The sequence below is a fragment of the Pseudarthrobacter sp. MDT3-1 genome (assembly GCF_054510755.1).
In genome coordinates this window covers 1-56,522 of the sequence record NZ_JBTNDX010000020.1, presented here as the reverse complement: position 1 = coordinate 56,522, position 56,522 = coordinate 1, and the positions used below count along the sequence as shown (strand labels likewise).

Here is a 56,522-nt window from a genome sequence, read left to right as displayed (position 1 = left end):
TGCCCTGGCGGACTACGCCGCCGGTCTGGGCGTGAAACTGGGAACAGTCAACAGCAACACTTTCCAGGACGACGACTACAAGTTCGGCAGCCTCACGCACAGCGACCCGGCCGTGCGCCAGAAGGCCGTCGACCACATGTATGAGTGCCTTGAGGTAATGAACCAGACCGGCTCGCAGGACCTGAAGGTCTGGCTCGCGGACGGTACCAACTACCCGGGGCAGGGCAATATGCGCTCCCGCCAGGATTGGCTGGCTGAATCCCTGCGCAAGGTCTACGACCGGCTCGGCGACGACCAGCGGATGGTGCTGGAGTACAAATTCTTCGAGCCGGCCTTCTACCACACGGACGTTCCCGACTGGGGCACCTCCTACGTGCACTGCCTGGCGCTGGGCGAGAAGGCGAAGGTCTGCCTGGACACCGGCCACCACGCGCCGGGCACCAACATCGAGTTCATCGTGGCGCAGCTCCTGCGGCTGGGCAAGCTCGGTTCCTTCGACTTCAACTCGCGCTTCTACGCCGATGACGACCTGATTGTCGGCGCAGCGGATCCGTTCCAGTTGTTCCGGATCATGGCCGAAGTGGTCCGCGGAGGTGGACTGGAGCCAGCCGCCGGCGTCGCGTTCATGCTGGACCAGTGCCACAACATCGAGGGGAAAATCCCGGGCCAGATCCGCTCCGTGCTTAACGTGCAGGAAATGACGGCACGGGCACTGCTGGTGGACACCGTCGCCCTGGAGGCAGCGCAGAACTGCGGCGACGTGCTGGCCGCGAACGCGGTGCTGATGGACGCGTTCTACACCGATGTCCGCCCCGACCTGGCCGAATGGCGTGAATCCCGCGGCCTGCCCGCGGACCCGATGGCAGCCTTCGCCGCCAGCGGATACCAGGAAAAAATCAATACCGAACGCCAAGGCGGCCACCAGGCCGGATGGGGAGCCTAAGACCATGACGAATCCAACAATTGACCAACTGATAGCCCGTTCCAACCGCCTCGGCGCGGACAAGCGGAACACCAACTTCGCCGGAGGCAACACTTCCGCGAAAGGCACCGAAAAGGACCCGGTAACGGGCGACGACGTCGAGCTCCTTTGGGTGAAGGGGTCCGGCGGCGATCTGGGTACTTTGCAGCCGGAAAACCTCGCCGTGCTCCGTTTGGACCGGCTCAAGGCGCTCAGGAACACCTACCCGGGCGTTGAGCGCGAAGACGAGATGGTGGCCGCGTTTGATTACTGCCTGCACGGCAAGGGCGGCGCCGCACCGTCGATCGATACCGCCATGCACGGGCTCGTGGACGCCGCACATGTGGACCATCTGCACCCGGACTCGGGCATCGCTATTGCCACAGCGGCGGACGGCGAGGCGCTGACCACCAAGATATTCGGCTTCAAGGTTCTCTGGGTTCCGTGGCGCCGGCCCGGTTTCCAGCTGGGCCTGGACATCGCCGCGATCAAGGACGCCAACCCGCAGGCCATCGGCACCATCCTGGGCGGCCACGGCATCACCGCCTGGGGCGCCACCAGCGAAGAAGCCGAGGCCAACTCGCTCTGGATCATCGGGCAGGCCGAAAAGTTCATCGCGGAGAACGGCAAAGCCGAACCCTTCGGTGCCAAGCTGGCCGGCTATGGCGCGCTCCCGGAAGCGGAAAGAAAAGCCAAAGCCGCCGCACTCGCCCCGGTGATCCGCGGCCTGGCCTCCACCGACAAGCCGCAGCTGGGGCACTTCAGTGATGACGCCGTCGTGCTTGACTTCCTGGAAGCCGCCGAACACCCGCGCCTGGGCGCCCTAGGCACGTCCTGCCCGGACCATTTCCTGCGCACCAAGGTCAAGCCGCTGATCCTGGACCTGCCGGCGGACGCCTCGATCGAGGATTCCATTGCCCGGCTCCACGAGCTGCACGCGGACTACCGCGAGGACTACCAGGCCTACTACGACCGGCACGCGGTTGCCGACTCTCCGGCGCTGCGCGGCGCGGACCCGGCCATTGTGCTGGTCCCGGGCGTGGGCATGTTCTCGTTCGGCGCGAACAAGCAGACCGCCCGCGTTGCCGGCGAGTTCTATATCAACGCCATCAACGTGATGCGCGGTGCCGAGGCGATCTCCACCTATGACCCGATCGAGGAGTCCGAGAAGTTCCGGATCGAATACTGGTCCCTCGAGGAAGCCAAGCTCGCACGCTTGCCGAAACCGAAGTCGCACGCCTCCCGCATTGCGCTGGTCACCGGCGCGGCGTCGGGCATCGGCAAGGCGATCGCCACCCGGCTGGCGTCCGACGGCGCGTGCGTAGTTATTGCCGACCTGAACCTGGAGAGCGCCCAGGCCGTCGCCGCGGAGTTGGGCGGCGCGGACGTCGCCATCGGCGTCCAGGCGGACGTGACCGACGAAGCGCAGATCGCAGCCGCGATCCAGGAGGCGGTGCTGGCGTTCGGTGGCCTGGACCTGGTGGTCAACAACGCCGGCCTGTCCATCTCCAAGCCGCTGCTCGAAACCACCGAGAAGGACTGGGACCTGCAGCACAACGTGATGGCCAAGGGCTCTTTCCTGGTTTCGAAGGCCGCGGCGAAGGTCATGATCGCCCAGGACATGGGCGGGGACATCATCTACATCTCCTCCAAGAACTCCGTGTTCGCGGGCCCGAACAACATCGCCTACTCGGCCACCAAGGCTGACCAGGCCCATCAGGTCCGGCTTCTCGCGGCCGAACTCGGCGAATACGGCATCCGCGTCAACGGCATCAACCCCGACGGTGTGGTCCGCGGCTCCGGCATCTTCGCCGGCGGCTGGGGCGCCAAGCGCGCCGCGGTCTACGGCGTGGACGAGCAGGAACTCGGCAAGTACTACGCCCAGCGCACCCTGCTCAAGCGCGAAGTCCTGCCCGAGCACGTGGCCAACGCCGCCGCGGTCCTCACCAGCAACGAACTGTCCCACACCACCGGCCTCCACATCCCCGTGGACGCCGGGGTGGCAGCAGCCTTCCTCCGATGAGCAGAACCGCATCCCATGCACAGGGCGGTGTCGACGGCGGCGGTACTTCCGCCCGCAGCGTGTTCGCCGCCGTCGACATCGGTGCCTCCTCCGGCCGGGTCATCCTTGGCCGGATCACCGGTTCCATCGTGGAGCTGGAAACGGTGCACCGTTTCCCCAACGGTGTGGTGGAGCTCGACGGTGGCCTCCGCTGGGATTTCGACGCCCTGTTCGCCGAGGTACTGGCGGGCCTGAGCGCCGCCGCCACTGTGGCGGCGGTGCAGGGCGAGACCATCATGAGCATCGGGATCGACACCTGGGCGGTGGACTACGGCCTGGTCAACGCCGCCGGCGAGCTCACGGCCCAGCCGTACAGCTACCGTGATGACCGCAGCCGGGCCGCCGTCGCGTCCGTACACCGGAAACTGGACCCAGCCCGGCTCTACGGCACCACCGGGCTGCAGTTCCTGCAGTTCAACACCCTGTACCAGCTGGCCACGGAGCGGGATCTGGACGGTCTGCAGGCGCTGCTGATCCCGGACCTCATCGCATTCTTCCTGACGGAACAGCGCCGCACGGAATCCACCAACGCCTCAACCACAGGTCTGTTTGACGCCGTCGCGGGGGAGTGGGCCTCCGAGTTCCTCACCGCCCTGGGCCTGCCCAAAAACCTGTTCCCGCCGCTGATCGAGCCCGGCGAAACCGTAGGCACGCTGCTGCCGGAGATCGCGTCCAGGGTGGGTCTGCCGGCCGGCACCAAGGTGGTGGCCGTCGGCTCGCACGACACCGCCTCCGCCGTCGCCGCCGTCCCGTCTGAGAAAGAGAATTTCGCGTACATCTCCTCGGGCACCTGGTCTCTGGTGGGGCTGGAACTGGATCAGCCGGTCCTGACCGAGGCCAGCAGGGCAGCGAACTTCACCAACGAGCGCGGCGTGGACGGCACTATCCGCTACCTGAGGAACATGGGCGGGCTATGGCTGCTCAGCGAATGCCAGCGGACCTGGGCCGCGGAGGGCTTCATCCCGGAACTCGCTGATCTGCTGGCCGCCGCAGCGGCGTTGCCTCCGGGTGGCCCGCAGATCAATCCGGACGATTCCGCCTTCATCGCCCCGGACAACATGCCGGAGCGCATCCGCGCCACAGTCCGCCACACCGGGGAACAACTGCCTGATGACCCCGCGGCCATCACCCGCTGCATCATGGACAGTCTCGCCACGGGCTACGCGCGCACCATCGCGGACGCCGAACGCCTGGCAGACCGCACCGTGGACATCGTCCACATCGTGGGCGGCGGATCCCAAAACAGACTCCTCTGCCAACTCACGTCCGACACCACCGGCAAAAAAGTGGTGGCCGGGCCGGTGGAAGCGACCGCCCTCGGCAACATCCTGGTCCAAGCCAGGGCCGCCGGGCACGTCAGCGGGGGGCTCACGGAACTGCGCCGACTGGTGGTGTCTTCGCACGAGCTGCAGACGTTCACGCCGCAGCTTTCGCGGCTGTAGCACCCGCCACCCAGCAGCACCTATCAAGCGCGACAGGACCGGACAGCAGCATGCCCCTCTTCGACCTTCCCCTTGACCAGCTCCGCGGCTACACCTCGAGGGTCACGCCGCCCGCCGATCTGCAGGACTTTTGGGACGCCACGCTCGACGAGGCCCGGACGTTCCCGCTCAACGCAACGTTCGGGCCGGTCGAGAACCACCTGTCGGTCATCGACACCTTCGACGTGACGTTCGCCGGCTACGGCGGTGCACCCATCAAGGGCTGGCTGCACCTCCCGGCGAATCGGCGCGCCGGAAGCCGGCTGCCCGTCGTCGTCCAGTACGTCGGCTACTCGGGCGGCCGCGGCCTCGTCAACCAGGACACCAAATGGGCGCAGGCCGGCTATGCGCATTTCATCATGGACACCCGCGGCCAGGGCTACGGCGGGATCCTCGGCCAAACGGCGGATCCCCACCCGTCCGCGGGCGAGGTGGCCTACGCGGGGCTGATGACCAGGGGTGCCGGCAGCCGCGAGGACTACTACTACCGCCGCGTGTACGTGGACGCGTTCCGTGCGGTGGAAGCTGCCCAGTCCCACGCTGAGGTGGACCCGTCGCGCGTGGTCCTGGCGGGAGTCAGCCAAGGTGGCGGCATCGTGGTGGCGGTTGCGGGGCTGGTGGCGGGCAGGCTCGACGGCGTCATCGCCGCGCTGCCCGACGTCCCCTTCCTGCAGGACTTCCCCAGGTCCATAGACATCGCGGCCCGCGGCCCCTATCCGGAAATCGCGGCGTTCCTGGGCAGGCACCGGGACCGGTATGAGCCGATGCTCGCGGTCCTGAACTATTTCGACGGCGTCAACCTTGCGCGGGCGGCCACCGCACCGGCCCTGTACTCGGTGGCGCAGATGGACGATGTCTGCCCGCCCTCCACCGTGTTCGCCAGCTTCAACGCCTACGGCAGCGGCTCCGCGGCACAAAAGGATATCGAGGTCTACCGGTTCAACAACCACGAGGGCGGCCAGGGGCACCACTGGATCGGGCAGCTGCAGTACCTCCGCGAGCTCCTGGCCTGACTCTCAAGTGACCAAGTAGGTAGCGCCATCTGTCGTTTTGGACGCTCAAAACGACAGATAGCGCTACTCAGTTGGGGGACGAGCGACTGACTTAAGCCCGGATTTCCATGTGTGACGGCCGTGATTTTGCGGCTGTCACAGCCCGCGGTTATGGTTTGCCTATGACAAACCGTTGGTATGCGTATTTTTCGTTGGCTCTGGAGGAGCCCGCGTCTAACTGACACGCATCCATCTTCCTTCAGAGCCAACAGGGCAGAGATCATTCTCTGCCCTTCGCCATTTCTCCGGCGGGTTCTGATCTGGGCCCGCTTCCTATCTGGAACAGGACCCGAACATGAGCACCGCGACAGCCACTCCCTCAAAATCCACGTCCAATCTGCGCGTCAGCGAATTCACGCCGCTGCCCACGCCCCAGGAGCTCATCGCCGAGCTGCCCCTGGATGCCCGGGTGACAGACGTCGTCGAGCGTGGCCGCGACGAAGTCCGGGCCATCATGGACGGCGTGGATGACAGGCTGCTGGTCATCGTGGGCCCGTGCTCCATCCACGATCCCAAGGCTGGACTGGAATACGCCCGCCGCCTGGTCAGCCAGGCCGAGAAGCACCGTGGCGACCTCCTGATCGTGATGCGCACCTACTTCGAAAAGCCCCGCACGACGGTGGGCTGGAAGGGCCTGATCAACGATCCTCGCCTGGACGGCAGCCATGACATGGTCACCGGGCTCCGGACCGCCAGGGAATTCCTGCAGCAGGTCACCGCGCTGGGACTGCCCACCGCCACCGAATTCCTGGAACCCATCAGCCCCCAGTACATGGCGGACCTCATCTCGTGGGGAGCCATCGGGGCGCGCACCACCGAGAGCCAGATCCACCGCCAGCTTGCCTCCGGTCTCTCCATGCCCATCGGCTTCAAGAACGGGACCGACGGCGACCTCCAGGTTGCGCTCGACGCGTGCGGCGCCGCCGCTGCCGCCCAAGCATTCCTGGGGATCGACGGCGATGGCCGGGCCGCGCTGGTGGCCACTGCCGGGAACCCGGACACCCACGTCATCCTCCGAGGTGGACGGAAGGGCCCCAATTACTCAGCGGCCGACGTCGAAAGCGCCTCCGCCAAGCTCGCCGGCAAGGGGCTCAACCCCCGGCTGATCGTGGACGCCAGCCACGCCAACAGCGGCAAGAGCCACCACCGGCAGGCGGAAGTGGCGCTGGAAATCGGCGCACAGCTGGAGGACGGCGGCGAGGCGGCACAGGCCATCGCGGGTGTCATGCTGGAGAGCTTCCTGGTGGGCGGAGCCCAGAACCTGGATGTCACCGAGCATGCGGCGGGCCGGGCGGAACTGGTCTACGGGCAGAGTGTCACGGACGCGTGCATGGATTGGGACGTCTCCGTTTCGGTCCTCGATCAGCTCGCGGCGTCCGCCCGGAAGCGCCGGACCGCTTAATGATTGCCCGGATGACTTTCACTACAGCCCCATGAACCTCTAGAGTATCTAACACATGGTTGGTGGATGGCTCAGCATCGGCACACCGAAATATGAATCAAAGCTGGGGTACTGTCGTCATCCATCAGCAAAGGAATAGGGAAATGTCCGCAGAACAGAACTTCTCGAACGCGAAGTTCCTGACCGTGGCCGAAGTGGCCGAGGTCATGCGCGTCTCCAAAATGACCGTCTATCGGCTGGTCCACTCCGGCGAAATGCCCGCCGTGCGTTTCGGCCGGTCGTACCGGGTGCCGGAGAGCGCCGTCGAGCAGTACCTCAAGGGTGCTGTGGTGGACGGGCACTCCGAAACCGCCTGAGCATTACCTGCGGTCAGTGGGCATCGCCAAGAAGCGGTACCCTGTTAAGGAACGTTTTACGTCATTGTAAGAATCTGTCAGTTGTTTCAGTCTGTAGCTCTGTCCACGGACCATTTCCATCAGACAGGTACTGCATCTAGTTTGTGAGGAACTTTCGTGGGTTCAGTTATTAAGAAGCGTCGCAAGCGTATGGCCAAGAAGAAGCACCGCAAGTTGCTTCGTAAGACCCGTCACCAGCGCCGCAATAAGAAGTAGAGATACTTCGACAAGCGTGAAATGCCCGTTGCCTATCCGGCAGCGGGCATTTTTTGTCTCCGCGAGGTCGCCATCGACGTTTCACCGTCGCTTAGCGTTCAGCCTTTCCCAACCCTCGCAAGCTCGGGCCGGGACCCGCGGGCTTTCACTTCCGCCGATAGGCGGTCCGGCGGTCGCTGGGCGACCTCTGTCCCGCGATCGACGGCGATGCGCTCCTACGCGAAACATCGACGGCGACCGCTGTGGCGGCAGCTTATGCCCGGGGGCCGCGCATCCGGGAGTATCCGCGCCAGAGCCCGTAGACGGCGCCGCCGGCCGTTGCTGCCTTGAGCCCCAGGGTGGCGGCGCGGCGGCCCGCACGGAAGTCGTAGACCGGCCAGTTGTTGTCCCGAGCGTGGCGGCGGAGCCTGGCATCAGGGTTGATGGCTACCGGGTGCCCCACGAGGGTCAGCAGCGGGATGTCATTATATGAGTCGCTGTAGGCCCAGCACCGCTTGAGGTCCAGGCCTTCGGCGTGGGCCAGGGCCTGCACTGCCACTGCCTTGGCGGAACCGTGCAGGATGTCGCCCACCAGCCGGCCGGTGTACATGCCGTCGGCAACCTCGCCCACGGTGCCCAAGGCTCCGGTCAGGCCGAGCCTGGTGGAAATGACCGCGGCAACCTCGATGGGGGTTGCGGTAACCAGCCAGACCCGCCGGCCCACGCGCAGGTGCTGCTGCGCCAGTGCCTTGGCGCCGGGCCAGATCCTGGACGCGATCATTTCGTCGTAGACCTCTTCGCCCAGGGCCTTGACGTCTTCCACGGTGATGCCCTCGGCGAGGGTGAGGGCGGAGTCGCGGACAGCGTGGACATCGTCCATGTTCTCGCCGCGCGCCACAAATTTGAACTGCTTCCATGCGAACCCCGCAGCCTGCGTCAGGGTGAAGGCGCCGCGTTGGTGCATCTTGCGGGCAACATGGAAGAGGCTGGCGCCTTTCATGAGGGTGTTATCGACGTCGAAGAAGGCGGCTTCGCCGGTCTGCATCAACGCATCCGGCTGGGTCACCACAGCGACGTACTTCTCCTCGGGCATGTCCACGAGTCTAGTCAATACTCGGTGACCAAGATTTCAGTGCCAGCGCGAGTGCCAGCGCTCGCCCGGATACCCGCGTCGCCGTACGCCCCGCCGTCGGCCGCTGTCCTCTGCCCAGCTCTCTGCCCTGAAGGGCGATACGGTTAAGGCATGGCAAAACCCGAGGTAGTCCTCATCACCAAAGCAGACTGTCACCTGTGTGCAGGAGCGCGCGACGCCGTCGGACGCGTTACTGCCTCGCTGGGACTCGGGTGGACGGAACAGCAGGTGGACGAGCTGCCGGAACTGCGTGAGCGGTACGCGGAGGAAATCCCCGTAGTCCTGGTGGATGGAATCCAACGCGATTTCTGGAAGATCGACGAAGCCCGGCTGGAGCGCGTCCTCAAACGCGCCATGGCCCAATCGGAAAGCGGCCTCGCAGAATGACACCGGCTTTGTTGGCACCAGCGGCGGGGCTCTAGAGTGGAGTCACGACGCGATGGGATGGAGGGGATAGTGACTTCACTGGATCCATCTCCCCATGCTGTCCAAGGTACAGAGGCTGGCCACAGTACACAGCCCGTCCACGGTGCCGAGTCCACCAAACAAATACCGCCCGCAGCGGTGGCCCGGCTGACCATCTACCTGCGCGCCCTTAACACGCTGCTGTCCGACGGCGTCGAACGGGTATCTTCGGAATCGCTGGCGGAAGCGTCAGGAGTGAGCTCGTCAACCCTTCGCAAGGACCTTTCCTATGTGGGTTCCTACGGCACGCGCGGAGTGGGCTACGAAGTGCAGTACCTGAGCCGTCACATCTCCGCAGCCCTAGGGCTGACCCACGACTGGAAGGTCGCCATTGTTGGCGCGGGTAACCTCGGCAAGGCCCTGGCCCGTTACGGCGGCTTCGAGTCCCGCGGGTTTGACGTCGTGGCAATTTTCGACGCCGACCAGATGGTGGTGGGCAATGAAGTCGGCTGGCTGCGCGTCAGCGACGCTGCGGACATGGAGGCCGTGTTGCAGCGGACGGGCGCCAACATGGTGGTCCTGGCACTTCCGGCCCACGTGGCGCAGGCCGTGTGCGACCGCGTGGTGGCGGCCGGCGTCCGCAGCATCCTGAGCTTCGCCCCCGTTATGCTGCAAGTCCCCGAGGGCGTCAACCTCCGCAAGGTGGATATGGCCACCGAACTGCAGATCCTCGCCTATCACGCACAACGGGCGCAGACCCCGGACCAGACCGCCTAGTTCGTCGGCGGCTGATGGGGCCCACGTCCGTTAGGGTGTGGATGCGACTCGTTGGTACTACTGCCCGTAGGGGTTGCCAGGCGTGGTGCCCGGGGCGCCGTACGGGTTAGCGAACGGCTGCTGCTTGCGGAAGTAAGGTGCCGCGGCCGGCAGGTAGAGCAGCACGATCGCTGCGATCCCGGCCAGCGTCCCCACGGTTCCAAGGCTCGGTGGTCCGAAGAGGCCGAAAATGGACAGTGCCGCGAAAACGGTACCGAGGATGCGGGCCCAGTTCTTGCCCTTACGGACGAAGAACGCCACCAGCGCGTACAGCCCAGCGCCGATGATGGCGAAGACCACGAGCGACCCGGCGAGGACACCCTTGAAATCGTCAAAGGCAAACTCCGTGCCGGTAGCGCCACCGCTGCGCATGGCGTCTTCGAAGGCGCGGCGCATCGCCGGGTCATCGAGCATGCCAATGCCCATCAGCAGGCTGATGACATACACAACACCCGCGCCAATCAGCAGCCAGAACGAGATGTTGACCAGCTGGGGAACCCCGTTGGATCCCGTGGCCTGCGGCTGCTCGGACGGGTACTGCGTGTAAGGGGACTGCCCGTACGGCTGTTGACCATAAGGCGGAGGCGTGGGCTGGCCGAACTGCGGCGGGTTGTTCTGGCCATACTGCGGGGCGTTTTGCCCGTACTGCGGTCCGTTTTGCCCGTACTGGGGTGCCGGGGGAGTCTGCTGGCCATACTGCGGTGCGTTTTGCCCGTACTGGGGCGCCGGCGGTGTGGGCTGCCCGAACTGCGGGCTGTTCTCGCCGTATCGGGGCGCTGGCGGCTGGTTGCCGGGCTCGGGCTCGTTCGGAACGGGAGGCGGGACAGGCGTGCTCATGAGCGGTCCTTTGCAGGTCGGATGTCAGTTCGGCTGCTGGGTGCAGTCCAACTGGCCTGCCCCCAGTACGGCTTACTTCCCACCGTACCCCCGGCGGGTGCCGCGGGGGATCATTCCGGAGAGGTATTCCCACAGAACTCAGCGGGGGTCGCGCAAGACTGTGTTTCTACTGGATCCGGTCTACGCGCGGCCCTTGGCGGCGTTGAACCAGGCCTGCGAGTTCGGCAGCCACATGAGCACCGTTGCCGCGGCGCTGATGAGGAAGCCCAGCCAGTTGTTGCCGATGCCTTGGCCCATGCCGCCGCCGCCCACGCTGCCGCCAAGCACGGCGAGCACCAGCGAAACGCCGGCCACGATGGTCAGCGCAAGTCTTGCCCATTCCTTGCCCTCCTTCATCTTCAGGACCAGGACAATCTGGGCCGCCGCCAGGGCCAGTGCCACCAGGACGAGCAGGAGGACCACAACGGCCAGCCCGGGTGCCACGACGAACAACGCCAGCGAACCCAACACGCCGAACAGGCCGCCAAGGACTCCCAGCATGCCGCCGATGAGCCAGATCCAGTACGAGACCTTGAGCTCGGTGGGCAGCCCGGTCACGCTGAACATGCCGGAGAACCCGGCCTTGGGCATAACGTCGTTGAAGTTGCGGGGGCCGTCGGTTGGCATCTCAAAACGGAAGCCGCCCGGCTGGCCCGGCTGGTTGTATGGCTGGCCGGGCTGCGGGTAGGCCTGGCCCGGCGCGGGATAAGCCTGGCCCGGCTGCGGGTAGGCGGGTGGCGGCTGGTAGCCGGCCGGAGGAACGTTCCGGGCAGGAGGAACGTGGCCGGCAGGCGGCTGAGTGGCAGGCGGCTGAGTGACGGGCGGCTGGGCGCCGGGTTGCTCGGCGTCGGGCTGCTGGGGCTGCTGGGGCTGCGGTACTTCACTGTTGCTCATGGGTCACACTGTAGACCGCGGATCCGCCGGTATCTAGGGGATAAAACAAAGCACCCCGGCCGCCAGATTCCGGGGAAACATGGCGGCCGGGGTGCTTCAGGAAGAAAACTATGCTGCGGGTGCGATGAACGCGAGCTCCAGGTTGACGGCAACCTTGTCGCTGACCAGCACGCCGCCGGCTTCCAGCACGGCGTTCCAGGTCAGGCCGAAGTCCTTGCGGCTGATGGTGGTTTCGGCGGAGACGCCGGCGCGGGTCATGCCGAACGGGTCCACGGCCACGCCGTTGAACTCGGTCTCAAGGGCAACGGGGCGGGTGACGCCCTTGATGGTGAGGTCCCCGGTCAGCTCGTAGCTGTTGCCCTTGGCCACGAGGCTGTTGGAGACGAAGGAGATTTCCGGGAAGGCCTCGACGTCGAAGAAGTCTTCGCCGCGGACGTGGCCGTCGCGGTTGACATCGCCGGAGTCGAAGCTGGCGGTCTGGATGGTGGCGCTGATTTTGGAATCGGCCACGTTGTCGGCGAGGTCCAGGGTTGCCACGGCATCCTTGAACTGGCCGCGGACCTTGCTGATGCCTGCGTGCCGGACGGTGAAGGCGATCTCGCTGTGCGAGTTGTCAAGGGTCCAGGTGCCGGTGGTGACGTCTGCGGGAAGAGTCATGGTGTTTCTCCTTGGGTTTGTCGGGTGGTACGTCCGGATAGCTTGACGCTTCATCTGTTGAATCCTCAACTATCCGCTGCATCCAGTATAAACATGCATTTGCATGTTTTGTTCCCCGTTCCGGAACATTTTTCCAAAAGTTTGAGTTCTACTGGATGTAGAAGATTTCGGATAGCACGCCATCTTTGAGAAACTGGTAAACATGCCCCAATCCACTGTCCATCTGCTCCGCCACGGCGAGGTCCACAATCCTGACCGCGTTCTGTACGGCAGGCTGCCCGAATTCCACCTCTCCGAGCTGGGCCGCGAAATGGCGCAGATGCTCGCCGCCCACTTCGCCGAACGTGCCGCGCGCGGGGCAAGGATCGTCTATCTCGCGGCGTCGCCGCTGGTCAGGGCGCAGGAAACAGCGGCCCCCACGGCGGAGGCGCTTGGTCTGGAACTCCACACGGACAGCCGCATCATTGAAGCGGAAAACTACTTCCAGGGCATGAAGGTCACCAAGGCCGAGCTCCGGAAGCCCAAGCACTGGCCCCACCTGGTCAACCCGTTCCGGCCGTCCTGGGGCGAACCGTACAAGGCACAGGCCGCGCGCGTCATGTCAGCTGTTGAGGACGTCCGGCTCCGGGCCATCGAACTGGCCGCCGGGGACTACGGAACCGATGGCCCGGAAGCCATCATGGTCAGCCACCAGCTCCCCATCTGGGCCACCCGCCTCAGTGCCGAAGGCAGGCCGCTGTGGCATGACCCGCGCAAACGCGAGTGCACGCTGACGTCCATCACCTCCCTGGTGTTCGACGACGACGGCTCGCTCCTGCGCGTTGAGTACAGTGAGCCCGCTGCCGTACTTCTTCCCGGTGCCGCCAGCACCCCCGGAGCCTGACATGACTGGCCCTCGCGCAACGTCCCGCGCAATTTCAGGCACAGCGTCCCGCCGTGCCGTTCTCGCGGCCGGCGGGGCCGCCCTGACCGCCCTGACCCTGGGCCTGTCCGCCTGTGCGCAGGAAGACGCCCTCGCCAAGCAGGCCAAAGCCGGCGACAACAAGAACTACGTGGCCGGGGACGGCTCGGTGACCGAGTTCACCGCGGCGGACCGCAAGGCCGCCGTCGCCATTAACGGCACGCTGTTCAACGGCACCCAGATAGCCCCCGCGGACTTCCAGGGCAAGGTGACGGTCCTGAACTTCTGGTTCGCCGCCTGCGCACCCTGCCGCGTTGAAGCACCCATCCTGGAAGAGCTGCACAAGGACTTCAAGGACCAGGGCGTGCAGTTCTTCGGCGTCAACCTCCGCGATGAAAAAGGCACCGCAGAGGCCTTCGACAAGACCTTCAACCTGACCTACCCCAGCTTCGACGACAAGAACGGCGGCGTGCTCCTGGCCGTTTCCGGCCTGGTCCCGCCGGGGGCAGTCCCCACCACGCTGGTCCTGGACAAGCAGGGCCGCGTGGCCTCGCGCGTGCTGGGCGAAATCCAGAAGGGCACCCTCAAAGCCCTCATCACCGCCGCCGTGGCAGAGTAGCGGCGGCCCGGACCGTGAACAGCCCCTTCGCCGAAACCATCCTGAACGGCTCGCTCCTGCTTGCCATCCCGGTGGCGCTGCTCGCCGGCCTGGTGTCCTTCCTGTCGCCGTGCGTGCTGCCCCTGGTGCCCGGCTACCTAGGCTACGTCACGGGCCTGAGCGGCGTGGACCTGGAGAAGCAGAAGCGCGGCCGGATGCTGGCGGGCATCGGGCTTTTTGTGCTGGGGTTCTCGGTGATTTTCGTGCTTCTGGGCGGCGCGTTCGGCCAGCTCGGCACCCTGATCACCGGCTCGCAGAATGCCTGGATCACACAGCTCCTGGGGCTCCTGGTCATCCTCATGGGTGTGGTGTTTATGGGCGGTTTCGGCTGGCTGCAGCGTGATGCGAAGATCCATGCCAAGCCGCCGGCCGGCCTGTGGGGCGCGCCGTTGCTGGGCCTCACGTTCGGCCTGGGATGGGCCCCGTGCATCGGCCCCACCTACTCCGCCGTCCAGCTCCTGAGCCTGTCCGGCGGTTCCTCCGCCGCCAAAGGTGCCCTCCTGGCATTTGTCTACAGCCTGGGCCTGGGCATCCCCTTCCTGCTGATCGCCCTGGCGGTGCGACGCGGCATGGGCGTGATGTCCTTCTTCCGCACGCACCGCCTGGCCATCCAGCGGATCGGCGGCGGGATCCTGGTGGTGCTGGGCCTGCTGATGGCCAGCGGCGTCTGGGGCACCTGGGTCACCGAATTGCAGTACTGGTTCCAAACCGATGTGAAGTTGCCGATCTGATGAGCGAGCGCGTGAAAGAAAACAAAAAGTCCCCGGCACCCGTTGCCGCCGCCAAAACTGAGGCGGCGCTGCCAGTCCTGGGGCCGGTGGAGATGCTGCGCTGGGCCTGGACCCAGCTGACCAGCATGCGCACGGCGCTGTTCCTGCTGCTGCTCCTGGCCATCGCCGCGGTGCCCGGTTCGCTGTTCCCGCAGCGCCCGGCCAACCCGTCCATCGTGACGCAGTACATCAAGGACAACCCGGACTACGGGAAGCTGCTGGACACCCTGCAGCTCTACGACGTCTACTCGTCGGCCTGGTTCTCGGCCATCTACATCCTGCTGTTCATCTCGCTGATCGGCTGCGTGGTCCCGCGCGCCATCGCCCACTACAAGGCCATGCGCTCCCAGCCGCCGCGGACCCCCAAACGTCTCTCCCGCCTCCCCGAGTACGGCACCCTGGTGGTTCCCGCCGACGCCGGCCTCCCGGCGTCGGACGCCATCCGCAGTGCCGCCGGGGTGCTGAAGAAGCGCGGCTACCGCGTTGACGTGAGGGACGACGACGGCGCGCGGCCGTCTTTGGGCGCCGAGCGCGGCTTCGCCAAGGAAGTGGGGAACCTCGTGTTCCACACGTCGCTGATCGGCGTGCTGGTTTCGGTCGCCGTGGGCGGCCTGTTCGGCTACAGCGGCCAGCGCATCCTGGTGGAGGGCGACACCTTCGTGAACACGCTGGTGGGCTACGACCAGTTCACCCCCGGCGCCAACTTCCAGTCCAGCCAGCTGCAGCCGTATTCCATCCAGCTGGACAAATTCGACGTCTTGTTTGACCGCGAATCACCAGGAAAAATCGGCCAGCCCATCGACTTCAACGCCGAAGTCACCACGCGGGAAACCCCGGACTCGCCCGCCAAGCAGGAAGTCCTGAAGGTCAACGATCCCGTGACCCTGGGCGGCACCAGCATCTACCTCACCGGCAACGGCTACGCGCCCGTGGTGACCATCCGTGACGGCGCCGGCAACGTGGCCATGCAGGGTCCCGTGGTGGCCAAGCTCCAGGGTGACAACTACTACTCGTCCCTGGTGATCAAGGTCCCCGACGCACGGCCCGAACAGCTGGGCTTTGTGGGGTTCTTCCTGCCCACGGCGTTTATCACCGAGGAGGGGGTGTCCTTCAGCGGCGATCCGGACCTTTTCAACCCGCAGCTGACCCTGAACTCGTACTTCGGGGACCTTGGCCTGGACGCTGGCTCGCCGCAGAACGTCTTTGAACTGGACGTCAGTGACCTCACGCCGCTGAACGCCCGCAACCTGGACGCCGGCGGCATTACCCTGGCTCCGGGCAGCACCTACACCCTGCCGGACGGCAAAGGCAGCATCAGCTTTGACAGCGTGAAGCGCTACGTGGGCGTGGACATCCACCACAACCCGGGCCAGCTCTACGCCCTCATTTTCGCGCTGCTGGCCGTGGGCGGCCTGATCGTCTCGCTCTACGTGAACCGGCGCCGCGTCTGGGTGCGGACCGGGACCCACGAGGACGGCCGCACCATGGTGGAGTATGGCCTGCTTGCCCGCGGTGAGGACCACCGGCTCGCCGCGGAAGCGGTTGCCGTCAGGAAGCTGCTGTCCGAAGAGTGGCAGCTTGCGGATTCTGATTCCGGCGAATCTGCTGACGATTCCGACTCCAGCGTCACCCAGCAAACTCCCAGCCGCCAGGGCGATAATGGCGCAGACTCGCTCACCACCCCAGCGGGCCCCACCGGGCCGAAAAAGGACCAGTAATGCCGTTCGCCATCAACGAAACCATGGGCCAGTACAGCGAGCTGTTTATGCTGCTCGCCGCCGGCACGTACACCGTGGCCTTCATCGCCTTCGCCTGGGACCTCGCGAAGAGCAGCAGGGCGCTGCGCGCCATTGACCTGAAGGCGGCCGAGGCTGCCGGAACCAAGGTGCCCGCGATGGCCGGCACTTCTGCTGGCTCAGCCGCGGTAGCCGACACTGTGGCAACCAACAGGGTGGACTCGCACCTGGCCGGACCCGTGGGCCGGGCCGAGCGGCCGTCGTCGTCCGTGGCCAAGCGGGGCGGCGACGCTTCCGGGGCAGGGCAGACGGCCGACGCCGATATGCGCTACGCGGCGGAACGCCGCGTTCCGGCGCGGGTCGCCGTTGCCCTCACCGTTCTCGGCGTGCTGATCCATGCCGCCGGCGTCATCACGCGTGCCGTGGGTGCAGGCCGGGTGCCGTGGGGCAACATGTACGAGTTCCTGACCACCGGCGCCTTTGTGGCCGTGGCCGTTTTCCTGCTGGTGCTGATCCGCCGCGACCTGCGGTTCCTGGGCACGTTTGTGGTGGGCCTGGCCATCATCATGCTGGTGGCCGCCTCGGTTGCTTACTGGACCCCCGTGGGCCACCTGGTCCCTGCGCTGCAGAGCTACTGGCTGATCATCCACGTCTCCATCGCGGTGCTCTCCTCCGCACTCTTCACCCTCACGTTCGCCATGTCCGCCCTGCAACTGGTGCAGTCCCACCGGCAAAAGACGGTGGCTGCCGGTGGTGCTGACAAACTTGGTTTTATGCGACTGGTTCCCTCGGCACTGAGCCTGGAAAACCTGTCCTACCGCATCAACGCCATCGCCTTCATCGGCTGGACCTTCACCCTCATGTTCGGTGCCATCTGGGCTGAAAAAGCCTGGGGCCGGTTCTGGGGCTGGGACACCAAGGAAGTCTGGACCTTCGTGATCTGGGTGGTCTACGCGGGCTACCTGCACGCCCGCGCCACACGTGGCTGGACCGGCACCCGCGCCGCGTGGCTGTCGATCGTCGGCTACCTCTGCGTGGTCTTCAATTTCACCATCGTCAACCAGTTCTTTAACGGTCTGCACTCCTATTCGGGCCTCTGAACTGGGGTTTCTCCGGCTGTCCTTGGCAACGGTCGACTGATACGCCAATCGATGTATGAATAAGGGTGTTGCCCCGCAGACGGTGATGCTACCTTGGTGGGAGTTGTCAGTGATGAAGCTCGCAGACAGCTAGCTGCGTTTTTTGCCGAGGTGCCCATGAACTATGTTCTCGCCCTTGACGTCGGGACCAGTTTCACCGCCGCCGCCATAGTTCGAATTAATCACGACGCTTCACTTGTCCCGGAGAGCCTGCCGCTGGGGCTCCGCGGAACGGCTGTGCCTTCGGTGGTTTACTACCCCGAGGAAGGCCCCATCCTGGTGGGGGAGGCGGCCGAGCGCCGCGGCCTTGACTCCCCGGAGCGCGTGGTGCGGGAGTTCAAAAGGCGGGTCGGAGACGACGTCCCCATTGCCGTCGGCACGCTTTCCCTCCCTGCTGAGGACGTCTTCGCCACTATGGCCCGATGGGTCGCAGACCGGGCTGAAGAACGCGAGGGAGCGCCGCCGTCGGACATTATCCTTTCCCACCCTGCCTCGTGGGGTGCGCACCGAACGCAGCTCATCCTCGCTGCCCTGGCCTCAAAAGACCTGACCAAGGTCACGCTGATCAGCGAACCGGAAGCGGCGGCGCTGCACTACGCCGCCCAGGTGCGGGTGGAGGCTGGCAGTACCATCGCCGTCTACGACCTCGGTGGCGGGACCTTTGACACCGCCGTCCTGAAGAAAACGGACGCCGGCCACTTTGAACTGCTGGGCCGGCCCGAAGGGATCGAGGGACTGGGCGGCGCCGACTTCGACGCAGCCGTCCTGCGGTACGTTGCCGATCACGCCGGGCAGGGCCTGGCCAATCTTGACCCGTCGGCGCCCGTTGCGCTGGCGGCCCTGTCGCGCCTGCGGCGGGAGTGTGTGGAAGCCAAGGAGGCGTTGTCCGCGGACAGCGAGGCGAGCATTTCGGTGCTGCTGCCGGGATTCCAGCAGCAGGTGCGGCTGGTCCGGTCCGACTTCGAGGCGATGATCAGCGAGCCCATCCGGGAAACAGTGGACGCCCTGGAGCGTTCCCTGCAGGACCTGGGGCTCACCCCGGACGACCTGTCCGCGGTGCTTCTCATCGGCGGCTCATCGCGCATTCCCCTGGTGGCACAGCTGATTTCGGAGCAGCTGGACCGGCCGATCGCCGTGGACGCCGATCCGAAGTCATCCATCTGCCTCGGCGCGGCGGTTGCCGCCCTTCGCGCTCAGCCAGAGGGGGCCGCGCAGCCCGCTGCCATGACCGCACAGCTTTCTGACGCCGTCGTGCTCACGCAGGCTGACGGGCATCATGGAGCTGCCGGCCGACGAGCCAGCTGGTCCCGGCATGCCGACGCCGGTGCTGCAGCACTCGCCGCCGGCGCCCATGCCGCCGGCACCCATGCGGGCGGGCGCAAGGGCGGCGCGCACGGGCCACGTTCGACCGTGCGGCTGACTGCGGTAGCAGCGGTAGTGGCGCTCTTCACCGGGCTCACGGCGACTGCAGCCCAGAGCCCGGACGGACTCGGCAGCCTTTCGGCGATGCTCGCCCCGCCGGCAGATGCGGCGAAGGACACCCCAAGCGCTGCTCCTCCTGACGGAACCGGCGGACCTGGCTCCGGTGGCCCCGCGGCAGGAGCAGGCGCGGCAGGTGCAGGAGCAGGCGCGGCGCAGCTCCCCGTGCAGGGGATTGAAGCCAGCGCCCAGCTGCAGGACAGCAGCGCGCCGGCCAGTTCCACGGGACTGGACATTGCTGCCTCGTCTACCAGCAGGCCACCTACCGAAGCAGGCCAACCAGTCCCCGGCGGGGCCATTGCCGGGACGGGCACTTCTGGTGAGCCTGTACAGGGTTCCGGAGGCTCCACCCCGGGTCCGGTGACCAACCCGACGACGGACCTGTCGCCGGACCTGGTCCCATTGCCCGTCGATCCTGTACCTGATCCGACCACTGACCCGGCCCCGGATCCGACGACCGATCCGGCTCCGGATCCGACCACCGACCCTGCACAGGATCCGACCACTGATCCGACCACCGACCCTGCGCCGGATCCGACCACTGACCCGGCTCCCGATCCGACCACTGACCCGGCTCCCGATCCGACCACCGGACCGGCTCCCGAGCCGTCGTCGGCACCTGCGCCGGAGCTCGATCCGACAACGGCCTCTGCGCCGATGCCCGACCCGTTCGCGGAACCGTCCCCCACCACGGATCCTGTCCCAACCACCGAACCGGCGGTCTGAGGCATGGCCGCCGATCATACGCAGCCCGAACGGGAACTGCACGAGGCAGGGACCTCGGCTCCCTCCGGAGCCGCTGACATGGCACAGCAGTTGCGGGGCGAGAATGCGGCAGTCCGTGAACTCCTGCTGGCGCTGTCCGTGGGGTTCACCTTGCCCGGTCCGCTGCCCGGTGAGCTGGCGCACAAGCTGGAAAGCCCTGACAGTCCGGGCCTGGACGCCGTGGTAAACCGCGCCGAGGCCTCGGGCCTGCTGCTTACCGACGGGACCGTCGTCGGCCCGGTGCAACACGCACTCCTGAACGGCACGCCCACAGCCCGTGTGCATGCATTGCAGCGGGAACTCGTCGGTTTTGTTTCGGCCGAGGGCCGGCCCTTCGGCGACCTTGCCCGCGAGCTGGCGAGGGGCGGACTGTCGGACCCGAGGGTCGCCGCCGAACTCGAAGCCGCAGCGGACAAAGCACTGCCTCAGAACCCCGGTCTGGCCGCCCAGCTGTACAGCGAAGCGCTGCTGGCAGGGGCGGACGAACTGCGCATCGCTGCCCGCCGCGCCCAGGCCGCAGCCGCAACGGGCGACCTCGACGCCGCGGGCCGGATTATTGACGGGCTCCTGGTGAGCTCTGATCCGCCGGATGTCAGACTTGGCGTGGATGTTGCTGCTTCCGTCTGGGCACAGCGCGGGCTGCTGGTCCGCAGTGCCGACCTCTATGCCTGGCTTGGTCCGGCGAACATGGGCCGGTCCGCCCCGCTTGCCGCGGTGGTCATGATCGGCAGCGGCGACCGGGCGGGCGCGGAAGAGGCCTTTTCCGCCGGGTCGGCACCGGTGTCGCCCACCTTACTGGCGGTGGCGCTTTCGCAAACGGGCAAGGGCGTGATGGAGTCGATGGAGCGGGATCCACACAAGGGCCTTCCCCTGCTGATCCATGCTTCGGACATGCTCAACGCGTCCGGTTCGGCGCTGCCCCTTCCGGACACCCCTGGAGCGTTGGCCGCGTTACTGGCCCTCCACAGCGGTGAATCCCACGTAGCGGACACCATCATCCGCTCCGCCGTCGCCGCGAGGCAGGGCGGTGACGCCGCCAAGCCACGGCTCCACCTCTTGCAGGCGTGGTCGGCCATGCAGCAGGACGATGCTGGCGAAGCACGGCTGGCCATCAACGAAGCCTCCAAAGCCAACCACTGGCCGCTGGTTCCCAGGGACGAGTTCCTGTGCGCGGCCCTGGAAGTGGGCCTTGCGCGGCGCAGCGGCGACGTTCATGACCTCGTGATGGCCTGGGAGCGCGCCCGCGAAGCGATGCTGCACTCCGCCGTCGACCTTTACAGCCTTCTGCCGTGGGGCGAACTGATGATTGCTGCCGCCCGGTTGCGGGAGACACGGCGCGTCGCGGATTATCTGGATGAAGCGTGGGCTCTGCTGACCAAGCTGGGGGAGCCACCCCTGTGGGCCGTTCCGCTTCACTGGGCGGCGGTCCAGGCTGCCCTGCTGAACAAGAGCCCGGCCGACCTTGCCCCGCACGCGGCAGCGCTGGTACGGGCCGCGGACTACAGTCACATGGCCGCTGTGTTCGCCGCCGCAGGCAAGGCCTGGGTCAGCGTCCTGGCCGGCCGGTTCCAGGCGACGGATGTGGAGAACGCCGCCCGGGGACTGAAAGTGGTGGGCATGCCGTGGGAAGGGGCCCGGCTGGCAGGACATGCTGCCGCGCAGGCAGACGAGCGCAGGGACATGATGCGGCTCCTTGCCTGCGCCAGGGACCTCCACCCGCAGGGCAGAACCACCGGGCCACCCGACGGGCTGTCACCGGAAGTACGCCGCAGCGCCGCCGAGAACAACCATGGCGCGCATCCTGACGCCTCGGGGCTCAGCGAACGCGAAAAGGAAGTGGCGCGGTTGGTCCTGGAAGGGAAGACGTACCGGGAAATCGGCGAAGCCATCTACATTTCCCCCAGGACCGCTGAACATCACATTGCCAGGATGCGGCGGAGGCTTGGGGCTGAAAACCGCTCCGATCTGCTGGTGCGCCTGAGGCTGGCGCTAAGTGCAGATCATCAGGGCCCGGACTGAGCCCTGCTGCCCCTAGCCACGAAACAGGCAAACCCCTAATGCGGGGCATCCGGGTACGGGGACAGAACCGATGCCCGGCCCCCACGAAGGACCTTAGGTTTGATTTAAGCCCGGCACCGAGGCCTGGCGATCCACAACTCCGAGAAGATTTGAGGACCATCCAATGCCTACACTCGCAAACCAGCTCGTCCAGTTCCTGATGGGCCTGTTCAACAACCCCGCCGCTGCCCAGGAGTTCCTGAACGATCCGGAGCGTTCACTCGAGGGTGCCGGCCTGCGCGAAGTCTGCTCCGCCGATGTTGACGCCGCTATGCCGGTTGTCCTGGACTACGCACCCATCACTGTCAACGCTTCTTCCTTCGACCGGGAGTACAACACCGGCGGGAACACCTCATGGACGGGAGGCATCGGCGGCGCCGGCCACACCCCGCCTCCTGCAGGCGGCGGTTCAGGCCACACCCCGGGGCACGACCACCATGACGATCACGCCCACGCTGTCCAGCAGCTGCATCACGTGGTGAACAACTACTCCTACACCTCAACGGTGGATGACCGGGACACGATCACGGACCAGTCGGTCAACCAGAACATCTGGGCCGACGGCGACGTGAACCAGTGGTTCGACAACGAGGCTGTCATCGCATCCGGCGATCAGGCCCTGGCCGCGGGCGACGACAACAACGTCCGGGACTCCTACAACACCACCGACTCCTACAACACGGACAACACCACGGACAATTCCACGGACAACTCGATCACCGCCGGCGGCGACGTCAACATCGGCAACCGCGATCTGGATGTGGCCGATTCGTTCAACACCGACGTTGACCTGGATGTCGCTGATTCGTTCAACGACAACTCGGACAACTCCGATAATTCCGATAACTCGGATAACTCGGATAACTCCGTGGATAACTCGGTGAAGATTGAGGATTCCTTCCAGGACAACTCCGATAACTCCACCGAGGACAACTCGATCGTAGTCAACGACAACTCGGACAACTCCATCGAAGACAACTCCACCACCGAGGTTGCGGTTGAGGAATCCTTCAACGACAACTCGCAGGCGGAGACCACCGAGGTGGAAGTGGTTGATTCCTTCAACCCGGTTGAGGTTGTGGTTGAGGATTCTTTCCAGGACAACTCCACCGAGGACAACTCGACGAACACTGACGTGGCTGTGGACACCGACGTCGCGGTCGAAGATTCGGAGATCAGCCTCTGATCATCAAATTCCGAGTACCGGGAGCGCCCGGCAGGAGGCCATCGACCTCCTGCCGGGCTCTTCGCGGATTATCCCCCGCCCCACCCGCACTCCTGCTGCAAAGGACAGATCATGGCTGAATCGCAACGACCGGGAGGTCCTGGACGTGCGCCGGTGCCGATGAACGCCGGCCAGCTGGCGTTGCTGGTGGAGCAGGGCATCGAGCTGGTGGGGATAGGGGACCGCGCGGACCTGCGGAAACGCCTGGACCAGACCCTGCGCCGGCTGAAGGATCCGAGTATCCGCGTGATCATGGTGGGGGAATTCAAGCAAGGAAAAAGCAAACTTATCAACGCCCTGGTGAACGCCCCGGTGTGCCCTGTCGACGACGACATCGCCACCTCGGTGCCCACCGTGGTCCGCCACGGGGAACCCGCGTCCGCTGCCATCCTGCTGCCCAAAGCCGGCACAGAGCCCGGCGACGACGCCGCACTGGAGCGGCAGCCCATCAACATAGCGGACCTGGCGGCTTACGTTTCCGAGCGGGGCAACCCCGGAAACGTCAAGAAGCTGGTAGCGGCCGAAGTTTTCCTGCCCCGCAAGGTCCTGGCCGGCGGGCTGACGGTCATCGATTCCCCGGGTGTGGGGGGACTGGGCTCCTCGCACACATTGACCACCCTCACAGCCTTGCCCACAGCGGACGCCATGCTGCTGGTTTCAGACGCCTCGCAGGAATACACCGAGCCCGAAATGCGGTTCCTGCGCCAGGCCATGCGGATCACCCCGAGCGTTGCAGGCATCCTGTCCAAAACGGACCTGTATCCGGACTGGCGGCGTGTGGAGGCCATGGACCGTGCCCAGCTCGCGCAGGTGGCGCCGGACATCCCGCTGTTCGCGGTTTCCTCGGATCTCCGGCTGGAGGCTGCACGCCTTCAGGACAGCGAACTCAACGCCGAGTCGGGTTTCCCCGTGCTGATCGGCCACCTCCGGAATGAAATTGTGGGCAAGGCGGAGCGGCTGCAACGGCGCTCCGTCAGCCAGGACCTGCTCTCCGTGACTGAGAACCTGCGCCTGTCCTTGCGGTCCGAGCTGGGAGCGCTTGAGGATCCTGACGGGACGCCGCGGATGATTGCAGGGCTGGAGGAGGCGAAGTCTCAGGCCGATGAGCTGCGCAAACGTTCCGCCCGGTGGCAGATTACGCTCAACGACGGCATCGGCGACCTGATCGCGGACATGGAGTACGACCTCCGGGACCGCCTGCGGCGCATCCAGCGCGAAGCCGAGGCCGCTATTGACCAGGGCGATCCCGGCCCCACCTGGACCCAGTTTTCCGCGTGGCTCGAGGAGTGCGCCGCCGCCGCGATCTCGGACACGTTTGTGTGGACCAGCGAACGCGCGCAGTGGCTGGCCGCACAGGTGGCGGAGCATTTTTCAGAGGACGAAGTGGCCCTGCCGGTGCTTCACATCTCGGACACCGACGACGCGTTGGACCCGGTGGACAACATGCCAAGGCTCGACGACGGGCACATCAACCCCCTGCAGAAGGTCCTGATCGGCATGCGCGGGTCCTACGGCGGCGTGCTGATGTTCGGGCTCCTGACCGGGATTTTCGGCATGGCCCTGATCAATCCCCTGTCAGTGGGCGCGGGCCTGCTGCTGGGCCGCAAGGCGTACCGCGAGGACAAGGAAGCACGGCTGAAGCGCCGGCAGGCCGAAGCCAAGGCGCTGGTCCGCCGGCAGCTGGACGATGTCACGTTCCAGGTGGGCAAGCAGCTCAAGGACCGGCTCCGGCTGGTGCAGCGCTCCACCCGGGACCACTTCACGGAAATCGCGGACGAACACCATCGCTCCCTGGCGGATTCGGTGGCGGCGGCCCAGAAGGCAGCCACCACCTACACGCTGGAAAAGGACATCCGCATCCGCGAGATCAAGGCCGAGCTCAAGAAGGTGGACGCCCTGCACCATGCCGCCGGCCTGGTGGCCGCCGAAGTGGCCCAATCCCCGGGGCCGCAGGCCGCGCAGTCTCCGGCGGAGCAGTCTCCGGCCGGGCGCGGCACGGCGTCGGGAAACCCGGCGCCGGGAAGTCCGACGGCGGGCGGCCAGCCGGTGGGCACGGCGCCGGTGGGTGCGGCGGGCAGATGAAGGAGTCCATCAGCGCGGGAGTGGCGGACCTGATCCAGGACGCCCTGCTCGTGTATGCGGACGACCCCGCTGCGGCTGCGGCATTGGAGACTTATGCCAGGCGGCTGTCCGAGCCCCTCAGGATCGCTGTGGCAGGCATGGTCAAGGCGGGAAAATCCACGCTGCTGAACGCCATCATCGGGGAGGAGATCGCCCCGACCGACACCGGGGAATGCACAAGGATTGTGACCTGGTACCGTTACGGGCACACGCCGCGGATCACGGCCTACCCAATTGCCGGTGAACCGCATATCCTGCCGCTGAAGCGCGTGGACGGCCGCCTGGTGTTTGTCCTGGGCAACGCCCGCGCCGAGGACATGGAACGGCTGGTGGTGGAGTGGCCCTCGCCGGCCCTGCGCGAGCTCACCCTGATAGACACCCCGGGAATTGCCTCGTTGTCCGAAGACGTCTCTGCCCGGTCCACCGATTTCCTCATCCCCGTGGACGCGCCCTCCGAGGCTGATGCCATCATTTACCTCATGCGCCACATGCACGCCTCGGACCTGCGGTTCCTCGAATCCTTCAGGGATACCGAGACGGGTAGGTCGGGAACCGTGAACGCCCTTGCCGTGCTGTCCCGTGCCGACGAGATCGGTGCGGGCCGCATTGATTCGCTGCTCTCCGCGGGTGACATCGCTGACCGGTACCGCCGGGACCACAGCCTGCGGAAGCTGGCGTTGGGGGTGGTCCCGGTGGCCGGGCTGCTGGCGCAAAGCGCACGCAGCATGCGCCAGTCGGACTTCGAGTCCATGCAGGTCCTGGCCGGCATGGAGCGGTCCGACCGGGAGCGGATGCTGCTCTCGGCGGACAGGTTCATCAGGGCCAGTGTCCCGCAAAGCCTGGGCGCCGAAGCCCGCGCCTCCCTCCTTGAGCGGTTCGGGCTGTTTGGGATACGGCTGGGCGTAGTGCTGATTCGGAGTGGCTTCACTGAACCCACGCCACTGGCGCATGAACTGGCCCGGCGCAGCGGGCTGGACCCGTTGCTGCACCTTGTGGCCCGGCAGTTCCAGGCCCGCGGGGATGCCCTCAAAGCCCGTACTGCCTTGGTGGGAGTGGAAAGCTTGCTGCGCAGCGCGCCCAGGGAGGGGGCCGGCCGCCTGGCCGCAGCCTTGGAACGCCTTCAGGCCAACGCCCATGAGTTCCGTGAGCTCCGCTTGCTCGCCACGATCCGTACCACCGGTGTATCCCTCAGCGATGAGTTGGCGGCGGAAGCCGAAAGGCTGGTCGGCGGCTGGGGAGCGGCGTCCGCCCTGAGGCTGGGGCTGGCTCCGGATGCCGGACCGGACGAAGTCCTGGCCGAAGCCCGCCGCTGCCTGAACCGGTGGCGGACGGTATCGGAAAACCCGCTGACGGAGCGCTCAGCCGTGGAGGCCTGCCGCGTGGTGATGCGCAGCTGTGAGGGCGTCGTGGCTGAATGCTCCGCCCTGCAGCTGCACCCGCAGTCCGCCTGAGGTCAGCCCTTATTGCCGCGTCCGCGCCGGCCTGACCTGCGCCGACTGGATCCGCGCTGACTTGAGCCACCTGCCCGCCGACGGCGCAAAAACCGCCACAAGGCCGAGGAACGCAAGGAGCAACTGGGCTCCCCAGAGCAGGACAACATAGCTGCCGGCGTCGCCCTCGGGGACGAGGAAAGCTGCGGCCACCACCATGACCATTACCTGCCCGGCCAGCAGCGGGATCATGAGCCAGCGGGACCAGCCGCGGCGCGCTGAGAAAATTGCCAGCGCCGCCGCTTCGAGCAGGATCACCAGCAGCAGGGCGCCCAGGCTACCCCAGAAAACAATGGTCGCGGATGTGGTTACAGCGTCAGGTCCGCCGCCGGGGGACATCTGGTCCACCACGGTGCGGAGCCGCTCCAGGTGTGAGTCGAGGGTGAGGAAGGAACCGATGAGCACGGCCAGGCCTGCCACGAAGCTGAACAGCCAGAAGGTCCGCGCTAGGCGGACGCTCCGCGGTGTCGGCGGAATGACAACGATGGGCGCCGGCGCGGCGTAGGACAGCCCGGGCCGCGGCGGCGGCAGAGGGGGCGTGGCAGCCCCGGCGGGTGCAACTGGCTGTTGGGATTCTCCGTCGGGGTGCTGGGCCACGTTTTGCCTACTTTACGTCGCCGGTATCGTGGGTGTCCGCGTCTCCCGTGCTGGCACCGCCGGCTTCGTCGTGGCCGATCCCATCCTTGCCCCGCGTACCGGCGTTGTCCTGTCCGGTGCGAGCGGGACCGCCGTCCGCCTTGGCGTTCGCCTCAAGGTCATCCTTGAGCTTCTTGAGGCGGGCAGCGTCGGCCTGGTTGCGGCGGCGCATTTCCAGGTTGCGGAGGAAATCGGGATCATCATCCGGCGCGGTGGGGTGGCTGCGCGGTTGGCGGACCGGGGCTGAGTCACGCGGACGGCCGATCAGCAGCCACAGGATGGCGCCGAGCACCGGAAGGACAATCATCACCACGATCCAGGCCGGCTTGGAGATCCCGCGGGTGAGGCGGCCATCAGTGCGGATCACGTCCACCAGGCCATACACAAAGATGACGAGAATGGCGACGGCGAGAACCACACGGAAGAGCATGGCATTAAGTCTATCGTCCGCGGGCCGGGGGCGTTCAGGCAAAGCGGCTAAACTTGAACCGTGGCTTTTCTGAAATACTCCCTGATCCGGCTGGCGCTGTTTGCGCCGCTCTTTGTGCTCTTTATGTTCCTGAAGCTGGGGGCGGTGCTGTCAGTCATCTGCGCAGCGCTGATCGCGTTTGCGGTCAGCTACCTTTTCTTCCAGAAACAGCGCGACGCCGCCGCTGCCGCCATTCACGGACGGCTCTCCGGCAACGCCAAGCCGCTGCGCAGTGAAAGCGAGGTGGCCGACGCCGAAGCCGAGGACAGCCTCTTGGACGCCAACCCGGATGTCACCATCCGGAACAGCGGCCCGAAGGCCCCCGAAACCGGAACACCGGCCCCGAAGGCACCCGAGTCCTAGAGCCCGAGTCCTTGACCCCGCCCGGATTCGGCCTAGAATCCGTGGCTGAGCACCAGTCCCAGTGAGAACAGCAGGCTGTAGCCGAGGTTGATCAGGCCGGTCTGCTGCAGCACGGGAATGAGGCTTTTGCGCTTGCGGCCGTTGATCATCAGCCAGGCGGGCATCAGGCAGGCCGGGATCAGCAGCAGCACGATCAGCATCCACGGCCGCCCGGGAGCCAGGATGACCACCAGCAGGACGGCCACGGCGAGCATCAGCACGTAGCTTTCGCGGGCGTGCTTGTCGCCCAGGCGCACGGCCAGGGTTTTTTTGCCGGCCTGGATGTCGGTGGGGATGTCGCGGACGTTGTTGGCCATCAGCAGGGCGCAGGCAATGAGACCGGTACCGAGCGCGCCGATAACGGCCGGCAGGTTGACCTGGCCGGCCTGGGTGTAGGTGGTGCCGAGTGTTGCCACCAGGCCGAAGAAGACAAACACAAAGACGTCGCCCAGGCCCATGTAGCCGTAGGGGTTCTTGCCGCCGGTGTAGCCCCAGGCGGCCATGACGCAGCCGACTCCCACCAGGATCAGCCACCAGCTCTGGGTGATCAACACCAGCGCCAGGCCGAACAGCATGGCCACCGCGAAGGCGCCGAACGCTGCATATTTGACGTGTTCCGGCTGGGCGGCGCCGGAACCCACCAGCCGCAGGGGTCCCACGCGGTCCTCGTCGGTGCCGCGGACGCCGTCGGAATAATCGTTGGCGTAGTTCACGCCGATCTGCAGCAGCAGCGCCACCAGGGCGGCCAGCACGGCATTAACGGGGCGGAACGAATCCAGCTCGTAGGCCGCGGCGGTGCCGATCAGTACCGGGGCGATGGCGGCCGGCAAAGTGCGGAGGCGGGCGCCTTGGATCCATTGTGCGGCTGTGGCCACGGTCAGTACCTCGTGTTGGGTCGGGAGAACGGTGAAACGGTGGTGGCGGCCGCGAACGGGCCGCCGGTGCAGCTCTACTCTACTTTCCCTGATGCAGCGCGTTGAGCCGTTCGATCATCGCCAGGCGGTCCGGCTTGCCGTTGGGAAGCATCAGCAGTTCCGGGGCAGCCAGGACGGTTTTCGGCGCCAGGAGGCCCAGCCGCCTGTGCCATTCCTCCTTAAGTACGACGGTGTGATCCCCTGCTGGGGAGCCCGCGACACCTGAGTCCGCGGTGGCGCCGGAGGCAGCGGCGTCGAGCGCAACAAAGGCGGCCACGGCCTGGCCCCATTCCGTTGACGGGACGCCGGCCACAAAAGCCGCCGCAACGCCGTCGGACTTTTCCAGCTCTTCCTGCACATGCGCGGCGGAGACCTTGACGCCGCCGGTGATGATGACGTCGTCGGCGCGGCCCAGCACGGTGAGCCGGCCGTCCGCGTCCAGCGTGCCGAGGTCATTGGTGCGGTACCAGCGGACGCCGTCCTCCTCGAAAAACGTGTCCGTCGCTTCGGGCGCATCCACATACCCGGCGGCCACGGTGTCGCCGCCCAGCAGGATACGGCCGTCGTCGGCCACCCGGACCTGGACGCCTTCCAGCGGCACGCCGTCGTACACGCAGCCGCCGCAGGTTTCGGCGGACCCGTACGTGGCGACCACCCTGACGCCGGCCTCGCGGGCGGCGTCCAGCAGCCCGGCCGACGCCGGTGCGCCGCCCAGCAGGATGCCGTTGAACCGCCGCAGGACGGCCAGGGTCTCCGGCGACGGCGCCTCCAGGAGGCGTTGGAGCTGTGTGGGGACCAGCGAGGTGAAGCGGAACTTGTCGGTCAACTCCAGGGCGCCGGCCGTGAACGCCTCGGGGGTGAAACCGCCGGACATGTCCATCACCCACGGGCGGGTGCCGGCGAACAGTGACCGCACCAGGACCTGCACGCCTGCCACGTACTGCACGGGGAGGGCCAGGAGCCACTGGCCCTCGCCCTTGAGCGCCAGGGCGGTGGCCATGGATGAGGCCGCCAGCGCCTCGACGGTCAGGATGGTAGCCTTCGGCGCGCCGGTGGAGCCGGACGTGCGGACCACCGCCACGGCGTCATCGCAGCCGGGCGTCTCGGTGTGTCCCACCACCAGTTCGCCGTCGGGGCCCACGGAAAGTTCGACGGCGGGTCCCTCACCGTGGAGGGCGGCAGCCAGGGCTTTGAGCACCGGGTCGATGTCCGTGGGACCGATGGTCTGGGTTCCGAGATTCATGTGCCGTCCTGCCTTTGAAGTCAGCCGGGGCCTGGAGGCCGGCCGGCTTGGAAGTTTGTGCCTAGACGTGGTGCCTAGAAGTAGTGCGGGAAGCGGGACCAGTCCGGGTCGCGTTTCTCCAGGAAGGCTTCCTTTCCTTCCACCGCCTCGTCCGTCATGTAGGCCAAACGGGTGGCTTCGCCGGCGAAGACCTGCTGGCCGGCCAGGCCGTCGTCGGCAAGGTTGAAGGCGAATTTCAGCATCCGGATGGCCTGCGGTGACTGCCGGGCGATGTCCGCGGCGTATTCCAGGGCCACCTCTTCGAGGCGCTCGTGGTCTACGGCCTCGTTCACGGCGCCAATGCGGACCATGTCGTCCGCGGAGTACTCGCGGGCCAGGAAGAAAATCTCGCGGGCGGACTTCTGGCCGATCTGGCGGGCCAGCAGCGCCGAGCCGTACCCGGCGTCGAAACTTCCCACCGTGGCGTCCGTCTGCTTGAACTTGCCGTGCTGGCGGGAGGCGATCGTGAGGTCCGAGACCACGTGCAGGGAGTGCCCGCCGCCGGCAGCCCAGCCGTTCACGACGGCGATGACCACCTTGGGCATGGTCCGCATGAGCCGCTGGACCTCGAGGATGTGGAGGCGTCCGGCGCGGGCGGGGTCGATGGTTTCCTGGGTCTCGCCGTCGGCATAGCGGTACCCGTCGCGGCCGCGGATGCGCTGGTCCCCGCCGGAGCAGAAGCTGTGGCCGCCGTCCTTGGGGGAGGGGCCGTTGCCGGTGAGCAGGACCGTGGCGACGTCCGGGGTCATGCGGGCGTGGTCCATGGCGCGGTAGAGCTCGTCCACCGTGCCGGGGCGGAAGGCGTTGCGGACTTCCGGGCGGTTGAAGGCGATGCGGACGGTGGGCAGGTCCCTGGTTTCCGTTCCGGTTGTTGAGCCCGTCCCGGTGGTCGAGCTTGTCGAGACCCGCTCTACCTGCCGGTGGTACGTCATGTCCTGGAAGTCGTCGAAACCGGACACGGTGCGCCAGCGGGTGGGGTCAAAGACGTCGGACACCTTGGCGGGAAGTTGGTTGCTCACCGGACAAGTCTAGTAATCGGGTCAGCTGATGCAGAACTCGTTGCCCTCGGGAACGGCAGCTGTCAGGGCTGGACCTGCTGCAACTGCTCGAATAGCTCGGGCGGGATGGCGTAGATGAAGATGACCGCCAGCAGGTTCTTCGCCGCGTGCACAAAGTAGGAGAACATCAGGTTCTTCCCGGTCCACACGTAGACAAACACCAGCGTGCCGCCCATGGCCAGATAGGGGAGCAAAGCACTGAGCGTGATGGCTTCCTGGCCTGCGATATGGATGCCGGCAAAGAGGACCACAGAGAGGGCACAGCACAGCCAGATGTTGAGCCGGCGGCTGAGCTTGCCGATCAGCAGGTGCCGGAAGATGTACTCCTCCACAAACGGGCCCACCACCACCAGGACCGGCACCATCAGCCAGGCAGGAACCTGTTGCATCAGCGCCTGCAGTCCGGCTTGGTTTGCCGACGTCTCCACTCCGCCGCCGGCCGACACCACCACCGCCGTGAGGATCATCATGGCCACCACCGCCGCCGGTACCATCAGCAGCGTGAACCACGGACGGGTGGCCAGCACGCGCAGGTCCCGGGCTACCACCCGGCGGGCGGCGGCCAGCGCCAGGATCCCGATCGAGCCATAGAAGATGAGGTTCACGGCGTACGACGCCGCGGCCGGGCTGGGGGCAAGCTGGCTTATGAGCGGGACCAGCAGTTCCCCGGCCACGGCGAAGAGCCCGGCCGCGGCCACATAGAGGCCGACGGCGGTGAAATCAAGGGCGGAAAACCGGTACAGCTCGGGCTGCGGCGCGGGTGGTTTCCGGTGCGTGATGGCCATGTCTTCAGCCTAGCTCCCTCCCAACTAGGTAGCGCTAACTGTCGTTTTGAGGCCCCAAAGCGACAGTTAGCGCTACCTAGTTGGGAGTGGGCGGGTGGGCGTCACATTGCGGGGCCAGATCGGCGTCGCGTAGAATGTTCGGTATGCCTAAATTTTTGTTTCGGCGCGCCAAAGTCGCCGTCCGAACCCTCGCCCGGGGAACGGCGGCGTTCCGCGCTGCCGGCGCCGCCGCCGTCGTCCTCCTTTCCCTGTCCCTTACCGCGTGCGGGGGTGACGCGTCGGGCGCCCGTGACAGTGACAAGCCCGTGGTCCTGACCACCTTCACGGTGCTCGCCGACGTCGCCCGGAACGTTGCGGGGGACAAGCTCACGGTGGAGTCCATCACCAAGGCGGGCGCCGAAATCCACGGCTACGAACCCACCCCCGGCGACATCCGCAAGGCAGCCAAGGCGGACCTCATCCTGGACAACGGCCTGAACCTCGAGGCCTGGTTCGGGCAGTTCGTGGAGGGCCTGGACGTGCCGCACGCCGTGGTCAGTGACGGTGTGGAGGTCATGTCCATCAGCGAGGACTCCTACCAGGGCAAACCGAACCCGCATGCGTGGATGTCGCCCGTGAACGTGCAGATCTATGTGGACAACATGGTGAAGGCGTTCAGCGAGCTTGACCCGGATAACGCAGCGGTCTTCAGAGCCAACGGTGACGCGTATAAGGCCGAACTGCAGGGTGTGCAGGACGAGATGAAAGCAAGCCTCGCAGGCCTCCCGGAGAACCAGCGCGCCCTGGTGACCTGCGAAGGCGCATTCTCCTACCTGGCCCGTGATGCTGGGCTCAAAGAGGTCTACATCTGGGCCGTCAACGCCGAACAGCAGGCCACGCCGCAACAGATCACCCGCGCCATCGAGTACGTCAAGGCCAACCAGGTTCCTGCCGTGTTCTGTGAATCCACGGTGTCCGATGCGCCCATGCAGCAGGTGGTGGGCGCCACCGGAGCGAAGTTCGGCGGCACGCTATACGTGGATTCGCTGTCCGAAGCCGACGGGCCCGTACCCACTTACCTGGACCTGATCAGGCACGACGCCGATGTCATCACCAAGGCCCTGGCCAGCACCTCAGCCGGAACCTCCACCGGGGCCCCAGCAGGGGCGAAGTAATGAGCTCCCCGGCCATCCTCGTTGAAAACGTCACCGTCCACTACGGCGAGGTCCTGGCGCTCGATTCCGCCTCGCTCACCGTGGACGCCGCCCGGATCTGCGGCCTGATCGGCATGAACGGGTCCGGGAAGTCCACCCTGTTCAAGGTGATCATGGGAATGATCAAGCCCGACGCCGGCCGCGTACTGATCGGCGGACAGTCACCCACCAGGGCGCGCAAGGAGGGCGGGATCGGCTATGTGCCGCAGAGCGAGGACGTTGACTGGCAGTTCCCGCTGTCCGTCCGCGATGTGGTGATGATGGGACGCTACGGGCACCAGGGCTTCACCCGGCGCCCCTCCAAGGCCGACCGCGCCGCCGTCGATCTGGCGCTGGACCGCGTGGAACTGGGCGAGTACGCGGAACGGCAGATCGGGCAGCTGTCCGGCGGGCAGAAGAAGCGTGCTTTTGTGGCCCGCGGCATTGCCCAGGGTGCCACCATGATGCTCCTGGACGAACCGTTCGCCGGCGTTGACAAGCGCTCCGAGGCCACCATCACCCGGCTGCTGCGCGAGCTGGCCTCCGACGGCTGCACCATCCTGATCTCCACCCACGACCTCCACGCGCTGCCCAACCTGTGCGACGAAGCCGTGCTCCTCATGCGCCGGGTCCTGATGCACGGCGCCCCGGAACTGGTGCTCCAGCCGGAGAACCTCGCCATGGCGTTCGGCCTGGATGTGCTGAACCGCGACCTTCCGGTACCTCCCCACCCCGCCGTCACGGCCGCCGTCGTCCACCCCGCAGCCGCCGGCGCCTCCGCCACCATCGAGAGCAGGGGCTGACCCGTGGAAATCTTCGACATTCTGCTCGAACCGCTCAGCTACGACTTTATGGTCCGCGCCATCGTCACCACCGCGCTCGCCGCCGTCGTCTGTGCTGTCCTCAGCTGTTGGCTGGTGCTGATCGGCTGGTCCCTGATGGGCGACGCCGTCTCCCACGCCGTGCTGCCCGGCGTTGTGCTGGCCTACATTGTGGGCGCCCCGTTTGCGCTCGGTGCCCTGGTGTTCGCGCTGATCGCGGTGACCCTGATCGGCGTCATCCGCAACACCAGCCGCGTGAAGGAGGACGCCGCCATCGGCATTGTGTTCACCTCGCTGTTTGCCTTGGGCCTTGTGCTGATCTCCGTCACGCCCAGCCAGACTGACCTGAATCACATCATCTTCGGCAACCTCCTGGGCGTCAGCATCCCGGACCTGATCCAGGTGCTGGTGCTCGGCGTCGTCGCGTTCGTCATCCTGATCCTGAAGCGCCGCGACCTGACCCTCTATGCGTTCGATCCCACGCACGCCCACGCGATCGGGCTCTCCCCGAAACGGCTGGGGGCGCTGCTTATGGGGCTGCTGGCTTTGACGTCGGTGGTGGCGCTGCAGACGGTGGGCGTGGTGCTGGTGGTGGCGATGCTCATCATCCCCGGTGCCACCGCCTACCTGCTCACGGACCGCTTCAACCGGATGCTGGTCATCGCACCGGTGATTTCAGCGGTGTGCTCCATCGCCGGCATCTACTTCAGCTACTACCTGGACACGGCTTCGGGCGCCATGGTGGTGCTCACGCAGGGCGTGGTGTTCGCTGCCGTCTACCTGTTCAGCCCCCGGCAGGGACTGATCGGCACCCGGCTGGCGAAGGCCCGCCGCAGGAAGGCCGCCGCGCTTCTGGTTGCCTAGGCCCGGGAGTCCACAGCAACGCGGGGTCAATTACTGCCCAATACGAGGGGAAACATGAGCGTTAAGTGACCCCGCGTTGTTCTTTTGCTGTGGTCTGACCTGGTGTGGTTTACCGGGTGGGAACGGGGGAGCGCCGCACGGTGATATCGCCGTAGGCGCTGCGGGCGCGGATCTCCACTTTGGCGTCCGTCTCGCTTGGCCCGGTGGTGGCATCGAGTCCGTTGCGGACGCGACCGTACTTGGTGCTGAGGTCCAGCCACGCGGCGGTGCCTTCGCGGACGCCGATGGCCAACGAACCTGCGGCGGTCTGTAGGGTGAGGATTCCGCGGACCACCTCGCCGACCGTGATGTCGCCGTTGGAGGCCTTGATGGTGGTGGTGACGCCGGCGCGTTCCAGGGAGACGTCCCCGTTGGCGGCACTGACCTTGAGTTCACCGGCGGCATCCACGATGTACGTGCTGCCGTTGCCGTTCTTGACGCTGGCGGTCCCGTCGATTTCCCGGATCCGAATCTTGCCCGAGCCGGTCTTGATTTCCGCCCGCCCCGCGACGCGTTCCACGGTCACGTCGCCCATGCCCGTGTGGACCCGGAGTTCCGTGGAGTGGTCGAGGTGGACGTGGCCCATGTCCGTCTTCAGTTCGGCGGAGCTGAATTCGCCCTCGCAGCGGAGATCGCCCATTCCGGACTTCAACTCAAGGCTGCAGCCGATGGGCACTTCAACTGCGATGTCCACGGCGCCGCCGTCGCTGAACCAGGTGTGGCGGCGTTGCGGATGCAGCCTTACCTGCAGGCGTCCATCCGTGTAGTCCACGGTGGTCTGCTCCGCCGCCTTGATGTCCAGGGCCCGGGTTGCTTCGCGGGGCCGGACGTTGACCACGGTGTCGGTGCGGTTGCCGGCCACAACCAGAATGTCGGCACGGACGGACACGTCCACCACGACGGCGATTGGCTGGGGGGTCTCGAAGGTTTTCATCAGCGTGCCCATCCTGTGAAGTTCTGCTCGCCGGGATCGCGGCGAATGGTCCGTTGGGTGGATTGGTTCCCGTTGAGGGCGTCCGCGACGGCCCGGATCAGCCAGGAGTTTACGGACAGGCCTTCAATGCCGGCGGCCTCTTCAACCTGCTGCTTGAGGTGATCGGGAAGGCGGAGCGTCGTGCGGGAGGTGCTGGCGCCGTCGAACTCTTCCGGAGTCTGCCGGGAAGGCTGGCTGGACCGTTCCGTCACCGCTTCGAAGTCGCTGGCAACGGGCGGGCTGGTGACCACAAACTCCGGATCGCGGCCCCGGAGCCGTACCTCCACCGACGCCGGGGCCAGCTCGAGGGTGATCTCGCTGGCGGCGTCGGAGAGGGCTTCGAGGAGGACGAGCCGGACGGTGGACTCAAGCGCGGCAGTGAGGCGGTCGCTGAGTTCCCGGGCCTCAGGGCCACCGGCTTCGGCCGCGACGCCCAGCTGATGCTGGACGGCGGATACGTACTGGTTGAGTTGCATGACACCATTTTGACGTCACTTTGGTGTCATGTCAATACTTTCTGGCGAATATTGGTGTCACCGGTGGTGTCCCGGCTTGACGCTGCGGCTTCCGGCGGGGAAGCTGGAGCGATGAAGTCCTGAGCAACAGCCCGGCTATGCCGGACTGTTCCCCCGAATCCAGGGCCGCCGTCGAGCATCAGTTCCGGCGGCCACACTGCGGAATCTTGCGAGGACTTGTCTTGACTGAACAACTGAACCTTTCCGGCATCTCCCATGGCTACGGCGACCGGCAATTGCTGGACGGAATCGGCCTGGTCATCACGGCCGGCGAGCATGTTGCCATCGTCGGCGAAAACGGCGCCGGCAAATCCACGCTGCTCCGGATCCTGGCAGGGCTGGAAGCGCCCGACGAAGGAACTGCGGTCAGCCACGGCCGCGTGGGCTACCTTGCCCAGACGCACGGCCTGCCCGAATCCTTCACCGTGGGAGCCGCCGTCGACGCTTCCCTGTCCTCGCTGCGCGCCCTCGAAGCCGAACTTGACCGGCTGGAGGCCGGCCTCGCCGATGCCGAGGACGACGAGCTGGAAACCTACGGCCGGCTGCAGACCGAGTACCAGCTGCGCGAGGGCTACGCCGCGGAATCCCGTGTGGAGGCGGCGCTCGACCGGCTGGGCCTGGGTGGCCTGGACCGGAAGCGGACGTTGGGATCGCTCTCCGGCGGCGAGCAGGAACGCGTGGCGCTGGCCTGTGTCCTGGCCGATCCGGCGGACATCCTGCTCCTGGACGAACCCACCAACCACCTCGATGCCCGCGGAACCGCCTGGCTGGAGGACCGGCTGGCCGCCCATCGCGGGACAGTGGTGGTGGTGTCCCACGACCGCGTGCTGCTCCGCAAGGTGGCCAGCACCGTGATTGAGGTTGATGCCGAGCGCCGTACCGTGACCCGCTACGGCAACGGCTACGACGGCTACCTCCGCGAGAAGGCCGCCGAACGCCAGCGCTGGGTTCAGCAGTACCACGAGTGGATCGTCGCGATGGAGGCGGAGCAGCGGCAGGCGGACACCGTGACCGACAAGATGGGCTACGCCCGCCAGCGCGACAATGACAAGGTGGGCTTCGACTTTAAGGCCGGCACTTGGCAGAAAGCGGCCACCAGCAAGGTCCGCAACGCGCAGGAACGGCTCCGGCGGCTGGAAGCGAGCCCCATCGACCGCCCGCCGGTGCCGCTGCGGCTGGCGGCGGAGCTGGCCGTGGAACCGGAGGCTCCTTCGGGTGCCTCCGTGGCGACCACCGCATCCGGGGACTCCCACTTGACGGCATCGGCGGTCCTCGTTGCCCGCGGCGTCGCGGTTCCAGGCCGCCTGGGCGTCACTGATTTCGCGGCCGGCACGGGCGAGAAGATCCTCATCACAGGCCCGAACGGCGCCGGCAAATCCACCCTGCTCTCCGTGCTGGCGGGAACCCTGGAGCCCGTTGGCGGGAGGGTGCAGCGGCCGGCCCGGGTGGGCTACCTGCAGCAGGAACTCGAACTGCCGCAACGGCCCACGCTCCGCCTGCTGCCGGCCTTCGCGGCGGGCCTCGGCGGCAACATCGACGAGCACGCCGAGGCACTCCTGCGCCTGGGGCTGTTCCGCACCAGCGAGTTCCACGTCCCCGTAGGCAGCCTGTCCGCGGGCCAGCAGCGCAGGCTTGCCCTGGCCCGCCTGCTGCTGGGCGGCTACGGCACACTGATTGTGGACGAACCCACCAACCACCTGGCGCCGGTCCTGGTGGAGCAGCTCGAAGAGGCGCTCGCCGGCTTCACCGGGACCCTGGTTATGGTCAGCCACGACCGCGCCCTCCGGGACTGGTTTGCCAAGTGCGCCAAGAAGAGCGACACCTCGCGGACGGACGAATCCGGCCGCTGGATCAGGTACTCGATGGACAAGGGCGTGCTGGCCCCGGCCTGATGTAGTCGCAGGGGCCGGCCGGTGGCGGCCCGGAAGCGGTGAGATTTGCGCAAAGGAAAAGTTACGCACCGACCGGCAGGCGGAAACATCGGCGGCGGAAGATAGGCCTATGCCAGTCTCCCGCCGGCCGAAAGGATCTGTCCGTGATCACCAAGAACCTTTTCCTGCAGGGCATCTTCCCGTTTGTGGGCACCGGGCTGGAGAAACCCGTCCCCATCCACCGCGTACTCTCGCACTACGTCCCGGACGGCGTCATCAACCAGACGCTCTACTTCCGGGGCGGCAATTCCAGCAGTGAACTCATCACCGTGGTGCTGATGCGGAACGGCGTGCCCATGCGCTATTTCCCCATCGGCGCCAAGAGCGATGTCCATGTGCCGCTGCGCGTCGTGGAGGACATCGACGGCGGCTCGGTGGTGGAGCTCTATCTCGCCGCCCCGGATGGTGTTGGGGGATCCGTGGTTGTTGACCTGGGCATGGTTGAGCACTGATGACCAGCGTGCTGGACCGGCCGCAGGGCAGGCACGCAGGCGCCGCGCCCCGCCGTCGGCTGCTGGTGGTGGGCAACGGGATGGCGGGCGCCCGGGCCGTGGAGGAGATCCTGGCCCGCGGCGGCGCCGAGCAGTTCACCATCACCATGTTCGGCGACGAGCCGTACGGCAACTACAACCGGATCATGCTCAGCCACGTCCTCTCCGGCGAGGAAAGTGACGCCGACATCTTCCTGAACGCCCTGCCCTGGTACCGCGAGAACAGCATCACGCTGCACGCTGGGGTCCGTGTTGACCGAATCGACAAGTTCACGAAGCACGTCTTTTCCAATGACGGCCGCGTGACACCGTACGACACCCTCATCATCGCCACCGGGAGCCGCTCTCACATGCCGCCGATGGACGGGCTGTACACTCCGGGCGGGTCCGTGAAGCACGGTGTGTTCGGGTTCCGCACCATCGATGACACCCGCAAGATGGTCCAGCATGCGCAGCAGGAGCATCACCGGCGGGCGGTGGTGATCGGCGGCGGCCTGCTGGGCCTCGAGGCGGCCTACGGCCTGAAAAGCCACGGGATCGACGTGGAGGTGGTGCACTCCGGCGGGCACCTCATGAATGCGCAGATGGGGCCCGACGGCGGCGCGGTGCTGCGCAGGAGCGTGGAGGCCCTAGGCATCCGGGTGCACACGTCCAGCCGCACCACTGCCGTCCTCGGAAGGGACACGGTCAGCGGCGTCAGCCTCCGGGACCGGGAGGACATCGCCTGCGACATGGTGGTAATGGCCGCGGGCATCCGGCCGAACGTGGACGTGGCTGTGCTGAGCGGGCTGCCGGTGGAGCGGGCCATTGTGGTGGATGACCGGCTGCGGGTCCAGGACGAAGATGACATCTACGCCGTGGGGGAGTGCGTCCAGCACCGCGGCGAGGTCTACGGGCTGGTGGCGCCGCTGTGGGAACAGGCCGTGGTGCTTGCCAACCACGTGACCGGCGTCGACACATCCTCGGCCTACCTGGGCTCGCGGACCGCCACCAAGCTGAAGGTTGCCGGCGTCGACGTCGCATCCATGGGACTGCACGGTCCCGAGTTCGACACCGACGAGCACATCGTCTTCTCGGAGCCCAGCCGCGGCATTTTCAAGTCCATCGTGGTCCGCGACAACAAGATGGTGGGTGCCACGCTCCTGGGCGACAGCCGGAAGGTGGCCTACCTGACGCAGGCCTACGACCGCGGGCTGCCGTTGCCCGAAGAGCGGATCGCGCTGCTGTTCGACGTCGGCGGGCCGGGTGAGGCGGTGGGTGTGGCCGAGCTCGACGACGGCGCCCAGGTCTGCAACTGCAACGGCGTTTCGAAGGGGGCACTCGTGGCCGCCGTGAAGGGCGGCTGCACCACAGTGTCCGGTGCCATGGACGCCACCCGCGCCGGCAAGGGCTGCGGTTCCTGCAAACTCCTGGTGAAGCAGGTGGTGGAGTGGGCGGCGGACGGCGCGGTGGAGGAGGACCCGGCCGCCAGCTACTACGTGCCCGGGATCCCGCTGGACAAGCCGGCCCTGATGGCCGCCATCCGGAAAAAGGGCCTGCGCTCCGTGTCCCAGGTGTTCACGGCACTGGCTCCGGGGAGCGCCGAGGATGCGAAGTCCAAGATGGGCCTCGCGTCACTGCTGAAAATGATGCTCGCGGACCAGTACATCGACGAACGCGACGCCCGCTTCATCAACGACCGCGTGCACGCCAACATCCAGCGCGACGGCACGTTCTCCGTGGTCCCGCAGATGAAGGGCGGCGTGACGTCCGTGCAGCAGCTGCGCCGCATCGCCGACGTCGCCGAGAAGCACAACGTTCCGCTGATCAAACTGACCGGCGGGCAGCGGATCGACCTCTTGGGGATCCCCAAGGAGGACCTCCCGCAGGTCTGGGCCGACCTGGACATGCCCTCCGGGTACGCCTACGGCAAGAGCTTCCGCACCGTGAAGACCTGCGTGGGCAAGGACTTCTGCCGGTACGGCACCGGCGATTCCACGAAGCTGGGCATCGAGATCGAGTCCCGGTTCCAGGGCATCGAGTCGCCGGCCAAGCTGAAGCTGGCTGTGTCCGGCTGCCCACGGAACTGCGCCGAATCGCTGGTCAAGGACGTGGGTGTGGTGGCTGTGGAGGGCGGACGGTGGGAACTCTACGTCGGGGGAGCGGCGGGCGCCCACATCCGCAAGGGCGACCTGCTGGCCACCGTGGACGACCCCGAGGAGGTGAAGGTCCTGACCGGCCGCTTTATGCAGTACTACCGTGAGAACGCCAACTGGCTGGAAAGGACCTACTCCTTTGTGCCGCGGCTGGGCATCGAACACCTCCGCGCAGTGATCGTGGACGATTCCGAAGGCATCGCGGCCACGCTGGACGCGGCCATGCAGGCATCCGTGGACAGCTACGTGGACCCGTGGAGTGAACGCGACGATCCACTCACGCCGGGCCAGTTCCGCACGTCCCTGCCGCTCACGGTCCTGCCCCAGGTGCCGGTCCGATGAGCGCCGACCAGACAGACGCTAACCAGCCCAGCACCGAGCCCGTCATCACCACCGGCCACATCCTGGGCCCGGTGGACCAGATCCCGTTCGGTGAGGGGAGGGCCTTCGGGGTGGACGGCGAGCAAGTGGCGGTCTTCCGGCTGCGGGACGGGACCCTGCGCGCCCTGTCCGCGGTCTGCCCGCACCGCGGCGGCCCCATTGCGGACGGCACCATCGACCGGGAGGTGGTGATGTGCCCGCTGCACCAGCACGCGTTCAGCCTGGAAACGGGCTGCTCAAGCACCGGCGCCGAACCTTTGCGCACGTACAGCGTTCAGGAGGATGCCGAACGGAACATTGTTCTGAAGTATCCCCATATTCGTGGCAATAGTTTGGCTTAACCGGGCTCGGTGTAGCCCGCGTCACTTGCTGCGGTTTGAGTCTTGTAGGATAGACAGGCCGCGCGAACTTCGACGTACTGTGACTTTCCATACAGAAAATTCCTTGAAACATCAAGAAACCGAATTTTCGGGATGGAGAAGTCCCTGCCAAGGGTGCCGGCCAATCACCTACCCACAAGGAATTGTTGTGCCTCAAAGTACCCCCACAGAACTCGTGAGCCCGACGGCGCAATCCGCCGTCGTCGACTCCACCCTCAGCGCCGAGGGCTACAAAAAATCCCTGAGCGGACGCCAGGTCACCATGATTGCCATGGGCGGCGCCATCGGCGTCGGCCTCTTTATGGGTGCAGGCGGACGCCTGGCCTCCACTGGCCCTGCGCTCATTTTCTCCTACGCCATTGCCGGCGTCATCGCCTACCTGCTGATGCGGGCCCTGGGCGAGCTGATCATGTACCGCCAGACGTCGGGTTCCTTCGTCAGCTACGCCGGTGAGATGTTCGGCAAGAAGGGCGCGTACCTGTCCGGCTGGATGTACTTCATCAACTGGGCCATGACCGGCATCGCCGAACTCATCGCGATCGGACTGTACTTCCAGTTCTTCTTCCCCAACGTGCCGGTCGAACTCAGCGCCATCGCAGCACTGCTGCTGCTCGTGGGCGTCAACCTCATGAGCGTCAAGGCGTTCGGTGAATTTGAATTCTGGGCATCCTGCCTCAAGGTCGGCGCCATCGTGATCTTCCTGGCCGTGGGCACTTTCATGGTGGTCACCAACGCCCAGGTGGGCGACGGCAACGCCAGCGTGAACAACCTCTTCGCAGCCGAAGGCGGAATGTTCCCTAAGGGTGCGCTGGTGATGATCCTGGTCCTGAACGCCGTGATTTTCGCCTACAACGGCATTGAACTCGTCGGCATCACGGCCGGCGAAATGAAGGACCCCGCCAAGGAAGTTCCCAAAGCGATCCGCGCCGTCGTCTTCCGCATCGTGGTGTTCTACGTCGGTTCCGTGACGCTCCTGGCGATGCTGCTTCCCTCGGACCAGTACGTGGCCGGCACCTCGCCGTTCGTCACCGTGTTCGGCCAGATGGGCCTTGGCTGGATGGGCGATGTTATGAACATGATCGTCATCACCGCCGCTCTGTCCTCCTGCAACTCGGGCCTGTACTCGATCGGCCGGATCTTCCGGACCATGGCCAACAACGGGCACGCCCCGGAGTGGCTGATCAAGATGTCCAAGAGCCACGTGCCGTACGCCGCCATCCTGGCCATCGGCGCCGTCTACCTCGTTGGCATCCTGCTGAACATCTGGCTGGGCGGCTCACACGCCTTCGACCTCGCGCTCAACTCCGCATCGATCGGCGTGATCTTCACCTGGGGCGCCATCTTCGCCAGCCAGATCGCGCTGCGCCACAAGAAGGGCAAGGTCTCCTCCCTGCCCGCGCCCGGCGGAACCTGGAGCAGCTGGGCCGGACTCATTGCGCTGCTGGCCATCGCCGTGCTCATCGGCTTCGACACCATGACCAGCAAGACCGGCGAGGTATTCCACCTCGGTCTCTGGACACTGGCCACCATCCCGTTCTTCGCCCTGGTCCTGTGGCTGGGCTGGCAGAAGGTCAAGCACAACGAGCCCAAGAGCGAGCTCTTCTGCTAGGTCTTTTCGCCTCAGCAGCCGGACGCTCTGCGGACGGACGCTAAGAAGTCGGACGCTAAGAAGTCCGACGTCGGCGGGTCACCCTTTCGGGGGCGGCCCGCCGTCGTCGTTGGTGGAGCCTGTCGAAACCCCCATCGGTTGCTCCGTAACCGCCCTTTTGAGCGCTCAAAAGGGCGCCTACGGAGCAACCGATGGGGGTCGGTTGGCGTCCACGCTCTTGAGGTGCCGGGCGAAGTGATCTTCGATCCGCTGCCAGGCTTCGGGGGAGGACTCCGGGTCAGGGCCGATGCCCATGACCCGCATCAGCGGCCGGAAAACCGCCGGGCCCAGGTCGATTTCGTTGAGGAACGCGTGGCCTGCAGTGGGAAATTCCTTGACGCTGTTTTCGATGCCGAGGTTGTCCAGGGCGGTCTCAAGCTTGCCGGCCGCGCCCTTAAGGGTGAGGTCCCGGCCGCCGAAGTTGGCCACGATGGGGCAGGCGCCGCGGAGGCTTTCCTCGAGATTGCCGGGCAGGCGGCCGTAGTTGACCGAGGCCGCGTCGAAGCCGTCGCGGGCCACCAGCAGCGCGAATCCTCCGCCCATGCAGAACCCGATCACCCCGGTCTTGCCGGTGGACAGCGGCGAAGTGGCCAGCCAGGAGCGGGCGGTGGCGAGGTCGGTGAACGCGCGGCCGCTTCCCCTGAGCATGCTCCGCATGGTGCTGACCAGGCAGCGGCGCGGGCCGCCGTCGCTGAACAGGTCCACCGCCAGCGTCAGGTACCCGGCTCGGGCCATCCGGTCTGCATGCCCGCGAACGAGTTCGTTCAGGCCGAAGGCTTCGTGGATCATCAGGACCGCGGGAAACGGACCTGGTCCGGATGGCGTGGCGAGATATCCGCCGAGCGAAGGCGAACCGCCGGCAGCGGCACTCTGGGCACTCAGGTCCACATAAGTCATGGGCCAAGGGTAGCCGCCGCCGTCAAGCCCTCCATCGACTGCTCCGTACGGGCCCTTTGGGGCGTCAAAAGGGCGCCTGGGCCCACGCCGGCAGGGTTCCCTGGCCGAGCTTGCGAGGCGAGGGGGTCGGTGGGGAGCAACGGATGGCGGTCGGCGGACACGAGAACGGCGGCGGATCCCCCATGGGAATCCGCCGCCGCTCGAATATGGGAGGACTAGTTCTTGAAGGTGTCCTTGACGTTTTCGCCGACCTTCTTGGCGTCAGCCTTGACCTGGTCCGCCTGGCCTTCGGCTTTGAGTTTGTCGTTGTCCGTGGCGTTGCCGGTCGCTTCCTTGGCCTTGCCGCCCAGGTGCTCTGCTTCGTTACTGATCTTGTCTCCGAGGCCCATGAGTCTGGCCGCCTTTCGTTTTCAGGGGATCAAACAATGCCGTTTCAGAATAACACAAAGCATGCTTACCATTTCAAGGGGCCTCCGATATCAGCGGCCTGTCGAATGTCAGCGCCCCCGACTAGGCTCGATGCATGGAACACAGCACAAGCCTGACCCAGCACATTCATGCCACGCCGGAAAAGGTCTGGGCGGTCATCTCGGACATCCCGGGTTCCGCCTCCACCCTGTCCGGCATCGACGCCGTGCAGATGCTCAGCGACGGGCCCTATGGCGAGGGGACGCGCTGGAAGGAAACGCGAACCATGATGGGCCGCTCGGAAACGGTGGAGATGTGGGTGGCGCAGGCCGATCCTCCTCGCAGCAACACGGTCAAGGCCCTCCAGGGCGGTGCCGACTACACCTCGCGCTTCAGCCTGGCCGAGCGCGACGGCGGGACGGACCTGACGCTGACCTTCGGCGCCGACGTCGTCAAGCCCACCCTGCTCAGCAAGGTCAGCATGACTCTCTTCGGCAAGCTGGGCATGAGCATGACACGCAAGGCGCTCACGAAGGACCTGGCGGAAATCGCCGCCAAAGCGGAATCGCTCTAGTGGCGGCAAAGCCCCCCAAGGTAACGGCTCCCCGGCTCTCGCCCGTCAGCCTGGAGGATGTCACGGATGATCCGGCCCCGGACTTCCAGCGTGGTGAAAGGTACGACGGCGTCCGGTACAGCCGGGCGGTCGCCGACGGTCTGGAGCTGAGCGGCACGGATTTTGCCGAGTGTGAGTTCCAGGGCGTCTCCTTCAATGACACCCAGCTCCGCGGGGCCACGTTCCGGGACTGCATCCTGTCCGAGCTGTACGCGCCGGTGTTCCGGGCCGCCCGCTCCACGTGGCGGGACGTGCAGCTGAACAATCCCCGGCTGGGCTCCGCTGAGCTGTACGAGACCGGCTGGCAGTCGGTCCGGATCGACGGCGGCAAGCTGGACTTCCTGAATCTGCGCGGGTCCAAGCTGACGGACGTTGTCATCAGCGACTGCATCATCAACGAACTGGACCTCGGTTCCGCCTCCGGGACGCGCGTGGCGCTCAAGAACTGCACCATCGGCACCCTGGATCTCACAGGCTCGCGGCTGAAGGACTTTGATCTTCGCGGCACGGATTTCCGGACCATCAGCGGCCTCGGCAGCCTGGCCGGCGTCGTGATCGACGACTATCAGCTGAGCCTGCTGGCGCCACTCCTGGCTGGGCACCTCGGCGTCCTTGTCCTGTGAGTGTAGTCTTTATAGAACGAACGGTCGGTAAATAGGGCGGTCACTGGACGGCCCCGAAGATTCCGGCTCCCTGGCGTAAAGGATTTGTTCTTATGGTCGAGGCTTTTCTTGTTGGCGGCGTCCGCACTCCCGTGGGCAGGTATGGCGGTGCGTTATCGGCGGTCCGCCCGGATGATCTGGCTGCACTGGTGGTCCGCGAGGCCGTGACCCGTGCCGGGCTGGATCCGGACAGTGTCGAGGAAGTCATCCTGGGCAACGCAAACGGCGCTGGCGAGGAGAACCGCAACGTGGCCCGGATGGCAGTCCTGCTGGCCGGGCTTCCCCTCCACATTCCCGGCATCACGGTCAACCGGCTGTGCGCCTCGGGGCTGAGCGCCATCATCCAGGCCAGCCACATGATTAAGTCCGGCGCCGCGGACGTGGTGATCGCCGGCGGCGTAGAGTCCATGAGCCGGGCACCGTGGGCCCAGGAAAAACCCGCAACGGCGTTCGCCAAACCGGGACAAATCTTCGATACGTCCATCGGCTGGCGCTTCGTCAACCCCCTCTTCCAGAAGGGCGGGCTCGCCCGCGACGGCAAGATGACCTACTCCATGCCGGAAACCGCGGAAGAAGTGGCCCGCGTGGACGGCATCACCCGCGAGGACGCCGATGCCTTCGCGGTCCGCTCCCACGAGCGTTCCCTCGCCGCTATTGCCGCAGGGCGCTTCAGGGACGAGATCGTCGCGGTGACGGTCCAATCCCGCAAGGCCGAAACCGTGGTGGACACCGATGAAGGACCGCGTGCCGGCACCACCCTGGAAGTCCTCGCCGGGCTGCGCCCCGTGGTTCGGGGCGGTTCCGTGGTCACGGCCGGGAACTCGTCCACGCTGAACGACGGCGCTTCGGCCATCATCGTTGCGTCCGAGGCCGCCATCGCACGGCTGGGCCTGACGCCGCGGGCCCGGATCGTCGACGGCGCCTCCGCCGGCTGCGAACCCGAAATCATGGGCATCGGCCCGGTCCCGGCGACGCAGAAAGTGCTCGCACGGAGCGGGCTCAGCGTGGGTGACCTGGGCGCCGTCGAGCTTAACGAAGCGTTCGCCACGCAGTCGCTCGCGAGCATGCGCCGGCTCGGGCTGGACCCGGACACGGTGAATAACGACGGCGGCGCCATAAGTCTGGGGCATCCGCTCGGTTCCAGCGGATCACGGATTGCCATCACCCTGCTGGGCCGGATGGAACGCGAGGACGCCAAAATCGGCCTGGCTACGATGTGCGTCGGCGTGGGCCAGGGCACCGCGATGCTGCTGGAGCGTGTCTGATGCCCGCCCCGGAAAGCGCGAACGGACACTTAAGCACCGTTGAATTCCGCACGCTCCTGATCGAGGAGCGCGAGGACCGCGTGGTGGTCCTCCTCAACCGCCCGGAAGTCCGGAATGCCATCGACCAGCAGATGGTGGACGAACTGCACGTGGTCTGCGCTGCGCTTGAGCAGAATCCCAAAGTCCTGATCATCTCAGGGGTCGACGGCGTCTTTGCCTCGGGTGCGGACATCGCCCAGCTGCGCGAGCGGCGCCGCGATGATGCCCTGCAGGGCATTAACTCCACGATTTTCGTGCGGATCGCGAAGCTGCCCCTGCCGGTCATTGCCGCGCTGGACGGCTACTGCCTGGGCGGCGGCGCCGAGCTCGCCTACGCGGCCGACTTCCGGATCGGAACGCCCAGTGTGCGGATCGGCAACCCGGAAACAGGGCTGGGGATCCTCGCTGCGGCCGGGGCCAGCTGGCGCCTCAAGGAGCTAGTGGGGGAGCCGTTGGCCAAGCAGATCCTGCTCGCGGGCCTGGTCCTCCGCGCCGAGGAGGCCCTGGCGGCCAGCCTCATCACCGAAATCCACGAGGCGCCGGAGCTGATGGATGCCGCGCACAACCTGGCGGACCGGATCGGCCGCCAGGACCCGCTGGCCGTGCGGATTACAAAGTCGGTTTTCCACGCCCCGGCGGAAGCCCACCCGCTGATTGATCAGCTGGCGCAGGGGATCCTGTTTGAATCCCAGGCCAAGTTTGACCGCATGCAGGCTTTCCTCGACAAGAAATCAGAGAAGAAGAAACCATGACGAACCCGAACCTTCCCGCGACCGTCGGCGTCCTCGGCGGGGGCCGCATGGGCGCGGGGGTCGCCCACGCCTTCCTGATCAGCGGGGCCAACGTTTTGGTGGTGGAGCGCGATGAAGCGTCCGCCGAAGCCGCCCGGGAGAGGGTGGAAACTGCTGCTGCCAAGAGCATCGAACGCGGCGCCACTGACGCCAACCTGGATGAGATGGTGTCCCGGCTCGCCGTCACGGTCGATTATGACGACTTCAAGGACCGCCAGCTGGTGGTCGAAGCCGTTCCCGAAGACTGGGACCTGAAGGTCACCTCGCTCCGCGGCATCGAGGAGCGACTGGCCGATGACGCCTACCTGGCCTCCAACACGTCGTCCCTGTCCGTCAACGGCCTGGCCCGCGAACTCAAGCGGCCGCAGAACTTCCTCGGCCTGCACTTCTTCAACCCCGTCCCCGCCTCCACCCTCATCGAAGTGGTGCTCGGCGAGCAGACGTCCCCGGACCTCGCTGAGGCGGCGAAACGGTGGGTCGAGGCACTCGGCAAGACCGCCGTCGTCGTCAATGACGCACCGGGCTTTGCCTCGTCACGGCTGGGTGTGGCCATCGCGCTGGAGGCGATGCGCATGGTGGAGGAGGGGGTGGCGTCCCCGGCCGACATCGACGCCGCCATGGTCCTCGGCTACAAGCACCCCACCGGCCCGCTGAGAACCACGGACATTGTGGGCCTGGACGTGCGGCTGGGCATCGCCGAGTACCTGCATTCCACGCTGGGGGAGCGGTTCGCGCCGCCGCAGATCCTCAAGGATAAGGTGGCCCGCGGAGAGCTTGGACGGAAGACCGGCAAGGGATTCTTCGACTGGGCTGAGTAGGATTTCCGGGTGACCCTCTTTGAACCCCTCACCCTGACCGGCCGGCACGTGATTCTTGAGCCGCTGAAGCACGATCACCATGATGATCTGGTGGCGGCCGCACAGGATGGCGAGCTGTGGAAGCTCTGGTACACGTCTGTCCCGGCGCCGGACGGGATGGCTGCGGAGATCGACCGCAGGCTGGCGATGCAGGAGCAGGGGTCCATGCTGCCGTTCACCACGCGGCTGATCGATCCTGCCACCGGCGGCCCTGGCCGGATCATCGGCATGACCACTTACTGCAATATCGACGCCGGCACGCCCCGTGTGGCCGTGGCGTTTTGTACGCACTGGCTGAACCACCAGTCCAGGGAGGCGATCGCCAGGCTGGGTGTGAAGCAGGACGGCGTGCTGCGCAGCCACCGGCGGACCAGCGACGGCGTCCTCCGCGACACCGTGGTGTTTTCAATCCTGGAGCACGAGTGGGCCATGGTCCGGAACGGTCTGGAGCACCGACTCGCCAAGCACGCGTGACGGGTGCTTGGCGAGCGGGGCGTGGTTACTGCCCGGTCAGCTTGCCGACCAGTGACGCAAAGTAGCCGTGCCGATAGCCCTCTCCGTTGGGGTGGAAATTGGCGGGATCCTGAATGGTGGCGGCATTGAAGTTGATCCAGGGCTCGGCTGAGCCAATGCCGTGGCCTGCGAAGGCCGGTGCGACATCGACGAACTCAGCACCAGTTCCAAGTGCGGTCAAGCGGATAACATCGTTCAGCCCAGCAGTCAGTTGATTGACCACGCCTGCCCGGGGATCCGGAAAGGTCGGATCAAAGAGCATCGGATAGCCGGTAAACACGATTCGTGCGCCAGGTGCCTGCGCGTCGACCGCTAGGCTAAGGCCAGCCAAGCCTTGCACGAGTGCGCTTGTGCTGGGATTGTCGCGTGCGTCCTGAAGCATTGCAGCACGAACTGCAGCGGCCCCCAGACATGCATCCGGAGCTGCGAAGCAGGTGGCCAACAAACCCGTAGTGTCGAGGTCATTACCGCCGACGGTGATCGTGATGATCTCGGCGCCGGCGAGGCTGGCCGGGAGGTTGCCGGCAACTACTCCAATCGTGTACCCCGAGCAAGCTGCATTCGCCGTTAGCTCCAGTCCCCGGAGGTTGTCCGCAATGACCGGGTATCCCCTACGGCTCACAAAGCAGGTCTGGTCCGTGTAAGGAGCCGCGCCCTGCCCAGCGGCGTACGAATCACCCAACGCCACATAGTCGGTCTTCGCCTGCGGCGCAGCTTCGGCTGGGATGGCCCGCGAACCCCAGAGCCAGCTATGGTGGCGAGGCCTGCCGCAAAAGCCGAGCGCCGACGTCGTACTCCAGAACGTGCCATTGAATTTTCCCCTTTTGACTATCAATTGGACAAGTGAGACAGGCATGTAACAGCCACCGTACGCCCCACGCACAAGCCCGTCACGGGTCCGGAGTACTCGATTTTCTGCGCCGCTACACTGTCCGGTACCTGCCCATCGCGTGCGGGCGATGGCGGCTGTGTGGTTAGCTGTCCGGGTGGAGACGACAGGGGGAGCCGTGAGCTGGGACGGAGCCGTGAATGCCTGGCACGTTGCCGGCCGCGTTTACCGGATGGGGCGCCGCGAATGGCTCACCGAGGCAGGTTGGCGGCAGGCGTACGACGACGGCGTTCGCACGGTGATTGATCTCCGTAACTCCCGTGAAGCGCAGCGCCGGGACACCGACCCTGCGGTGGACGCAGCAGCCTGGTCCGGCGTCACGATCGTCGCCGCACCCACTGAAGAACCCGATGATCCGCGGTTCACTGCCGTCGGCGGACCGTACCTCAATGATCCCGCCCATTATCTGCACAACGTCCGGCTCTACCCGGAGAAGTTCGTGGCGGTGTTCCGCGCTGTCGCGGCAGCCGAGGCTGGTGCCGTCGTCATTCACTGCGCGGCGGGACGGGACCGGAGCGGCATGGTGGCGGCGATGCTGCAGGACCTCGCCGGCGACCCGGACCAGCTCATTGCGGACGGCTATGCCAAAGCCGCCCGAGGCATCAACGAACGCTTCCGGACGCACGGCCCGCCCCATGCTGGCGAACGCTACATCGACGACGCCGCACTGACACGCCTGCTGGAGCGGCGCGGCCGGGCCGTGGTGGAGTTTGTCCGGGAGCTGGACACCCGCACCTTCCTGCTGCGCAACGGCCTGTCCGAGGACGAACTGGGCGCCGTCCAGAGCCTGCTCGGTAGCAGGGTGGCGCCATGAATTCCATGAAGTACGTGGCGGCGTCGCTCGCGGTGTCGGGAGTTGTGATGATTGTGGCCGGGCCGTTCTGGGCCGTCCTCGCTTCAGATTTCGGGACTACGGCGGGGAACTTCGGGCTCGGCGACGGGACCGTCGTCGGCGAGTGGCTCCCGGGCCAGATCTTCCTCATGGTGGGCGGGGCAGTCTTGTGCCTGGCCGCGTACATGGCACGGCGGAGCGATACAGATGAATAGAACGAAAGCGATGGCACACAGTTTGAAACGCGTATTTGCAGTAGCAGCGGCTGCCGGAGTGGCACTTTCCGTGGGGCTCGGGGCCGTGCCGGCCTGGGCTGTTGAGCAGCCGGCCGTTGAGCCGCCGCCGGTTGCTTCGCCTGCCGTTGCGTCGGCGGACGCTGCGGAACGCCCGACGGCGGGAGGTTCCGGAGGCGGTGACGCGCAGCCCGGCGAGGCCGGCCCCGGCGACGCGCACCCCGGCGACGCCGGCCTTCGGGAAGCTGCCCTCCGCGATGTTGGCCTCACCGCAGACGAGTTCGCGGCTGCGGGCCAGCTGGGCAAGCAGGCTGCGGACGTTGCGGCGGCCCTGCAGGATATCTCCGGCTACCTCGGAACACGGATCCACAACGGCAGCATTCTGGTCGCCGGTAGCGGGGCCGAGCTGGAAGCGGAGGTGGCACGGCTCAGCGCGACTATCCCGGCCGTCGACCTTGAAACCGCACCCGCCGCGCCGCCGTCGGACGGGCCTGCTGACAGAACCGACGCGCCGGCCGCAACGGGCACCCAGTCGACCGGTTCTCCGGCGACCGGCACCGAACTGGCCCGGAGCACCCAGGAGCTGTACCAGGCGTACCTCCGCGATGTGGGCGCGGCTGGGTTGCAGGCCGTGGCGTACACCGGGAGCAGGTTCGTAGTTCGTACCGGCGGAATCAACGGGTCCGAGGCCACAGTGCCTGATTCGGCCGACGACGGAAATGCCGGCTCGAGCCTCACCAGCCCAAACTCGGACGGCAAGATCTCGCCCGCCGAGTTTGTGGCCCGCTACGCCAACGTGCAGCTCGACGCCGGGGCGCCGCTCGCGCCGCAGGCCGACCTTTCCGGCGGCCAGGGCTACTTCACCGACATCGGAGAAATCTGCTCCGCTGGCTTTTCAGTTTTTGACCCGGCAGGCCTGCCGGGCGTCCTCACTGCCGGACATTGCACGGATGACGGCGCCGCGGCAACGGCCACCGTGGAATTTCCGCAATGGAACCGTAGCGACCTGTTGGGGACCTTCGGGTTCAGCCAGTTTGGCGGACCCGGAAACTCCACAGTCCTGCGCCCCGGCAACGATGATGACCCCGGCAACGTCGGCACGGACATCGCCGTTATTGGTCAACTGCGCGCCGGCCTCGATCCACTGCCCGCCGCCAGCACATGGAACGATCCCTCGCAGGCCGGCAGGGACGTCAAGATCATAGGGACGGCCGCCCCGGTAATCGGCATGCCGGTCTGTCGCTCCGGCCGAACCTCAGCGTGGTCCTGCGGAACCATCGACGAGGTGGGGATCTACGTGGCAGGCGGACTCAACTATGCGACGGATCCGACAGACCTGCGGGCCTTCAACGGTTTCCTGTCCTTCGATGTCCAGTCCAGCGGCGGCGATTCTGGCGGGCCCTGGGTCAGCGGCAACTACGCCGTGGGCACCCACTCGGCCGGTGAAGAGGCACCCAAACCAAACGAAGCGCCGCCGGTAAACTTCGCCGTGGCCGCCACGCTGCAGGACTCATTGACTGTGCTCCCCGGCTACCAGCTGGAACTCTTCCTCAACAAGCCGGCTGTGACGTCGCCCGCGTCGGGGGCAACGTTCGACGCCGGCCAGACCGTTACCGGCACGGTGGCCGCAGCTCCGGCGTCCGCTGTCGCGGCGGGTTCGAAGGTCCGGATCACCGTGAGTGGCCAGGCGCCCATTGAGGTTCCCGTGGACGCTGGCGGTGCGTGGTCCTTTACTGCCCCCGCGGTGGCAGGCCCGCTGCGTTTCACGGCCGAAACGGTCAACGGATTCAGCACATCCGGTGCCGTGGCCTTCGACTTCACCCCGGTCAGCCAGCCCTCCCAGCCAGCCCCGCAATCTCAGCCCCCGGCTGCGGTGCCAGCCGCGAACGGTGCGCTGCCCCCAAAACGTGACAGCGCCGCCGTCGTACGTCCGCTGGGTGACAGCGCGGCGGCTGGCCTGGCCAACACCGGCGCATCCGGGCTGATTCTGTTCGCCGGCCTGGCGGCTGGTGCGCTCGCCGTCGGCGGTGTGCTCCTGGTGCTGGCGAAGCGGCGGAAGCGGCAGCGCCCCACCCCAACTAGGTAGCGCTATCTGTCGTTTTGGGCACGCAAAACGACAGATAGCGCGACCTACATGGGGTGGGACGGCTACTTCTTCTTCATCAGCAGGTTGGTGATGCGCAGCGTGCAGAGGCGCTGGCCGGCGTCGTTGGTGATGAGAACCTCGTGCGTGGTCAGGGTGCCGCCGAGGTAGATGGGCGTGGCGGTGATGGTGATCTTGCCCTCGCGCGCGGAGCGGTGGTGCGTCGCGGAGACGTCCACCCCCACGGCAGTTTTCCCCAACGTGCTGGCGTGGATGACCGCCGCCCAGGAGCCCACAGCCTCGCCCACCGCCAGGGACGCGCCGCCGTGCAGCAACCCGAACGACTGCCTGTTGCCCTCCACAGGCATGGTCGCCACCACGCGCTCGACCGATTGCTCCAGGATTTTCACGCCCATCTTCTCGTCGAGCTCGCCGAGGACGATCTTCCACGGCGTGGCGACTGGCGTGGCGACCGGCGTGGCGCCCGGGGTGGTGTCCGGCGCAGCGGCGTCGGGGGATAGGGCGCTCATGGGTCTCCTTTGGCGAGGCTGAACTTCCAGTGTGCGGCACGGCACAGTCATGTACTGTAGACATATTACCGAACGGACGGTCAGTAAAGCCCTGGCCGCGTTTTGTCCCCGCCTTGGAAGGACCCGTCAACGATGACCACCACTGCAGAAACCACAGTCGACACCGTCCAGACCGTTCCCAGTTTTGTGCGGGATTCCTGGTGGACTCCCGACGCCGGTTCGGCAGCTTCCGCTGTCCCCGTGCGGGACGCGAGCACCGGAGAAGTCCTGGCCAAGGTGAGCACCGACGGCCTGGACCTTGCCGCCGTCGTGGATTACGGCCGCACCACGGGACAGGCGGAACTGGGCAAGCTGACCTTCCACCAGCGCGCGCTCAAGCTCAAGGAGCTGGCGCAGTACCTGAACGCCCGGCGCGAGCACTTTTATGCTTTTTCGGCCCAGACCGGTGCCACCAAGATCGACTCGATGATCGACATCGATGGCGGCATCGGGGTCCTCTTCACGTTCGGCTCCAAGGGCCGGCGCGAGCTGCCCAATTCGCAGGTAGTGGTGGACGGTCCCATGGAGGTGCTGTCCAAGGACGGCTCGTTCGTGGCCGAGCACATCTACACGCGCATCCCCGGCGTCGCCGTGCAGATCAACGCGTTCAACTTCCCGGTCTGGGGCATGCTGGAGAAACTCGCGCCCGCATTCATCGCCGGGGTCCCCACCATCGTCAAGCCGGCCACCCCCACCGGGTATGTGGCCGCGGCCGTGGTGAAGGCGATCATCGAATCCAACATCCTGCCGAAGGGCTCGCTGCAGCTGATTTCCGGCTCTGTCCGCGGCCTTCTGGACGTGCTGGACTACCGCGACCTGGTGGCCTTCACCGGCTCCGCGTCCACCGCGCTGTCCCTGAAATCGCATCCCAACGTGGTGCAGGGCGGCGTCCGGTTCACGTCCGAAACGGACTCCCTCAACGCCGCCATCCTTGGTCCGGACGCGGTGGAGGGCACGCCGGAATTCGACGCGTTCATCAAGTCAGTGGTCACCGAAATGACGGTCAAGGCGGGCCAGAAGTGCACGTCCATCCGCCGCGCCATCGTCCCGCAGGAGCTGGTGCCGGCGGTGATCGCCGCTGTCGGCAGGCGTGTGGATGAGCGTGTGGTGCTGGGGGATCCCCGCGCCGATGGCGTCACGATGGGCGCTTTGGCGTCGCTCGAGCAGCTCACCGATGTCCGCGCCGCGGTGCAGTCAATGCTCGACGCCGGCGGTGAGCTTGCGTACGGGACGCTGGATTCGCCGTCGGTCACCTCTGCCGGCGGCGCCACGGGCGTAGTGGATGCTGGCGCCTTTATGTCGCCTGTGGTGCTGAGCTGGGCTGACGCCGAGACTGACGCGATCCACTCCCTGGAGGCGTTCGGCCCGGTCGCCTCCGTGATCGGATACAAGGACCTGCCCGACGCCGTCCGCCTCGCCGCCCGGGGCGGCGGCTCCCTCGTGGCATCGGTGTGCACCAACGATCCTGCCGTAGCCCGCGAACTCGTCACCGGGATCGCCGCCCACCACGGCCGTGTGCTGATGCTCAACCGCGAGGACGCCCGCAGCTCCACCGGCCACGGTTCGCCCGTCCCGCACCTGGTCCACGGCGGGCCAGGCCGCGCCGGCGGCGGTGAGGAGCTGGGCGGCATCCGCTCGGTAATGCACCACATGCAGCGCACCGCCATCCAGGGCTCGCCCAACATGCTCACCGCCGTCACCGGCCTCTGGCACACCGGGGCGGACCGGAACTTTACCGTGGAGACCGAGGGAACGCACCCGTTTCGGAAGTCGCTGGCTTCGTTGCGGATCGGCGACGCCGTCCGGTCCGACCTGCGTCAAGTGTCCCTGGCGGACATCACCGCGTTCGCCAACTCCACCGGCGACATCTTCTATGCCCACACCAACCAGGAAGCGGCCGAAGCCAACCCGTTCTTCCCGGGCATCGTGGCACACGGATACCTGCTGCTGAGCTGGGCCGCCGGGCTGTTCGTGGAACCGGCGCCGGGCCCGGTCCTGGCCAACTACGGCCTGGAGAACCTCCGCTTCATCACGCCTGTGGCTGCCGGGGATTCCATCCGGGTCACCCTGACGGCCAAGAAGATCACGCCGCGCGAAACCGACGAGTACGGCGAGGTGGCCTGGGACGCGCTCCTGACCAACCAGAACGACGAGATCGTGGCCACCTACGACGTCCTCACCCTCGTCGAAAAGTAGCCCCACCCCGGACGCTCTCTCACTAGTCCGAAAATGGAGGGGACGTGACCGCGGTCGGTGCGCACTGGTGCACCCCGTCGTGGTCTGGCGGGTGTTGGTGTTGGTATGA

General features: G+C 66.3%; 54 protein-coding genes (1 of these 54 running past the window's edge). 38 read left to right on the top strand and 16 right to left on the bottom strand.

All coding sequences use genetic code 11. The features are described 5' to 3' along the window. The 7 genes from rhaI to ACX80X_RS15350 form a co-directional block, all read left to right on the top strand. A protein-coding gene (rhaI, locus tag ACX80X_RS15380; RefSeq protein ID WP_459312537.1) for an L-rhamnose isomerase crosses the window boundary here: on the top strand, positions 1-943 show its 3' portion. The gene continues 224 nt to the left of window position 1, outside the view; 943 of the gene's 1,167 nt are visible here — the last part of the coding sequence; the start codon falls outside the window, past its left edge; it ends in the stop codon at positions 941-943. A gap of 4 nt (positions 944-947) precedes the next feature. Beyond that, positions 948-2,984: a bifunctional aldolase/short-chain dehydrogenase gene (locus tag ACX80X_RS15375; protein WP_459312535.1), complete on the top strand. Its 2,037-nt coding sequence runs from the start codon at positions 948-950 to the stop codon at positions 2,982-2,984. Then, the gene (locus ACX80X_RS15370; protein WP_459312533.1) at positions 2,981-4,465 is read left to right on the top strand and encodes a rhamnulokinase; all 1,485 of its coding nucleotides are present in this window, start codon (positions 2,981-2,983) and stop codon (positions 4,463-4,465) included. The genes ACX80X_RS15375 and ACX80X_RS15370 overlap by 4 nt, the downstream gene beginning before the upstream one ends. Before the next feature lie 50 nt (positions 4,466-4,515). Continuing rightward, positions 4,516-5,517: an acetylxylan esterase gene (locus tag ACX80X_RS15365; protein ID WP_252599875.1), complete on the top strand. Its 1,002-nt coding sequence runs from the start codon at positions 4,516-4,518 to the stop codon at positions 5,515-5,517. A gap of 334 nt (positions 5,518-5,851) precedes the next feature. Beyond that, complete coding sequence (locus tag ACX80X_RS15360) at positions 5,852-6,958, top strand: 3-deoxy-7-phosphoheptulonate synthase (RefSeq protein ID WP_252610635.1); 1,107 nt, start codon at positions 5,852-5,854, stop codon at positions 6,956-6,958. A 143-nt stretch (positions 6,959-7,101) separates the two neighbouring features. Beyond that, complete coding sequence (locus ACX80X_RS15355; protein WP_058931377.1) at positions 7,102-7,314, top strand: helix-turn-helix domain-containing protein; 213 nt, start codon at positions 7,102-7,104, stop codon at positions 7,312-7,314. Between the two features lie 156 nt (positions 7,315-7,470). Beyond that, positions 7,471-7,569, top strand: a complete 99-nt coding sequence (locus ACX80X_RS15350; protein ID WP_003792170.1) for a 30S ribosomal protein bS22 — start codon at positions 7,471-7,473, stop codon at positions 7,567-7,569. Between the two features lie 253 nt (positions 7,570-7,822). Here the strand turns inward: ACX80X_RS15350 and ACX80X_RS15345 are convergent, their stop codons facing one another. Next, positions 7,823-8,641, bottom strand: a complete 819-nt coding sequence (locus ACX80X_RS15345; protein WP_252610633.1) for an HAD family hydrolase — start codon at positions 8,639-8,641, stop codon at positions 7,823-7,825. 150 nt (positions 8,642-8,791) lie between these two features. On the opposite strand from ACX80X_RS15345, the gene ACX80X_RS15340 reads away from it, so the two are divergent. Both ACX80X_RS15340 and ACX80X_RS15335 read left to right on the top strand, forming a co-directional pair. After that, positions 8,792-9,067, top strand: coding sequence for a glutaredoxin family protein (locus ACX80X_RS15340; protein ID WP_252599877.1), 276 nt, complete (start codon positions 8,792-8,794; stop codon positions 9,065-9,067). Positions 9,068-9,136: 69 nt separating this feature from the next. Then, positions 9,137-9,862, top strand: coding sequence for a redox-sensing transcriptional repressor Rex (locus ACX80X_RS15335; RefSeq protein WP_374209912.1), 726 nt, complete (start codon positions 9,137-9,139; stop codon positions 9,860-9,862). A 57-nt stretch (positions 9,863-9,919) separates the two neighbouring features. Here the strand turns inward: ACX80X_RS15335 and ACX80X_RS15330 are convergent, their stop codons facing one another. The 3 genes from ACX80X_RS15330 to ACX80X_RS15320 form a co-directional block, all read right to left on the bottom strand. Next, positions 9,920-10,738 (bottom strand): hypothetical protein, encoded by an 819-nt coding sequence (locus tag ACX80X_RS15330; protein WP_252599879.1) that lies wholly within the window; start codon positions 10,736-10,738, stop codon positions 9,920-9,922. 180 nt (positions 10,739-10,918) lie between these two features. Further along, the gene (locus ACX80X_RS15325; RefSeq protein ID WP_252614074.1) at positions 10,919-11,671 is read right to left on the bottom strand and encodes a hypothetical protein; all 753 of its coding nucleotides are present in this window, start codon (positions 11,669-11,671) and stop codon (positions 10,919-10,921) included. 108 nt (positions 11,672-11,779) lie between these two features. Next, positions 11,780-12,328, bottom strand: a complete 549-nt coding sequence (locus tag ACX80X_RS15320) for a YceI family protein (protein ID WP_252599881.1) — start codon at positions 12,326-12,328, stop codon at positions 11,780-11,782. Positions 12,329-12,530: 202 nt separating this feature from the next. Here ACX80X_RS15320 and ACX80X_RS15315 point away from each other — a divergent pair, with 202 nt between their 5' ends. From ACX80X_RS15315 to ACX80X_RS15270, 10 genes are all read left to right on the top strand, one after another. Further along, the gene (locus ACX80X_RS15315; RefSeq protein WP_252610629.1) at positions 12,531-13,211 is read left to right on the top strand and encodes a histidine phosphatase family protein; all 681 of its coding nucleotides are present in this window, start codon (positions 12,531-12,533) and stop codon (positions 13,209-13,211) included. Position 13,212: 1 nt separating this feature from the next. Beyond that, complete coding sequence (locus ACX80X_RS15310; RefSeq protein WP_252599883.1) at positions 13,213-13,848, top strand: TlpA family protein disulfide reductase; 636 nt, start codon at positions 13,213-13,215, stop codon at positions 13,846-13,848. 14 nt (positions 13,849-13,862) lie between these two features. Further along, positions 13,863-14,618 (top strand): cytochrome c biogenesis CcdA family protein, encoded by a 756-nt coding sequence (locus ACX80X_RS15305; protein WP_058931385.1) that lies wholly within the window; start codon positions 13,863-13,865, stop codon positions 14,616-14,618. Continuing rightward, positions 14,618-16,375, top strand: a complete 1,758-nt coding sequence (gene resB / locus ACX80X_RS15300; protein ID WP_252610627.1) for a cytochrome c biogenesis protein ResB — start codon at positions 14,618-14,620, stop codon at positions 16,373-16,375. Before ACX80X_RS15305 ends, resB begins: the two co-directional genes overlap by 1 nt. After that, the gene (gene ccsB, locus ACX80X_RS15295) at positions 16,375-17,493 is read left to right on the top strand and encodes a c-type cytochrome biogenesis protein CcsB (RefSeq protein WP_252599885.1); all 1,119 of its coding nucleotides are present in this window, start codon (positions 16,375-16,377) and stop codon (positions 17,491-17,493) included. The genes resB and ccsB overlap by 1 nt, the downstream gene beginning before the upstream one ends. Before the next feature lie 156 nt (positions 17,494-17,649). Further along, on the top strand, positions 17,650-19,737 hold the full coding sequence (locus ACX80X_RS15290; RefSeq protein ID WP_252614073.1) for an Hsp70 family protein: 2,088 nt from the start codon (positions 17,650-17,652) through the stop codon (positions 19,735-19,737). Positions 19,738-19,740: 3 nt separating this feature from the next. Next, positions 19,741-21,795: a LuxR C-terminal-related transcriptional regulator gene (locus tag ACX80X_RS15285; RefSeq protein WP_252599887.1), complete on the top strand. Its 2,055-nt coding sequence runs from the start codon at positions 19,741-19,743 to the stop codon at positions 21,793-21,795. A gap of 163 nt (positions 21,796-21,958) precedes the next feature. Then, positions 21,959-23,020: an IniB N-terminal domain-containing protein gene (locus tag ACX80X_RS15280; protein WP_252614072.1), complete on the top strand. Its 1,062-nt coding sequence runs from the start codon at positions 21,959-21,961 to the stop codon at positions 23,018-23,020. A 159-nt stretch (positions 23,021-23,179) separates the two neighbouring features. Beyond that, entirely contained in the window at positions 23,180-25,141 is a 1,962-nt protein-coding gene (locus ACX80X_RS15275; RefSeq protein WP_374209916.1) for a dynamin family protein, read from the top strand. After that, positions 25,138-26,631 carry a dynamin family protein gene (locus tag ACX80X_RS15270; protein WP_459312529.1) on the top strand — a complete coding sequence of 498 codons (1,494 nt, stop codon included), beginning with the start codon at positions 25,138-25,140 and terminating at the stop codon, positions 26,629-26,631. The genes ACX80X_RS15275 and ACX80X_RS15270 overlap by 4 nt, the downstream gene beginning before the upstream one ends. 9 nt (positions 26,632-26,640) lie before the next feature. Here ACX80X_RS15270 and ACX80X_RS15265 read toward each other — a convergent pair whose 3' ends face one another. Together ACX80X_RS15265 and ACX80X_RS15260 are read right to left on the bottom strand one after the other, a co-directional pair. Then, positions 26,641-27,267 (bottom strand): hypothetical protein, encoded by a 627-nt coding sequence (locus ACX80X_RS15265; protein ID WP_252614070.1) that lies wholly within the window; start codon positions 27,265-27,267, stop codon positions 26,641-26,643. A gap of 7 nt (positions 27,268-27,274) precedes the next feature. Further along, positions 27,275-27,736: a PLD nuclease N-terminal domain-containing protein gene (locus ACX80X_RS15260; protein WP_252599892.1), complete on the bottom strand. Its 462-nt coding sequence runs from the start codon at positions 27,734-27,736 to the stop codon at positions 27,275-27,277. A 60-nt stretch (positions 27,737-27,796) separates the two neighbouring features. On the opposite strand from ACX80X_RS15260, the gene ACX80X_RS15255 reads away from it, so the two are divergent. Beyond that, on the top strand, positions 27,797-28,138 hold the full coding sequence (locus ACX80X_RS15255; protein WP_252599893.1) for a DUF4229 domain-containing protein: 342 nt from the start codon (positions 27,797-27,799) through the stop codon (positions 28,136-28,138). A gap of 32 nt (positions 28,139-28,170) precedes the next feature. On the opposite strand, the gene ACX80X_RS15250 is transcribed toward ACX80X_RS15255, so the two are convergent. From ACX80X_RS15250 to ACX80X_RS15235, 4 genes are all read right to left on the bottom strand, one after another. After that, on the bottom strand, positions 28,171-29,052 hold the full coding sequence (locus ACX80X_RS15250) for a 1,4-dihydroxy-2-naphthoate polyprenyltransferase (protein WP_252614069.1): 882 nt from the start codon (positions 29,050-29,052) through the stop codon (positions 28,171-28,173). Between the two features lie 79 nt (positions 29,053-29,131). Then, positions 29,132-30,334, bottom strand: a complete 1,203-nt coding sequence (locus ACX80X_RS15245; RefSeq protein ID WP_252599895.1) for an AMP-binding protein — start codon at positions 30,332-30,334, stop codon at positions 29,132-29,134. 74 nt (positions 30,335-30,408) lie between these two features. After that, positions 30,409-31,392, bottom strand: coding sequence for a 1,4-dihydroxy-2-naphthoyl-CoA synthase (locus ACX80X_RS15240; protein ID WP_252599896.1), 984 nt, complete (start codon positions 31,390-31,392; stop codon positions 30,409-30,411). Positions 31,393-31,454: 62 nt separating this feature from the next. After that, entirely contained in the window at positions 31,455-32,216 is a 762-nt protein-coding gene (locus ACX80X_RS15235) for a CPBP family intramembrane glutamic endopeptidase (RefSeq protein WP_252610613.1), read from the bottom strand. A 143-nt stretch (positions 32,217-32,359) separates the two neighbouring features. Here ACX80X_RS15235 and ACX80X_RS15230 point away from each other — a divergent pair, with 143 nt between their 5' ends. From ACX80X_RS15230 to ACX80X_RS15220, 3 genes are read left to right on the top strand one after another with little or no spacing between them, the layout of a single operon-like run. Further along, positions 32,360-33,370: a metal ABC transporter substrate-binding protein gene (locus ACX80X_RS15230; protein ID WP_459312525.1), complete on the top strand. Its 1,011-nt coding sequence runs from the start codon at positions 32,360-32,362 to the stop codon at positions 33,368-33,370. Beyond that, the gene (locus ACX80X_RS15225; protein WP_252599898.1) at positions 33,370-34,191 is read left to right on the top strand and encodes a metal ABC transporter ATP-binding protein; all 822 of its coding nucleotides are present in this window, start codon (positions 33,370-33,372) and stop codon (positions 34,189-34,191) included. Before ACX80X_RS15230 ends, ACX80X_RS15225 begins: the two co-directional genes overlap by 1 nt. A 48-nt stretch (positions 34,192-34,239) precedes the next feature. Further along, the gene (locus tag ACX80X_RS15220) at positions 34,240-35,073 is read left to right on the top strand and encodes a metal ABC transporter permease (protein WP_252599945.1); all 834 of its coding nucleotides are present in this window, start codon (positions 34,240-34,242) and stop codon (positions 35,071-35,073) included. A 109-nt stretch (positions 35,074-35,182) separates the two neighbouring features. On the opposite strand, the gene ACX80X_RS15215 is transcribed toward ACX80X_RS15220, so the two are convergent. Beyond that, on the bottom strand, positions 35,183-36,046 hold the full coding sequence (locus ACX80X_RS15215) for a DUF4097 family beta strand repeat-containing protein (RefSeq protein WP_252610607.1): 864 nt from the start codon (positions 36,044-36,046) through the stop codon (positions 35,183-35,185). Then, positions 36,046-36,561 carry a histidine kinase gene (locus ACX80X_RS15210; RefSeq protein ID WP_252610605.1) on the bottom strand — a complete coding sequence of 172 codons (516 nt, stop codon included), beginning with the start codon at positions 36,559-36,561 and terminating at the stop codon, positions 36,046-36,048. Before ACX80X_RS15210 ends, ACX80X_RS15215 begins: the two co-directional genes overlap by 1 nt. A 221-nt stretch (positions 36,562-36,782) precedes the next feature. Between ACX80X_RS15210 and ACX80X_RS15205 the strand changes: the two genes are divergently transcribed. The 5 genes from ACX80X_RS15205 to ACX80X_RS15185 all read left to right on the top strand — a co-directional run bounded on the left by ACX80X_RS15205 (position 36,783) and on the right by ACX80X_RS15185 (position 43,527). Continuing rightward, a complete protein-coding gene (locus ACX80X_RS15205; protein WP_252610603.1) occupies positions 36,783-38,492 on the top strand; it encodes an ABC-F family ATP-binding cassette domain-containing protein in 1,710 nt (569 codons plus the stop codon). Positions 38,493-38,635: 143 nt separating this feature from the next. Next, complete coding sequence (locus tag ACX80X_RS15200) at positions 38,636-38,983, top strand: molybdopterin oxidoreductase (protein WP_459312523.1); 348 nt, start codon at positions 38,636-38,638, stop codon at positions 38,981-38,983. Then, entirely contained in the window at positions 38,983-41,499 is a 2,517-nt protein-coding gene (gene nirB / locus ACX80X_RS15195) for a nitrite reductase large subunit NirB (protein ID WP_459312521.1), read from the top strand. Before ACX80X_RS15200 ends, nirB begins: the two co-directional genes overlap by 1 nt. Beyond that, entirely contained in the window at positions 41,496-41,879 is a 384-nt protein-coding gene (locus tag ACX80X_RS15190; protein ID WP_252599903.1) for a Rieske (2Fe-2S) protein, read from the top strand. The genes nirB and ACX80X_RS15190 overlap by 4 nt, the downstream gene beginning before the upstream one ends. Before the next feature lie 187 nt (positions 41,880-42,066). Continuing rightward, entirely contained in the window at positions 42,067-43,527 is a 1,461-nt protein-coding gene (locus ACX80X_RS15185) for an amino acid permease (protein WP_252599904.1), read from the top strand. 177 nt (positions 43,528-43,704) lie between these two features. On the opposite strand, the gene ACX80X_RS15180 is transcribed toward ACX80X_RS15185, so the two are convergent. Both ACX80X_RS15180 and ACX80X_RS15175 read right to left on the bottom strand, forming a co-directional pair. Next, positions 43,705-44,463 carry a dienelactone hydrolase family protein gene (locus tag ACX80X_RS15180; protein ID WP_104060427.1) on the bottom strand — a complete coding sequence of 253 codons (759 nt, stop codon included), beginning with the start codon at positions 44,461-44,463 and terminating at the stop codon, positions 43,705-43,707. 215 nt (positions 44,464-44,678) lie between these two features. Then, positions 44,679-44,852 carry a CsbD family protein gene (locus ACX80X_RS15175; RefSeq protein ID WP_104060426.1) on the bottom strand — a complete coding sequence of 58 codons (174 nt, stop codon included), beginning with the start codon at positions 44,850-44,852 and terminating at the stop codon, positions 44,679-44,681. Positions 44,853-44,986: 134 nt separating this feature from the next. Between ACX80X_RS15175 and ACX80X_RS15170 the strand changes: the two genes are divergently transcribed. The 6 genes from ACX80X_RS15170 (at position 44,987) to ACX80X_RS15145 (ending at position 49,572) form a co-directional block, all read left to right on the top strand. Then, complete coding sequence (locus tag ACX80X_RS15170; protein WP_252610599.1) at positions 44,987-45,445, top strand: SRPBCC family protein; 459 nt, start codon at positions 44,987-44,989, stop codon at positions 45,443-45,445. After that, positions 45,445-46,107 (top strand): pentapeptide repeat-containing protein, encoded by a 663-nt coding sequence (locus ACX80X_RS15165; RefSeq protein ID WP_252610597.1) that lies wholly within the window; start codon positions 45,445-45,447, stop codon positions 46,105-46,107. The genes ACX80X_RS15170 and ACX80X_RS15165 overlap by 1 nt, the downstream gene beginning before the upstream one ends. Positions 46,108-46,199: 92 nt before the next feature. Beyond that, positions 46,200-47,411, top strand: coding sequence for a thiolase family protein (locus ACX80X_RS15160; protein WP_252614064.1), 1,212 nt, complete (start codon positions 46,200-46,202; stop codon positions 47,409-47,411). Continuing rightward, entirely contained in the window at positions 47,411-48,202 is a 792-nt protein-coding gene (locus tag ACX80X_RS15155) for an enoyl-CoA hydratase/isomerase family protein (RefSeq protein WP_252614063.1), read from the top strand. Before ACX80X_RS15160 ends, ACX80X_RS15155 begins: the two co-directional genes overlap by 1 nt. Next, a complete protein-coding gene (locus tag ACX80X_RS15150) occupies positions 48,199-49,059 on the top strand; it encodes a 3-hydroxyacyl-CoA dehydrogenase family protein (RefSeq protein WP_252614062.1) in 861 nt (286 codons plus the stop codon). The genes ACX80X_RS15155 and ACX80X_RS15150 overlap by 4 nt, the downstream gene beginning before the upstream one ends. A gap of 9 nt (positions 49,060-49,068) precedes the next feature. Next, the gene (locus ACX80X_RS15145; protein WP_459312517.1) at positions 49,069-49,572 is read left to right on the top strand and encodes a GNAT family N-acetyltransferase; all 504 of its coding nucleotides are present in this window, start codon (positions 49,069-49,071) and stop codon (positions 49,570-49,572) included. Between the two features lie 25 nt (positions 49,573-49,597). On the opposite strand, the gene ACX80X_RS15140 is transcribed toward ACX80X_RS15145, so the two are convergent. Beyond that, the gene (locus ACX80X_RS15140) at positions 49,598-50,467 is read right to left on the bottom strand and encodes an SGNH/GDSL hydrolase family protein (RefSeq protein WP_459312515.1); all 870 of its coding nucleotides are present in this window, start codon (positions 50,465-50,467) and stop codon (positions 49,598-49,600) included. Between the two features lie 151 nt (positions 50,468-50,618). On the opposite strand from ACX80X_RS15140, the gene ACX80X_RS15135 reads away from it, so the two are divergent. From ACX80X_RS15135 to ACX80X_RS15125, 3 genes are read left to right on the top strand one after another with little or no spacing between them, the layout of a single operon-like run. Next, entirely contained in the window at positions 50,619-51,314 is a 696-nt protein-coding gene (locus ACX80X_RS15135) for a tyrosine-protein phosphatase (RefSeq protein WP_252599911.1), read from the top strand. Further along, positions 51,311-51,547 carry a hypothetical protein gene (locus ACX80X_RS15130; protein ID WP_252599912.1) on the top strand — a complete coding sequence of 79 codons (237 nt, stop codon included), beginning with the start codon at positions 51,311-51,313 and terminating at the stop codon, positions 51,545-51,547. Before ACX80X_RS15135 ends, ACX80X_RS15130 begins: the two co-directional genes overlap by 4 nt. A 10-nt stretch (positions 51,548-51,557) precedes the next feature. Beyond that, positions 51,558-53,651, top strand: coding sequence for a S1 family peptidase (locus ACX80X_RS15125; protein WP_459312512.1), 2,094 nt, complete (start codon positions 51,558-51,560; stop codon positions 53,649-53,651). A gap of 62 nt (positions 53,652-53,713) precedes the next feature. On the opposite strand, the gene ACX80X_RS15120 is transcribed toward ACX80X_RS15125, so the two are convergent. Beyond that, positions 53,714-54,064: a PaaI family thioesterase gene (locus ACX80X_RS15120; RefSeq protein WP_252599947.1), complete on the bottom strand. Its 351-nt coding sequence runs from the start codon at positions 54,062-54,064 to the stop codon at positions 53,714-53,716. 246 nt (positions 54,065-54,310) lie between these two features. On the opposite strand from ACX80X_RS15120, the gene paaZ reads away from it, so the two are divergent. After that, a complete protein-coding gene (gene paaZ, locus ACX80X_RS15115) occupies positions 54,311-56,413 on the top strand; it encodes a phenylacetic acid degradation bifunctional protein PaaZ (protein WP_252614057.1) in 2,103 nt (700 codons plus the stop codon). Positions 56,414-56,522: the final 109 nt, after the last annotated feature.

Bases quoted from the DNA above. Each gene is read 5' to 3' on its own strand.
- ACX80X_RS15375 (WP_459312535.1), top strand. From the start codon at position 948: ATGACGAATCCAACAATTGACCAACTGATAGCCCGTTCCAACCGCCTC.
- ACX80X_RS15370 (WP_459312533.1), top strand. From the start codon at position 2,981: ATGAGCAGAACCGCATCCCATGCACAGGGCGGTGTCGACGGCGGCGGT.
- ACX80X_RS15365 (WP_252599875.1), top strand. From the start codon at position 4,516: ATGCCCCTCTTCGACCTTCCCCTTGACCAGCTCCGCGGCTACACCTCG.
- ACX80X_RS15360 (WP_252610635.1), top strand. From the start codon at position 5,852: ATGAGCACCGCGACAGCCACTCCCTCAAAATCCACGTCCAATCTGCGC.
- ACX80X_RS15355 (WP_058931377.1), top strand. From the start codon at position 7,102: ATGTCCGCAGAACAGAACTTCTCGAACGCGAAGTTCCTGACCGTGGCC.
- ACX80X_RS15345 (WP_252610633.1), bottom strand. From the start codon at position 8,641: ATGCCCGAGGAGAAGTACGTCGCTGTGGTGACCCAGCCGGATGCGTTG.
- ACX80X_RS15340 (WP_252599877.1), top strand. From the start codon at position 8,792: ATGGCAAAACCCGAGGTAGTCCTCATCACCAAAGCAGACTGTCACCTG.
- ACX80X_RS15330 (WP_252599879.1), bottom strand. From the start codon at position 10,738: ATGAGCACGCCTGTCCCGCCTCCCGTTCCGAACGAGCCCGAGCCCGGC.
- ACX80X_RS15325 (WP_252614074.1), bottom strand. From the start codon at position 11,671: ATGAGCAACAGTGAAGTACCGCAGCCCCAGCAGCCCCAGCAGCCCGAC.
- ACX80X_RS15320 (WP_252599881.1), bottom strand. From the start codon at position 12,328: ATGACTCTTCCCGCAGACGTCACCACCGGCACCTGGACCCTTGACAAC.
- ACX80X_RS15315 (WP_252610629.1), top strand. From the start codon at position 12,531: ATGCCCCAATCCACTGTCCATCTGCTCCGCCACGGCGAGGTCCACAAT.
- ACX80X_RS15310 (WP_252599883.1), top strand. From the start codon at position 13,213: ATGACTGGCCCTCGCGCAACGTCCCGCGCAATTTCAGGCACAGCGTCC.
- resB (WP_252610627.1), top strand. From the start codon at position 14,618: ATGAGCGAGCGCGTGAAAGAAAACAAAAAGTCCCCGGCACCCGTTGCC.
- ccsB (WP_252599885.1), top strand. From the start codon at position 16,375: ATGCCGTTCGCCATCAACGAAACCATGGGCCAGTACAGCGAGCTGTTT.
- ACX80X_RS15290 (WP_252614073.1), top strand. From the start codon at position 17,650: ATGAACTATGTTCTCGCCCTTGACGTCGGGACCAGTTTCACCGCCGCC.
- ACX80X_RS15285 (WP_252599887.1), top strand. From the start codon at position 19,741: ATGGCCGCCGATCATACGCAGCCCGAACGGGAACTGCACGAGGCAGGG.
- ACX80X_RS15280 (WP_252614072.1), top strand. From the start codon at position 21,959: ATGCCTACACTCGCAAACCAGCTCGTCCAGTTCCTGATGGGCCTGTTC.
- ACX80X_RS15275 (WP_374209916.1), top strand. From the start codon at position 23,180: ATGAACGCCGGCCAGCTGGCGTTGCTGGTGGAGCAGGGCATCGAGCTG.
- ACX80X_RS15270 (WP_459312529.1), top strand. From the start codon at position 25,138: ATGAAGGAGTCCATCAGCGCGGGAGTGGCGGACCTGATCCAGGACGCC.
- ACX80X_RS15260 (WP_252599892.1), bottom strand. From the start codon at position 27,736: ATGCTCTTCCGTGTGGTTCTCGCCGTCGCCATTCTCGTCATCTTTGTG.
- ACX80X_RS15245 (WP_252599895.1), bottom strand. From the start codon at position 30,334: ATGAATCTCGGAACCCAGACCATCGGTCCCACGGACATCGACCCGGTG.
- ACX80X_RS15235 (WP_252610613.1), bottom strand. From the start codon at position 32,216: ATGGCCATCACGCACCGGAAACCACCCGCGCCGCAGCCCGAGCTGTAC.
- ACX80X_RS15230 (WP_459312525.1), top strand. From the start codon at position 32,360: ATGCCTAAATTTTTGTTTCGGCGCGCCAAAGTCGCCGTCCGAACCCTC.
- ACX80X_RS15225 (WP_252599898.1), top strand. From the start codon at position 33,370: ATGAGCTCCCCGGCCATCCTCGTTGAAAACGTCACCGTCCACTACGGC.
- ACX80X_RS15220 (WP_252599945.1), top strand. From the start codon at position 34,240: ATGGTCCGCGCCATCGTCACCACCGCGCTCGCCGCCGTCGTCTGTGCT.
- ACX80X_RS15215 (WP_252610607.1), bottom strand. From the start codon at position 36,046: ATGAAAACCTTCGAGACCCCCCAGCCAATCGCCGTCGTGGTGGACGTG.
- ACX80X_RS15210 (WP_252610605.1), bottom strand. From the start codon at position 36,561: ATGCAACTCAACCAGTACGTATCCGCCGTCCAGCATCAGCTGGGCGTC.
- nirB (WP_459312521.1), top strand. From the start codon at position 38,983: ATGACCAGCGTGCTGGACCGGCCGCAGGGCAGGCACGCAGGCGCCGCG.
- ACX80X_RS15190 (WP_252599903.1), top strand. From the start codon at position 41,496: ATGAGCGCCGACCAGACAGACGCTAACCAGCCCAGCACCGAGCCCGTC.
- ACX80X_RS15180 (WP_104060427.1), bottom strand. From the start codon at position 44,463: ATGACTTATGTGGACCTGAGTGCCCAGAGTGCCGCTGCCGGCGGTTCG.
- ACX80X_RS15175 (WP_104060426.1), bottom strand. From the start codon at position 44,852: ATGGGCCTCGGAGACAAGATCAGTAACGAAGCAGAGCACCTGGGCGGC.
- ACX80X_RS15170 (WP_252610599.1), top strand. From the start codon at position 44,987: ATGGAACACAGCACAAGCCTGACCCAGCACATTCATGCCACGCCGGAA.
- ACX80X_RS15160 (WP_252614064.1), top strand. From the start codon at position 46,200: ATGGTCGAGGCTTTTCTTGTTGGCGGCGTCCGCACTCCCGTGGGCAGG.
- ACX80X_RS15155 (WP_252614063.1), top strand. From the start codon at position 47,411: ATGCCCGCCCCGGAAAGCGCGAACGGACACTTAAGCACCGTTGAATTC.
- ACX80X_RS15150 (WP_252614062.1), top strand. From the start codon at position 48,199: ATGACGAACCCGAACCTTCCCGCGACCGTCGGCGTCCTCGGCGGGGGC.
- ACX80X_RS15140 (WP_459312515.1), bottom strand. From the start codon at position 50,467: ATGCCTGTCTCACTTGTCCAATTGATAGTCAAAAGGGGAAAATTCAAT.
- ACX80X_RS15130 (WP_252599912.1), top strand. From the start codon at position 51,311: ATGAATTCCATGAAGTACGTGGCGGCGTCGCTCGCGGTGTCGGGAGTT.
- ACX80X_RS15125 (WP_459312512.1), top strand. From the start codon at position 51,558: ATGGCACACAGTTTGAAACGCGTATTTGCAGTAGCAGCGGCTGCCGGA.
- ACX80X_RS15120 (WP_252599947.1), bottom strand. From the start codon at position 54,064: ATGGGCGTGAAAATCCTGGAGCAATCGGTCGAGCGCGTGGTGGCGACC.
- paaZ (WP_252614057.1), top strand. From the start codon at position 54,311: ATGACCACCACTGCAGAAACCACAGTCGACACCGTCCAGACCGTTCCC.